Below are 57,671 nucleotides of genomic sequence, written 5' to 3'. Positions count from 1 at the left end.
GTAGATTGACGGATCATTACAATCCTTTGGACAAGACTGTGAACTTAAGTGAAGCTGTTTACAATCAAAGAAATGCTTCTGCTGCTGCTGTTGCTGCACACGAAGTTGGTCATGCTGTTCAACATGCAACAGCTTATGAATGGTTGACAATGCGTTCTAAAATGGTACCTGTTGTTAGTGTAACTTCAAACTTTTCACAATGGTTAGTAATTGGGGGTATAATTTTAGGTATTGCTTCAGATCCTAATTCAGGTGAAATGGGAATAGGGTTTTACATTGCCATTACAGGTTTGGCATTTATGGCGTTAGCAACTGCTTTTAGTTTTATTACATTACCAGTAGAATATGATGCAAGTAACAGAGCGTTGGCTTGGTTGAAAAACAAAAACATGGTAAGCCAACAAGAATTGGAAGGTTCTACAGATGCATTAAAATGGGCTGCTAGAACGTATTTAGTTGCTGCAATTGGCTCATTAGCAATGTTATTATATTGGGCTTTGCAAGTTTTAGGAAGTAGAGATTAGTGATTCAATAAATAATAATGAATTAATGTGAAAATGTAGCAATTCATTAGTGTAATAATTGAATTTTAAATAATGAATCCGAAAGTATAAATTCTTTCGGATTTTTATTTTTACTAACGTCTATTCGTATTCGCCTGAAAGCGTTTTTACATTTTTATAATTGGGTCTCAATTTCATAAACAACAACATTGCAATATCAATCAAAATATCATTTTTTGATGTTGAAAAAATTCTTTCCTGTGCTTTTTTCGACCGTTTGTAATTATTTAGAAACCTTTTTTTCCAATCAGATTCGTATTGTAAAAGTAAATTAACATCTTCATTTTTTAGAGACTGACAGATGGCTTTACTTGCAAAAATTGCAGATTCAAAAATAAACTTATATCCTTCTCCAACAACAGGATTGACTTGAGAAACAGAATCACCCACACACAAAAAATTATGTGAAACAAATTTTTCTAATACTGGAGTAATAGGTATGCTTCCTCCTTCAGCTTTGTCATTATCTTTTAGGACTAATTTTTTTATATTAGGGAGTTCTAAAATAGTGTGAAGATTCGCTTTTAAACCTTTAACCATTGATTCATCAAAAGTGCCAAAACCGATAATGGCTCTTTTATTTTTTAAAGGAAAAATCCAACCATAGCCTCCTTTATAATCTTTGCCAATCATTAAATGAGCTTCATTATCATTACCCAAATACTGTACATTGTATTCAATTCCAGTGGCAAGTTTTGAATTTTTCGGCATAAAGCCAATTTTTTTACTTAAAACTGCAGCAGTACCAGAAGCATCAACAAAAATTTTAGCATTGTATTCATTGCCTTCCTTATCAATTACTGATGTAAATAGATCATCAACTTTAACAATGTCTTTAATGTGAATTCCTAATTTGATATCAACAAAATCCATATTCAAGGAAGCAATCAATTCTTCATGAACTTTTCTTTTGTCTAAAGTGTAGCCGTTAATTTTGACGGATTCTTTTACATGTTTGGAATAAATAGTGATAGCATCAATTTTTTGAGCAACTACGTTTTCAGTGAATCCAAATTTTTCTATATCAATAAAACTGCCAAGTGTGTTAAAAGAAAACTCAAGTAAATTCTTTTTCCTATCTAAAATAAGTACTTTGTGATTTTGATTTCCTAATTCTCTTGCAAGCATTAAACCTGCAGTTCCTGCACCAACAATAACAACCTCATATTTTTGCATAAAAGTAATGCTTAGTTTTAATCATTCAGTTTTAAAACTGCCATAAATGCTTCTTGTGGAATTTCTACATTCCCCACTTGACGCATTCTTTTCTTTCCTTTTTTCTGCTTTTCTAACAGTTTTCGTTTACGCGAAATATCTCCTCCATAACATTTAGCAGTTACATCTTTTCGCAAGGCTTTCACAGTTTCGCGAGCAATTATTTTTGCGCCAATTGCAGCTTGAATTGGAATGTCAAATTGCTGACGAGGAATCAATTCTTTTAATTTTTCACAAATTCGTTTTCCAATTCCATAAGCATTATCAATATGTAATAATGCAGAAAGTGCATCAACAGGTTGCGCATTTAATAACATATCAACACGCACTAATTTTGACTCTCTCATACCAATTGGATGATAATCAAATGAAGCATAACCTCTGGAAACTGTTTTTAATCGGTCATAAAAATCGAATACAATTTCTGATAAAGGCATGTCAAAAGTCAACTCCACTCTTTCTGGAGTTAAATACGTTTGATTTACGATTTGTCCGCGTTTTTCAATACACAATCCCATTACTTGTCCCACAAAATCGGATTTTGTAATTACAGATGCTTTGATATATGGTTCTTCTACTCTGTCTAATTTTGATGGATCAGGCAAATCAGAAGGATTGTTTACAATGATTGGTTTTTCAGGTTCTTTTTTGGTAAAAGCGTGATAAGAAACGTTTGGAACTGTGGTAATTACAGTCATATCAAACTCACGTTCAAGACGTTCTTGGATGATTTCCATGTGCAACATCCCTAGAAATCCACAACGAAAACCAAATCCCAAAGCCGCTGAACTTTCTGGTTGAAATACCAAAGAAGCATCATTCAATTGCAGTTTTTCCATAGAAGAACGCAATTCTTCATATTCTTCTGTTTCAACAGGATAAATTCCTGCAAAAACCATGGGTTTTACATCTTCAAAACCGTCAATTCTTTCTGCAGTTGGATTGGCATAATCTGTAATTGTATCACCAACTTTTACTTCTTTTGCCGTTTTAATTCCAGTAATCAAATACCCAACATCTCCTGTTTTTACTTCATTTTTAACAAGTTGTGTCAACTTTAAAGTACCCACTTCATCAGCACCATAATGTTTGCCAGTTGCCATGAATTTGATTTGTTGATTTTTTTTGATGCTACCATCAATCACTCTAAAATAGGTTTCAATTCCTCTGTAAGAATTATATACAGAATCAAAAATCAAGGCTTTTAAAGGCGCATCAGGATTTCCTTTGGGTGCAGGAATTTTACGAATAATTGCTTCTAGAATATTTCCAATTCCAAAACCTGTTTTTCCACTTGCATGAATCACCTCTTCAGGTTTACAACCCAATAGTTCTACAATATCATCAGTAACTTCCTCTGGATTAGCTGAAGGCAAATCTACTTTATTCAACACTGGAATAATTTCCAAGTCATTTTCTAACGCCAAATATAAATTTGAAATTGTTTGGGCTTGAATACTTTGAGCGGCATCAACAATCAACAAAGCACCTTCACAAGCTGCAATTGAACGCGAAACTTCGTAAGAAAAATCTACGTGGCCAGGAGTATCAATTAGGTTTAAGGTATATTTTTCTCCTTCATATTCATAATCCATCTGAATTGCATGCGACTTAATGGTGATACCACGTTCGCGCTCTAAATCCATATTGTCAAGCAATTGTTCTTGTTTTTCACGTTCAGTGACAGTTCCTGTAAAATCTAACAAACGGTCTGCTAACGTGCTTTTACCATGATCAATGTGCGCGATAATGCAAAAATTTCTGATGTTTTTCATGCGTTTTCAATCTTCCTTTAAGGTTGCAAAGATACATAATAGATGGTTTCAAAAATTAGATAGATTCATGTAGTTTATAAAATAACTATTGAACAAAAATAACAATTGATATAAAGTTAAATCAGTAAATTTGATTAATCAAAAAAATGCTATTTAAAAAGTCAGAGATTCAATAAACTTTAAAAAATGACAAGAAAAATAATAATATTATTGATCTTAGGTTTAACATTTGGTTGCAGAGCACAATCTCAAAAACAACGTTTAACCAAATATAAAGCATTAATAATTGGTACCTGGATATCACAAGAAGACTCATCATATAAAATTGAGTTTACAAGAGACAATAAATTAAAAATATTTATAGATAATAATTTAGAGGAAATGACAACTTATGAAATTACTACAAGTTGTAATTCAAACTCAAGTAATTATTATGATATTTTTCTGAAAATTCAAATAGACTCCACAAGTTACAATTGTGATATTTTAAGAAATATAATTACTGAGTCTTCTAGTAAAACTATTTTATCAATAACTACTGAAAGAGGTCAATTAGAAAAATACATTAAACAATAGGGATTCCTATTATAAAAAATAACAGAAATTATATCAATCAGAATTCTTAGATTTTCTGCTATTTTTTTAAAATCGAATGTCATTTAAATAGTCATAATTCAGTCTCAGCAATCGCCGCTTGAAATTCTTGTATTTAATAGTGCATTTTTGCAGTTTACAAGAAATTTATTTTATAAATGTTTTCAATACTATTCTTTTGTTTAAATAAAAATCTACATTTATAATTATGAAAAAAAGAATAATACTGGCACTTATTTTAATTATTCCTGCAATTGTATTTTTTATTGAAAATAAAAAATATTCATTAATTAATCTTGCAGAAGTAAATCATACGAATCTTGAAAAAATTGACATACTTTCACCATTTATTGATATTAAAAAGGATAGTTTATACGTATTTAAAAAATTAAAAAAATTAGATCAAAACTGGGAATACATCAAAAATAATTTATTCAATCATGATTTTGAAAATAGAAAAACGTATTTACCTGAAAAATTAAATGGTTCTCTGTTATTAGTGCTCAAAAATGCATCAAGAGAAGATAGCGTGACTTTTAAAAGTGTCATGGAAGATTTAAGAAAATTAATTCCAACAAAAACAATTGCTTTCTATTCTGATTACACAGGTATTCCTTTTAATGAATCAAGTATTAATCATAGTTCGAATTATGAAAATAAGAAAATCAATCCTTATAATAAAAATCATTTTCCTGTTTTAAAAATTAGAATTGCTGACTTTGAAAAAGAGGATTTTTTAAAGGAAACTACTGAGGTAATAAGTGAAAATTTAACCTACACTTTTAATAATCATCAAGATTATATGTGGTATAATACTGACTTTTTGCCTATTTATTCAAACTTCAATCTTACTGAGAAAAAATCATTTGAAGAGAAAAAACAATATACAACCTATAAATTATTAAAATTAATTTGTTTTACATATCCTTTAAAAAGTTCAGGTGGAGCAGTGAAACCTTATCCAAAGGAAGCTATTTTTAATGCTGCAAATAAAGATCCTTGGAATAGAAAAGTAACAGAAAAAGACAAGTTTCTTTTGCAAAAATTATTTGCCAATGATTTTGACAAACAATTTAGTAATTATATGCACAAAGCGTATCCTTGGCGTTATGCAAATTATTTTCTAAATCCAGGTTTAGCCAAATTAAAAGCTTTCCTTTTGATTTTTCTGATAGGGATTTTAACCTTCGTTTTATCTTTTGAATACTTCCTTCATAAAAAATTCCAAAATTCATATCTAAATTATCTTTATCCTTGCTTATTTATAAGTTTACATATTGCAAACCTTGTTGTAATCTATTTGTATTTAACAAATATGAATTTAACAAGATACTTTGAACAATGGTCAGCTACATTTATCATAGCAACTTTATTAGCTGTTTTCTATTCTTTTTTATTATGGGCAATTGAAAAAATAGTCATTAAAAAGAGTTTCCGTTTTTCTTATCAATTGTCATTAAAAATTCTAATTACATTTATAGTATTAAACTTGCCATTATTAATCTTCTACATTATTTACACTTTTAATGCTAATACCACTGCATTTTTTGATGAAAAGCCAACTTTACCAATTTTTATTTGCCTTTTTGGATTGTCAATGGCAAGAGGTTTACTTATGTATTTAAATCAAGTTTCAATATCTTTAGTAAACGCAAAAGATGTTGAATTGAGTAAACTTAAAGAACTGCATTCAGAAGCAGAAATGAAATTATTACAATCACAAATCAATCCACATTTTTTGTATAATTCATTAAACTCAATTGCAAGTTTAGCAAAAATTGATGCAGAAAAAACTCAAAAAATGGCTTATTCTCTATCTGATTTATTCAAATATTCTATCAATAGAAAAGATAAAAAGACAAATACGATTAAAGATGAAATAGAAATGGTAACATCCTATTTAGAAATTGAGAAAATTCGATTTGGAAATCGCTTGCAATTTGATTTGGATGTGGAAAAATCTATTGAAGAATCTGAAATTCCACTATTTTTAATTCAGCCTTTAGTGGAAAATGCTATAAAACATGTAATTTCTAAGATTATTGAAAATGGAAAAATCGAATTAAAAATAGAAAAGAAAGAAAAAAATATTCATATTTCTGTAAGTGATAATGGTCCAGATTTTCCAGAAGGCTTAATAAGTGGTCATGGTTTGCAAACAGTATATGATTTATTACGTTTAAATTATAAAAATAAAGCTTGTTTACATTGGACAAATTCACCAAAAAAAACCATAACTATTCAAATTCCGGAAACTAATACTTATGAATACTAGAATTTATACAACTCTCATAATTGATGATGAAGCTCCTGCAACAACTGGATTAAAAAATTTATTGAATCAATTTCCAGGGACTTTTCAAGTGATTGGAGTTGCAAAAAACGGAATTGAAGCTCAAAAAAAAATAGAAAAACTAAACCCAGAAATTATTTTTTTAGATATTGAAATGCCTGGTTGTTCAGGTTTTGAATTATTAGAAAAATTATCAAGCATCCCAATTGTGGTATTTTGCACTGCATATGACCAATATGCATTAGAAGCTTTCGAAACCAATAGTATTGATTATTTGGTGAAACCTGTAAAATTAGAACGTATTGAAAAAACTGTTCAAAAATTAAAATCATTTCATAAAAACAAAAATTCTGATGAAATTTTAACTGTTTTAAAACAAATTACAAGCAAGAAAGAAGAGAAAAAAATGACTTCGATTACTGTAAAAAAAGATAGTAAATTGATTTTTATAAAACTCAATGATGTTTCTTTTTTTGAAGCAGATAATAATTACACCTTTATAAATACTGATTTAGGAAATTATCTTAGCACAGAATCTATAAGTAACTTAGAACTAAAATTACCAAATAATTTTATAAGAATTCATAGAAGTATCATTATCAATAAAGATCATATTCTGGATATTCAGAAGTATTTTAATAGTCGATATATTTTCAATCTCAATAATAAAAAGAAATCAAGTATTACATCAGGGAGAAGTTTTAATGAAAAAATTAAAACATGGATTAACTACTGAAAATAAGCTATTTATTTTCTAAGACTTGTCTCAGCAATCGCCGCTTGAAATTCTTGCCAATCAACCAATTCATCACCATTTTTATCAAAACTTTGTAGCATAAATTCGGCAACCAAACCACGAATTAAAATACTGACATTGGCTTCTTTCAGTAAATTTTTGAAATCATTCTTTGTCAAAAAACCATCTTTGTCTTCGTCATAAAAATCAAAAGCTTCTTTTGGCTCCTTAAATTTACTTCGCATTAAGATTTCAATATTTTTAAGAATTTTTTCCTTTGTCCAAGCCAAAATTTGAATTTTGAATTTTAAACCTTGAATACTATTAATCCTGCCATTCTGCAATAAACAAATTCGTATCTCTTCCTCCACCATTATTTCTATTGGAAGAAAAAATCAATTTTTTTCCGTCATTTGAAAACACAGGAAAAGCATCAAAAGTTTCTCCATGAGTGACTCTTTCTAAATTTTTTCCGTCCAAATCTATCATATACAAATTGAATGGAAATCCTCTTTCTGCTTCAAAATTCGAAGAAAATAAAATCTTTTTTCCTGAAGGATGAAAAAACGGACTCCAATTGGCATTTCCTAAATCGGTTAATTGACGCAATTCTGAACCATCTGCATTGCAAATAAATAATTCCATATCTGTTGGTTCCACCAAACCTTGCGCTAACAAATCCTTATATGCTTTGATTTCCTCTTCGGTTTTTGGTCTTGAAGCTCTGAAAATTAATTTTGTTCCATCAGGAGAAAAAAATGCACCTCCATCATATCCCAATTCGTTGGTAATTTGTTTTACATCAGTTCCATCAATATTCATGGTGTATAATTCTAAATCTCCACTTCTTGTTGATGTAAATACAATTTTATCGCCTTTTGGTGACACTGTAGCTTCAGCATCATAGCCAATTTCATTGGTCAATTGTTTGACAATATTTCCTTGTAAATCTGACACAAAAATATCAAACGAATCATAAATTGGCCACACATATTTTCCGTTTTTACGCAAAGGGACTTCAGGACATTCTTTATCAACCAAATGTGTTGAGCCATACACAAAATGCTTGTTGTCAGGCAAAAAATAAGCACACGTTGTGCGTCCAAATCCTGTTGAAATCATTGGTGGAATTGTATCTTTAAAAGTTTCGCCAACTTTCATCAAAAACATTTGATCACAGTTTACATTCCAATTTTTATTATTGGATTGAAAAACGATTTGTTTGTCATCAAAACTCCAATATGCCTCAGCATTGTCACCTCCAAAAGTGATTTGCGTGATATTTTTGAAATGTTTTTCCTCAGGAAAAATCAGCGGATTTTTTTCATTTTTATCAATTACTTCTTGTTTTTTTTCGTTTTTGCACGAAAATAATACACAAACCAATACTAGCACTGAAAGAATTCTCATTTTCTTTTTAAATTATTTAACTTTGCAAAAATAATAGTTACATTATGAAAAACATCTTATTTCTGCTTTTTTTAGGTTTTATTTTTAGTTGCAAACCAGCCATAAATCAAGAAAATCGAATTACGGAAGACGTCACTTTTTTAGCTTCTGATGCTTTAGAAGGAAGACAAACAGGCACAAAAGGTGAAAAAGAAGCTGCAACATATATTGAAAATCGATTTAAAGAATTGGGGTTGCAGCCAAAAGGAACTTCAGGTTTTCTGCAAACTTTTAGTTTCAAACCAAAAACAAATCCACATGATGAAGTGAAATTTGATGTGAATGGTGATGGTACCATTACCGGAAATAATGTCATTGGATTTTTAGATAACAAAGCAGAAAATACCATTATCATTGGAGCCCATTTTGACCATTTGGGTTTTGGTGGTGAAGGTTCTTTATACAGAGATTCTATCAAAGCAATTCACAATGGCGCAGATGATAATGCTTCTGGAGTGGCAGTTTTATTGAATTTGGCAGCAAAACTAACAACAAAAAACACCGGAAATAATTACCTTTTCATGGCTTTTTCTGGAGAAGAAATGGGTTTATTGGGTTCGAATTATTTTGTAAAAAATCCAACAATTGACATCAAAAAAGTTTCTTATATGATCAATATGGACATGGTTGGCCGTATGAAAAAAGACAGCACTTTAGCGGTTTATGGCACTGGAACTTCGCCCATTTTTAAGCAAGTGTTGAAATCACATAATAAAAATTTTAAATTGGTTCAGCAAGAATCTGGAGTTGGTCCAAGTGATCATACTAGTTTTTATTTGGCAGATATTCCTGTGTTGCATTTTTTCACAGGTCAACATGAAGATTATCACAAACCAAGTGATGATTCAGAAAAACTAAATTATGACGGAATGAAATTGATTTCGGAATATATTTTCAATATTATTAGTGATTTGGACGACAATGGAAAATTGGCTTTCAGAAAAACAGTCAATGAAAGTGAATCTACACCACGTTTTAAAGTTGGTTTGGGTGTAATTCCTGATTATTTATATGATGGACAAGGAATGAGAATTGATGGTGTTTCAGAAGGAAAAGCAGCTCAAAAAGCAGGTTTGAAAAAAGGAGATATTATTGTGAAATTAGGTGATAGCACCATCACAAATATGATGAGTTATATGCGAGCATTGTCGGTTTTTAAAGAAGGAGATAAAACAACTGTTGTGATTAAAAGAGAGGCAAAAGAAGTAATAAAAGAAATTGGTTTCTAAAACTTAAAAAATAAATTTTGGTAAGAATTGACAAGATAGAACTTCCAGATTTTCCATTATTATTAGCGCCAATGGAAGATGTGAGCGATCCACCATTTCGTCGCTTATGCAAATTGCATGGAGCTGATTTGATGTATTCAGAATTTATATCTTCAGAAGGCTTAATTCGTGATGCTGTAAAAAGTAAAATGAAGTTAGATATTTTTGATTATGAACGTCCTGTTGGAATTCAAATATTTGGTGGAGATGAAGAAGCAATGGAAATGTCATCTCGAATTGTAGATGCAGTTCAACCTGATTTAGTGGATATTAACTTTGGTTGTCCTGTAAAAAAAGTGGTTTGCAAAGGTGCAGGTGCAGGGGTTTTAAAAGATATCGATTTAATGGTGCGATTAACCAAGGCTGTCATCAAAGGAACAAATCTTCCTGTAACCGTAAAAACACGTTTAGGTTGGGATGAAAATTCCATCAATATTGATGAGGTCGCTGAACGTTTACAAGACATTGGCGTACAAGCATTAACAGTTCATGCAAGAACCAGAGCTCAAATGTATAAAGGTCATTCTGATTGGTCGCACGTTGCTCGAGTAAAAAATAATCCAAGAATTACCATGCCCATTTTTGGAAATGGCGATATTGATTCTCCTGAAAAAGCGTTAGAATATAAAAATAAATACGGTTTGGATGGAATAATGATTGGCAGAGCAGCCATTGGTTATCCATGGATTTTTAATGAAATTAAGCATTATTTTGCCACAGGTGAACATTTAGCAAAACCAACAATTCATGACAGAGTTGAAGCTGCAAGAAATCATTTAACTTGGTCTATGGATTGGAAAGGCGAGCGTCTTGGAATTGTTGAAACTCGCAGACATTACACCAATTATTTCAAAGGAATTCCAAATTTTAAAGAATTTAGAACGCAATTGGTCACTGCTGATGATCCAACAAAAATTTTTGAAACTTTAGATTTAGTGGAGGCTACGTTTGGTGATGTGGTGTTTTCGGATATTTAATTTAATATCCTGAAAGAATTAACCATTTTTTCAACATCTATTATGTATTCATCAAAAAAATTTATATTACTTGAATAATAAATAACAAAAGATTTTCTTTTATCATTAAAAAGAAAACACATTATTCTTTCTTTTCCATATTTTTCTAATAAATCATACACAACCACATAACAGTTATTATAAATTGGATGTTTTATATTTAAAATTTCATATTGAAAAATTTCGTAATAACTTTTTCTTGTGTCTAAAAATTCTTTTAAAAGGTGATTTAAGTCTTTACTTTTTCGCTCTTTTCTAATAATTACTGAAGGAGTGGTGGAAAAAGGGGCTATACTATCTATATACTTCTTTGGAGTGTGAGCTATCAACCCTGGGTCTGTTGTGTGAGAAATCCAATTATCAGGAACATCGATCTTACAATCTTTGTAATAATTTTTTACGATACTTTCACTGACAATTTTATATGCTTCTAATTTTTGGGCATACATATTATGAGCAAGAAATTGAACTATTATAACGTAAAATATAAATCTCATAATAAATTATTTTTTTTCAATAAACTCTTGAGTAATTCTACTACTAGCAATTTTTGCTGCAATATAACCTAAAATAGTAATTGTAAAAACGACGACCAACAAATTTGAAAATTGAAACTCAACAGGATAAGCCAAACTTTCGGTAATCATAAACCATCCATATTTTTGTTGAAGAAACACCAAAATAACACCTAAAAAAAGTCCAAAAATCATCCCAAAAAGAGTTAATAAAAAACCCTGAAGCACAAATATTTTCTTGATTTCAGCAACTGTTGCTCCTAAACTAAAAAGGGTTTTGAGATTGTCCTTTTTATCAATAATCATCATGATTATTGACCCAATCACATTGAACAACGCAATGATGATAATCAACGTAAAAATCAAATAAGACACAAAATTTTCAGTATTGATTACTTTGTAAAAAACTTCATTCAATTGTTCTTTGGTTTCCACTTTAAAATCAGTCCCCAATTTAGATTGCAATTGCGCTGCAACATCATCAACAATTGAATTTTCTTTCAATTTGATTTCAAAAGACGTAATTTGATTTTTTGTAAAATTCAGCAAATCAGCAGCTTGATCAATATCAACAAACACATATTTACTTTCAAATTCCTCAGTTCCTGTATACAAACCAATGATTTGAACTTCAGTTTTATAAAAAGCATTCTGGGGATTTATAAATCCTGTTCCTGGTTTTGGTACTAAAATTCGCAAAGGTTCAGTAAAATTTCGAACGCCTAAAGAGAGTTTTAAAGCAATTGTTCTTCCAATTACTGCTGTGTTTACATAATTGGTATCAATCCAAATTCCTGTACTAAGCGTAGAATCAATTTGAGTAATTTCAGGATAATTTGACGAAACTCCTTTTATAAAAGCAATCTCATTTTTCTCTTCATATTCCAAAAAAACACGTTCTTCAATCACTTTTGCAACTGATTTTATCCCCGAATTTTGATGTAAAATTTGAGAAATTGAATCTGTTATCAAAAAAGATTTGCCTTTGGTTGCAGAAATTTTAATATCTGGACTTGCACTATCTAACAATCCATAGCTGAAAGTTCGCAGACCTGAAAATCCTGAAAGAATTATAAAAAGCGCTAAAGAACCAACAATTACACCAAATGAAGCAATAATTGTGATGATATTGATAGCGTTATTACTGGTTTTAGTAAATAAATATCTTTTGGCTATGTAGGTTGAAAAACGCAAAGAGTGGGTTTTATCTTTTTTGACGTCTTGGCAATAATTCCGGATTTTTAATCGGATTTTCGTCTTTTCCTTGCAAAGATTTATCGATTTTTTCCAAATAATCTAAGGTGTCATCACCAAAAAATAACAATTCTGGCATTCTTCGCAATTGATTCTTAGTTCTTTGAGCCATTTCATGACGAATTAAAATGGTGTTTGATTGCACTCCTTTTATAATTTCGTCTCTTTTTTCTGATGGAAAAATGCTTAAATAAACTTTTGCAACTCCCAAATCGGAAGTCACACTTACTTTAGATACAGAAATAATTACACCTTTCATACCATCTTGTGCCGCTTTTTGCAACACATCAACCAAATCTTTTTGCAATACTCCTGCAATTTTTCGTTGTCTATTTGTTTCTTCCATGCTGCAAATTTACACAATTTTTAAACAGTGTAAATTTTATTTTTGATAGCATATATCACTAAACCTACTCTGTTTTTTACGTTGCATTTGGTAAATAAACCATCTCTATAACCGTCTATTGTTTTTGGACTTAGCACCATAATTGCTGCAATTTCTCTATAAGTCAATTCAGAACAAGCTAATTTCAAGAAAGTAATTTCATGTTCTTTTAGTATAATTTCCTCTTCATCAGAATCATTTAGAGATTTTACCAACAAATTTGTTACATTTTTTGTGTGATAAAATCCGTTTTCAACAATTTCAATCAATGCTTTTTCCAAAACACTTTTTTCAGTATCTTTCAATAAATAACCTATTGCTCCAGCTTTCAGCATTTTTAAAATTGTACTGTCGTCATCTTCTACAGAAAGTGCAATGACATGCACTGAGGGATATTTTTGAGTGAGTAAACTTGTTGCTTCTATACCATTCATGATGGGCATATTTACATCCATCAAAATAACATTAGGGATATTTTCAGATGATTTTGACATCATTTCTAACAAATCTTGACCATTTTTACAAGTATATAAAACTGTAAAATTTTTAAAAGTATCTACCATACTTTGAATAGCTTGTGACAATAAAGTATGGTCATCAACTATGACCACTGAGTATTTTTTCATATTGAATAGTGAATTTTTAGGGAGGTTCCATTGTTTTCTTTGGAATGAAATTCGATTTTAGCACCAATTAATTTTGCTCTATTTTTGATATTACTCAAGCCAATTCCTTCTTTCTTTTCTGTGGATGAAAATCCAATTCCATTATCAGAAACTGTAATTAGCAATGAATTTTCTTGATAATCCAATATTACATTCAATTCTGATGCTTTGGAATGTTTGATTGTGTTTGAAAAAAATTCTTGCAAAATTCTGAATATAACAATACCTGCTTTCTCATCAATTTTTTGTTGATTCCCTTTAATGTGAATATCAGATTTGATAAAGTTTAATCTATTAAAACGGTCAATTTCAAGTTGAATCGCTTCATGCAAATCAATGTTCTTAATCGCTTCAGGATTGATTAATTTTGATAATGCCCGAACTTCCTTTAATCCTTTGGCAATAGTTTCAGAAACTTCTTGAATATTTTCTTTAGTAGTGTTTTGCAATTGAATTTTCGCTAAAGTTAGTAATTGTCCAATATTATCATGCAATTCCCAGCTTATATTTCGTAAAGTTTCTTCTCTAATTTCTATTTGAGTTTCTGCAATTTCTTTTTCGAACTTTTCCCTTTCTTGTTTTTGAATTATTAATAAATCATTCTTTCTTCGTTGAAAGATAGAAAACAATATGATGATACCAAAAGTCATTAACAATACTATGACTGTGGTGATAACTATAACTATTTCCGAACTTTTCTCAACCATATTAAATTTACTATAAATATAAAATGCATAATTACGACCAAAATAGCTGGTACAATAAAAAGAATTCTATTTTGGAGTCGACCAATAAAAGACATTGTAACAAATGGTAAGGTACCAAAATAATATAGTAGTAAGCCTACGGTAATCCAGAAAAATAGTTGTTTTTTATAATTGATAATTTTTTCAGAATTTAATAATTCTTGCAAGAATAAAAATAGAAAAGGCACTACAAAAAAATGTAGAATGATTACTGTGTAACTTTGTAATTGTGTATATATGAAACTGATAGCATAAATACTATAAAAAATAATGGAGGAGTAAAAAATGACTTTTTTAGAAAATGAATTTTTATTTAAAAAATAATAAATTCCCGCAACGGATGAATATTCAAAAAAAGTATACAAATTAAACACCCAGAAGTTTCCATTTTCCGCAAAATAATCTCCTACACCATCAGCAACTATAGCAAAAAATATATAAGCAATAAAAAAATAGTAGTGTTTACTTTTAAATGAATTGATTAACACTAAAGCTAAAATTAAACTTATTATTTCAAAGTAAATTATGCTGTCTTGAAAAGTATCCATATTTTTAATAAGGAGGAGGAGTTGGTTTTATTCTATTTGCAGAAGAACTCTCTAAGCCCTCTTGTAAATTTACAGAAATCATACTAGCTTTATTAAGTCTTTTAGCCTTTACTTTTTCTAAGAATTGAGTGATTTCTGCTGGTTCACCATTTTTAGAATATAGTGGTTCAAAAGCCACATCATCATTCCCATCTATTGTTGTTGTGGGTGTAAAAAACAGTGTTTGTAAATTTCTTAATTCTTTTTCCTTATAATCTTTTGGGTAAGTTGATGGGTAAATTCTAAAACCGGTTACAGGAATATTTTTTTCTTTAGAGATTCTTTCTATGTAAGCAATATATTGTTTTAAATCTTCTAGTTTATACCAATTATAAACCGTTGAAACAGAATCTTTTCCATTAGTTACTTTTTTTAAGTATTTATTCAACTCTTTTTTAGGTCCATTTTCAAAAGCTTCCATCATATCTGCCATTTCTTCATAAGTAATAACTTGTGATGGCTTACTATCGTTAGGATAGCAATTGGATTTCTCTCTTATTATTTCGGGATTTTTTTCGGTTTGTTTGCATGAAATAACTGCAAATAACACAGTAAACATCATTAAATATATTGTTTTCATTATAAGTTTGTTTTTAAGTTGGGTGAAAATTAAAAATAATGATACAATGTATGGAAATAAATTGATTTAAAATAGGGTGTTTTTCCTGTAAAAAAACAGGATTTTTCCCTGAAATTAGAACGAAGATTTGATTGATATTTGTAATCAATTAAAACGAATTAATTCGTTAGGGAAAATTGCTTTTAATAACACCTTTGCAAAAAGGTGTTTTTTTATTTTCTGCTATGACAACATATATGTATATAAAAAAATCTCAAAGTTTAAAAAACTTTGAGATTTTTATCATTTAGTAAATTAACAAAAATTTAATCGGCTAAAATAATAGCTTTGTTATCATTCAATTCTAAAGTACCAGAATTGATGGTCAAACTTAATTTCCCATCAGTAGTTTTTGAGAATTTGTTTTGATATTTTTCTTTAATAGTATAATTCGAAGCTTGAATTTTAACTTCTCCAGCTTTCAAAACAGAGACAACTGGTGCATGGTTATTTAGCATTTGAAATTCTCCATTGATTCCTGGCACAGAAATCGAATCAACTTCTGATGAAAATAAAATAGCTTCTGGTGTTACAATTTCTAAAAACATATTTTTTAGTTTATAGTTTTAAGCTTTGAATTTTTAGTTATAATATAACTGAAAACTAAAAACTGGTTTTACGCTTCCGCTAACATTTTTTCACCTGCATCAATAGCATCTTGAATAGAACCTCTTAAGTTAAATGCTGCTTCAGGATACTTATCCAATTCACCATCCATAATCATATTAAAGCCTTTGATAGTATCTTTAATATCAACTAGAACTCCAGGAATTCCTGTAAATTGTTCAGCAACATGGAAAGGTTGTGATAAGAAACGTTGTACACGTCTTGCTCTGTGAACAACCAATTTATCATCTTCTGATAATTCTTCCATACCTAGAATTGCAATAATATCTTGTAATTCTTTGTAACGTTGTAAAATTTCTTTTACTTTTTGAGCACAATTATAGTGATCATCACCCAAAATATCAGCGGTTAAAATTCTAGAAGTAGAATCTAAAGGATCAACAGCTGGATAAATACCTAGTTCTGCAATTTTACGAGATAATACTGTAGTTGCATCTAAGTGAGCAAATGTAGTTGCAGGTGCAGGGTCAGTTAAATCGTCCGCAGGAACATATACAGCTTGTACAGAAGTAATAGAACCTTTTTTAGTTGACGTAATACGTTCTTGCATAGCACCCATTTCTGTTGCTAATGTTGGTTGGTAACCTACTGCAGATGGCATACGTCCTAATAATGCAGATACTTCAGAACCTGCTTGTGTAAATCTAAATATATTATCAACAAAGAAAAGAACATCTTTTCCTTGAGATTCTCCTGCTCCATCTCTAAAATATTCAGCAATTGTCAATCCTGATAAAGCAACTCTTGCACGTGCTCCTGGTGGTTCGTTCATTTGACCAAAAACGAATGTTGCTTTTGAATCTCTCATTCCAGCTTTATCAACTTTTGACAAATCCCATCCACCTTCTTCCATTGAATGCATAAAAGCATCTCCGTATTTGATAATTCCAGATTCTAACATTTCACGAAGTAAATCATTTCCTTCACGAGTTCTTTCTCCAACTCCAGCAAAAACAGATAAACCACCATGACCTTTAGCGATATTATTAATTAACTCCTGAATCAATACAGTTTTTCCTACTCCTGCTCCACCAAATAATCCAATTTTACCTCCTTTTGCATAAGGCTCAATTAAATCAATTACTTTAATTCCAGTGAATAAAACTTCCGTAGAAACTGATAAATCTTCAAATTTTGGAGCTGATCTATGAATTGGTAATCCATTTTCACCTTCCTTTTTTAAATTTCCTAAGCCATCAATAGCATCACCAGTTACATTAAATAAACGACCGTAAATATCATTACCAATTGGCATTTGAATCGGGCTTCCTGTTGCAATTACTTCAACTCCTCTACTTAAACCATCAGTTGCATCCATTGAAATAGTTCTAACAGTATCTTCACCTATGTGTTGTTGAACCTCTAGAACTAAAACAGAACCATCCGCTTTCTTTATTTCTAATGAATCATAAATTTTTGGAAGTTCGTTGTTTTCTGTATCAAATTCAACGTCAATTACTGGTCCAATTATCTGAGAAACTTTACCTATTGTTGCAGACATTTTTTATCTAATTTAATTAATGTTTATTGTTAGAAATTTATCATTTTATTTCAAGGCGCAAAGGTAATTCTTTTGAGCGTAATTTAAAAAATAAATTTAAAAATAGTGGAAATAAAAAAAGCCTCACCAAATGGTGAGGCTTTTGTATTTATAATATTAAATATTACTTATTAGTAACTTTTACTACTACTCTTCTGTTTTGTTCTCTACCTTCTGCAGTATCATTAGTTGCAATTGGTTGACCTTCACCATATCCTTGTGCATCCAAACGTGTTGTATCAACACCTTTTTTAACTAAATAATCTCTAACAGCCATAGCTCTTGATTTAGAAAGTTTAGCATTTATAGCAGCTGAACCAGTACTATCTGTATGACCTTCAATTGTAAATTTAGCATTAGGATATTTGTTCATTACATCAACAATTCCATCTAATTTTTCAGTTACTCCCGGTTTGAAAGTTGATTTTCCTGTATTGAATAAAATTGCTTTTGCAAATTCTCCTAATGAATCTTCAGCTTCTTTAGTAATTACTGATTCAGGACATCCACCATTTGATGCAGGACCAACTTCTTTTGGACATTTGTCATCTTTGTCTAAAACTCCATCTCCGTCAGTATCTGGCCAAGGGCATCCACCATTTGCAACAGGACCTGCTACAGTAGGACATTTGTCATCTTTATCTACTACACCATCACCATCAGTATCAGGACATCCTTTATTAGCTTTTGTTCCTTTTTCATTAGGACACATATCATCTTTATCAGCAATTCCATCTCCATCTGTATCAGGACAACCGTTCATTGAAGCCAAACCAGCAACTTGTGGACAAGCATCGTCTGAATCTTTAATTCCATCTCCATCAGAATCTGGACAACCATTAAACTCTTTTAAACCAGCAACTTCTGGACATTGGTCATATTTATCATAAATTCCATCTCCATCTGTATCTTTTCCACCAAATTTAATTACTACTCCTAAAGAAGATTGGTAATGAGTTTTAACTTCATCAGCAAAACCTTTAATAGTTCCTGTTTGGAAACTTAAACCAAAACTGTCGTTAAACCAAGTATTGAATCCAAAACCTACATTTAACATTCCCTCTGAATTAGAATCAAAAGAAACATAATTTCCTCCTAAATAAACATAAGGGTCAAACCAAGCTGTTTCTCCTACCAATTTATTCAAATCATATTTTACATTTAAACCTAAAGAGTAGTAAAGAGCATCTACATCACCTTCTACGTTTAAGTGGGTAATTTTGTTTAAAGACCCAGCAAATTGCAAAGAAAACCCTTTGTCTAAGTATTTCTCAGCTGTAATTCTAGAAATAGATGGTAAAAAGTTCCAGTCTGAGTTACCTAACCAATCTTTCATTTGGTCAGAAAAATTGTTTCCACCGTAAAAGTCTACAATGTTTACACCAAAGCCAACTGCCCATGGGTTGTTTTCATCCTGTGCGCTTACGTTGCTAACCGTTACTAACGTAAACAAAGCTATCACAGCTAATTTTAATTGTTTCATTATCAAATTTTTAAATTAAAAGTTCGTTTTTATTGTATGCAAAAGTAAGTTGTTATTACTTATCCGCAAAGCAAATCTACAAAAAGTTAAACAAATCACAAGTTTTTTTTAAAAATCTAAATAATTTTCAGCGATTTTCCTACTTTGATAAATGCTGAAATTGCTTTATCCAAATGTATTTTATCATGCGCAGCTGACAACTGCACTCGAATTCTTGCTTTTTCTTTAGGTACTACAGGAAAAAAGAATCCTATTACATAGATTCCTTCTTTCAACAATTCATTGGCCATTGTTTGGGATAATTTAGCATCATATAACATTACTGGCACAATTGCTGCATCTGCTCCAACCAAATCAAAACCTGCTTTTTCCATTTCTGTCCGGAAATAATTGGTATTCCATTCTAGTTTATCCCTTAAAGCTGTATCATTTGAAATAAGATCAAATACTTTTAATGAGGCGCCAACAATAGTTGGTGCTAGTGAATTGGAAAATAAATAAGGTCTTGATTTTTGTCTTAATATTTCAATAATTTCTTTTTTCCCAGTTGTATAACCTCCCATGGCACCACCTAATGCTTTTCCTAAAGTTCCCGTAACAATATCAACTCTATCCATTACATTTTTTAGTTCAACAGTTCCTCTGCCTGTTTTCCCTATAAAACCTGCTGCATGGCATTCATCAACCATTACTAAAGCATCATATTTATCGGCTAAATCACAAATTTCATCTAATTTTGCTACAATTCCATCCATCGAAAAAACACCATCAGTTACTATAATTTTGAATCGATGATTTTTTTTATTGGCATCAATTAATTGTTCTTCCAAAGAATTCATATCATTATTTTCATAACGATAACGAGCTGCTTTGCACAAACGAACTCCATCAATAATAGAAGCGTGGTTCAAACTATCAGAAATAATAGCATCATCCTGAGTAAGTAAAGGCTCAAAAACTCCACCATTTGCATCAAAAGCAGCTGCATATAAAATGGTATCTTCTGTGGTATAAAAATCGGCAATCTTTTTTTCTAATTGTTTATGTATATCTTGTGTACCACAAATAAAACGAACTGAAGACATTCCAAACCCATGTGAATCTAAAGTGTCTTTTGCTGCTTGAATCACCTCAGGATGATTTGACAATCCTAAGTAATTATTGGCGCAAAAATTAATTACTTCTTCGCCAGTTGAAATTTTAATAACAGCATCTTGTGAGGAAGTAATAATTCGTTCGGATTTAAACAATCCGTTATTTTTTAAATAGTCAATTTCTGCTTGAAGAGTATCTTTAATTTTTCCGTACATGTTTTATCGATTTTGAAAACACAAAGTTACAAAGTTTCGCTTTCTTAGTTATACTTTGACAACATCAATTGTTTCTCCTATATATATGAGTAATTTTTCGCGAACTTTACAATTCATATTTTCAAGTACTTGCTCATATTTTAACAATTGTTCTTGGTGAGAAACAAGTTGATTCCCTGTTTTATAATCAATAATCACAACTTCGTTATTTTCAAAAATCAATCTGTCAGGAATGATGATTTTTTTATTAGTATCAACAATTTCACGCTCATTAAATACAATAACATTTTCAGAAAAATAGGATTGTAAATCGGAATGATACACAATATCATGAATGGTTTTTTCGATGAGTTTTAAGTCAACCTCTGATACATAACCTTCGTTTAAGTAGGAAGTTAGAACTTTTTCAACATCTTGAAAAGTGATGATTTTTGACAACATTTCATGAATTAAATTCCCAAATTCAATGGCTTTTCCTTGCGAAGTATCCCATAATTTTGATGCACTTGCTAACAATACTAAATTTTGATCTTTCCATGGAATTGAAATAAACTTTTCATGAATTTCTGAGGTTACTTCCCTATTTTTTGGAATGCTAACTCTTTGTGGATTTCCAAAATTATACTCAAAAACACCTTCTGTCCAAAGGTTCATTTGTCTTAAAAAAATTCGGAAAAATTCTGAAAAAAATGTTGGATTTTCTTTCTCTTTTTTGGGGAGTTTATCGCCAGTAATTATATGCAATTGCTCTACAGCTCTCGTTAAAGCAACATACAACAAATTGAAATTATCCAATTCTAATTCTTCTCTTTGTTGGTTATAAATAGTGATTCCTCTGTTACTTATCAATTGTAAATCTTTCTTAAAATCTACTAAAAGCTCTGAAAATGGTTCGTAGTTTTTCGGCAATTCATCCAACCAGATTTTGGGGTTGATTTGCCGATAAATATCTACATCACATGGAAAAATAACTATCGGAAATTCCAACCCTTTTGCTTTGTGAATCGTCATTATCTGAACAGCATTGGCACTTTCAGGAGCTACAATACTTAAAGATTCTTTTTTGATTTCCCAAAAATCTAAGAAATCCGAAATGTCACTTCCTTTGTTTTGCTGCTCTAAAACAACATCTAAAAAAAACTGAACATAGGCATCTGACGAATTTACCAAACGAAAACTTCTAATAATTTCTTCTATTTTTTCATACAATGGCAATTGCTGAAATGGAGGAATATCAAAAGTGACATCAAACTGTTTGAGTTTATTGAAAAGTTGCTCGTTTTCACATTTGATAAAAATCTCAATAAAATCATGTTTACTGGTTTTTAATTGAAAATGTTCGTGTAAAAAATATAAAATTTCAAAACGTGTTTCTTCATCTTCTGGATGATGCATCAATTGTAAAAAATTGACAATAAATACTACTTTTTGATTATTTTTTAGCAATAACGTTTCAGATGAAATCATGGGAATTTCATTTTCTTGCAAGTAATTTGCAATAGCAATTCCCTCTTTTTTTGTTCGAGTCAACACACAAATTTCGCTTAATGAAAATTGCTTTTTTAAATCGATAATTTTCTCAAAAACTTTTTTAGGATAAGCACTTTTTACTGTTTCATTTTCTGTGTCAAGCTCATCCATTTCCTCTTCTTTATCGATAAAAGAAATGCTCACAAAACCTCCTTTTTTAGTATTTTCTAACTGATTATTTCCTTCAAAAAATAATTTTTGATAGGATTCATTGGCTAAAAAAGGAGACAAATGTGTAAAAAAAGAATTGTTGAAATGTATGATTTCAGAAAAACTTCGATAATTAGTGTCTAAATTATGTAGTGATTTTTGTGTCTGAAAAGGGTTTTCATATTCGCTTCCTAAATTGATAAACTGAGCCGCTTTTCCTCCTCTCCATCTGTAAATAGCTTGTTTTCCATCGCCCACCAAAAGTAAACTTCCATTTTCTTGCGACAATGCGTTGTCTATCAAAGGAATCAAATTTTGCCACTGCAAAATAGAAGTATCTTGCATTTCATCGATAAAATAATTCTGAAAACGTTGCCCAATTCTTTCATATATAAAAGGTGCAGGTTGCTCTTTAAGCTCATCAGAAATGAGTTGGTTAAATTCTGCATTCAACCGAATATTATTTTGAGTTTTAATCGTTTCTAACTCAGCATTGATATGATTTAAAACAGCCAAAGGAATGATGCTTTTTAACGCCAATTGATTTAATAAATATTGACTATATATGTTTTTCAATTCTTGATGAAAAGCCTGAATTTCAGGAGCTATTTGATCTATGATAGATGCTATTTCTTTGGGTGTGGTTTTGGTATAAAACTGTTGATTTTCAAAAGCTTTATCGATAGTTGCACTTCTTGATGAAAAATCAATGGAAAAAGACTTAACAGCAATGTCTCTGAAGTAATTTGGAATGGTTGCTCTATTAAAATCTTTGGGCTGTAAACCATTTTTATCAATCAATTCCAAACAGTCATTTCCTGTTTTTTTGAAGGCATTTTGAAGCTCTTTTTGATGTAAAAACAAAGATGATTTTAGTGAAGAAAAATCATCCAAATCAATATTGGAAAGTGTTTTAAAATGCTTGATATCGTCTTCATTTAGCAGGATTTTAGCAAAATCATTGAGCTCTTTTGTAATTTCCCAAGAAGTATCATCATCTGTTTTGTCTAGCGAATAATCTATTAAAATTTCGGTAAGTTTTTTATCTGTTCCAATTTTAGAAATCAACACATCAACTGCTTCTTTGAGCAATGATTGTGTGTCCATTTCAACCTCAAAATTGAGTGATAATCCCAAATCGTAGGCAAAATTTTTGATGATTTTATGCGTAAAGCTATCAATTGTTGTGATTGAAAATGCGGAGTAATTTTGCAAAATTGCCTCTAAAATCTTTTGACTTCTTACTCGAATTATTTCTTTATCAACAGGGATTTCTTGCAAAATTTGTTTCAACAAATCTGTTTCTTTCCCTTCTGAAAATGCTTCTAAACTAGACAACACACGCTCTTTCATTTCACCAGCAGCTTTGTTGGTAAAAGTGATGGCTAAGATTTTTTGAAAAGCGAAAATATTTTCGGTTGACAATACAATTTTCAGATATTCTTTGACGAGTGTAAACGTTTTTCCACTTCCAGCAGAAGCAATATACACTTGAAATGTTGAGGGCTGTTGCACAATTATTTTTTAAAGGAATTGCACGAATTTACTGAATTTTAATTTAACAATGTAACAATATAGCAATGAAACGATTTACTAATAAACTTGTGAATTCAACTCGGAATTTTAAATTTTGAATTTTGAACTAATTTACCCCAAACCAACATCCAAAGACATCATTACAATAAATCCACCAATAAATCCTAAGGTAGCAATGTCCGTAAATTTGTCTCTTTGTGTTTCAGGAATTACTTCTTCAACCACTACAAAAATCATAGCTCCTGCAGCAAAAGCCAATGCATAAGGTAAAATAGGTGTAAAAAATGAAACCGCTAAAGCTCCTAAAACGGCTGCAACAGGCTCAACAATTGCAGAAAGTTGTCCGTAAAAAAAACTCTTTCTTCTACTAATTCCTTGTCTTCTTAAAGGCATTGCTACTGCAAATCCTTCAGGAAAATTTTGAATTCCAATCCCAATTGCTAACGAAATTGCAGCAATTATCATTTCTGTTTGCTCTACTCCAACCAACGTTGATGCAGCACCAAATAAAACACCAACAGCCAAACCTTCAGGAATATTATGAAGAGTAATTGCCAAAACTAACAACGTTGTTTTATGAAAACTTGTCTTTACACCTTCCACTTCATGTTCTTTGAAATTGATGTGTAAATGTGGTAATAATTTATCCATTCCAAAAAGTGCTAAAGCACCCAATAAAAATCCAAAAGCAGCTGGAAAAACTTTCACAAAACCTTCTCCATGACTGTTTTCAATGGCTGGTGCTAACAAACTCCAAAAACTTGCTGCCACCATGACACCACCTGTAAAACCTAACATTCCGTCTAAAACTGCTCTGTTTAATTTTTTAAAAAAGAACACCAAAGCTGCACCAGCAGCTGTTAATCCCCAAGTAAAAACAGACGCATAAAAAGCCGCTAAAATGGGATTTTGTTTTGCAAAATCAACTATTTGATCAAATGTGCTCATGATTTTTGAATGTATAAATTATTGGCAATTTTTTTTGATATTGTCATTTTTTGTTGATTTATTTCTATGATTAGAGAATCGTCAAAAGCTTCTTTTTCTAAAACTTTGATGTGTTTTCCCAATGTAATTCCTCTTTTATCTAAAAATTGTAAAAATTCTGAGGAGGAATCATCAACACCAATACAAATGCCTGATTCATTTTTACCTAATGCGGAAAGCAAGCGTTTTTCAATAATTTTCAAATTTCCATCTTTGTCAGGAATGGGGTCACCATGAGGATCTTGAGTGGGAAATCCTAAAAAATTATCCAATTGCTGTATCAATTTTGGAGACTGAATATGCTCTAATTGTTCAGCAACATCATGCACTTCATCCCAAGAAAAGTTCAGTTTTTCTACTAAAAATACTTCCCACAATCGATGTTTTCGAACAATATTTGCAGCAATTTTTCTCCCTGAATTTGTCAATGCGACACCATAATATTTTTTATAACTCACCACTTTTTTATCCGAAAGTTTGCGAATCATATCTGTAACCGATGACGGTTTTGTAGCCAATTTTTCAGCAATAGCATTGGTGCTAATTCCATTTTTTTCGGCAGTAGTTAAGTGAAAAATGGCTTTTAAATAATTCTCTTCTGATTGACTAAACATTGAATTGGTATGAAATTACAAATATATAAATTTTGATGTATAAAAAACATTTTTTAGTCATGTCTAAATATTTATTTATATTTGCAAAAATATTTATTTTGAAAAAGCTTTTTTTAATACTGTTTTTATTGATTTCAAAAAGTAGTTTTTGTCAGTCAATTAAAGGTTTTATCTCAGATTCATCTGGAGAAAAAATTCCATTTGCAAATGTGTATCTAAAAAACACCAAAATCGGAATCTCTTCAGATAATACTGGTTTTTATGAATTGAAAAACATTCCAAAAGGCAACTATATTTTGGTGGTAAGTGTTGTAGGATTTCAATCAAAATCTATCAAAATAAGCATCAAAAATGACCAACAATTGACTCAAAATTTTGTCCTAAATGAAGCTGATTCATTAGAAGAAATTGTGATTTCTGGTTCTTTACGACCAGTTTCTAAATTGGAAAGTCCTGTGCCTGTAGAAATATATAGCAATACATTTTTCAAGAAAAATCCTACTCCATCAGTATTTGAATCCCTGCAAAATGTCAACGGAATTCGCCCACAATTGAACTGCAATGTTTGTAATACAGGAGATATTCACATCAATGGTTTAGAAGGTCCTTATACCTTTGTGTTGATTGATGGAATGCCTATAGTTAGCGGACTTTCAACGGTTTATGGATTGACAGGAATTCCACAAGCATTGATTGAAAGAGTTGAAATTGTGAAAGGACCTGCCTCTACTTTATATGGCTCTGAAGCTGTTGGTGGCATCATCAATATCATCACTAAAAAACCTGGAAATTCACCAAAATTAACAACAGATTCTTTTGCAAGTTCTTGGGGAGAAATCAATACAGATATTGGTTTACGCTACAAAATTTCTGAAAAAACAGACGCTCTTTTGGGAGTAAATTATTTTAATTTTCAGCAAAGAATTGACAATAATAATGACAATTTTACTGATTTAACTTTGCAAATCAGAATTTCAATTTTTAATAAAATCAATATTGAACGAAAAAGTAAAAAAGCATTTTCAATTGCAAGCAGATACGTTTATGAAGATAGATGGGGAGGAGAATTGGATTGGGAACGAGAATTTAGAGGAACAAACCAAATTTATGGAGAAAGTATTTATACCAATAGATGGGAAACTTTTGGGACTTATGAATTGCCAACTTCAGAAAATATTCAATTTCAGTTCAGCGCCAATGGGCATTATCAAGATTCTTTTTACGGAACAGATTCGTATGACGCATCTCAATTTATCGCTTTTGGGCAACTTGTTTACAATAAACAATTGAATAAAAAAAACAATTTATTACTAGGTTTGGCATACAGATATACCTTTTATGACGACAATACTTTTGCGACTTTGGATGAAAATGGAATCACAAATTCGCCCTCAAAAATTCACTTGCCAGGAATTTTTATACAAGATGAAATCAAATTAAATGAACAAAACAACCTACTTTTTGGTGCAAGATGGGATTACAATAGCGTTCATGGCAGTATTTTTTCGCCAAGAATCAATTACAAATGGAATTCCAAAGAGCAAACAGATATTTTTCGTTTAAGTATAGGAAATGGTTTTAGAGTTGCCAATATTTTTACGGAAGATCATGCCGCTTTGACAGGTGCTAGAGAAGTGGTTTTTGAAGGCGAATTGAAACCTGAAACTTCTTGGAATGCAAATCTGAATTATGTAAAAAAAATAAACTCTGAAAATGGTTTTATTACGTTGGATGCAAGTGCTTTTTACACCTATTTTGACAACAGAATTTTGCCAGATTACGAAACGGATCCTAACAAAATTATCTATGCCAATTTAGATGGATTTTCAGTGTCAAAAGGAATTTCTTTGAATGCAGATGTGTTATTTACAAATGGCATATCCATCAATACTGGAGCGACTTTGATGGATGTTTCTGTCACTGAAAATAATTTAAAAACGAGACAATTATTAACCGAAAGTTTTAGCGGAGTTTGGTCTATTTCTTATAAGTTTTCCAGCAATTTTTCAATAGATTACACTGGTAATTTGTATGGTCCAATGCGTTTGCCTTTGTTAGGCGAAAACGATCCAAGACCTGAATTTTCACCTTGGTTTAGCATCCAAAATATTCAATTATCTAAAAATTTTGGTAATAATTGGGAGGTTTATGGAGGCATTAAAAACCTATTAAATTTTACTCCTCCTGCAAATAGTATCAATGGCGCAAACAATCCTTTTGACATTGGAATTGACACAGAAAATAACCCAGAATTGGCTTTTGACCCAAGTTATGTATATGCATCTAATCAGGGAATAAGAGGGTTTCTTGGAGTAAGATTTACGCTTTTTTAAAATGAAGTGTAATGAAAAAGATTTGTTTGATGATACTTCTAAATTCAATCCTCAATTTCGCTCAAGAAAGAGAAAAATTGACCATTTACTCATTTGAGGAAGTTGAAAAATTATATCAACAACATCCAAAACCACTGCTGGTTTTTGTTTATACAGATTGGTGTAATATCTGTTTTGGAATGAAAAATACTACTTTTAAGAATGAGCAAATTATTGAAATTTTAAATGCTAATTTTTATGTCATTTTTTTAAATGCAGAAACTAAAAAAGAGATTGCTTTTTTTGGAAAATCATTCAAAAATTCAACAACTGGAATTCATGATTTGGCAAACATTTTAGCGTCAAAAAACAAGCAAATTGGATATCCAACAACAGTTATTGTAAATAAAGATTTGAGTATTGAATTACAATTTCAAGGTTTTTTAAAAAGCACTAAATTGAAATCAGTTTTAGAATCCTTTTTGATAAAAAACAACAAATAGATTTAGTGATTTCTCTCCCAAATTCTTGAGCTAGAACCTCCTAATTGTAAGCTATAGACAATTCCTGCTGTTGCAAAAATGTGCGATCTTTGAAAATCTCCACCTAAAGCGTTTAATTTGTACATCAATTGTCCATTTAAACCAAATCTGTCTGTTATCCAAAGTGTTCCTCCACCACCTAGATTTAAAGTTAAACCCGTTTCCAACAAATTTATAATGCTAATTCCTCCCAAAGCATAAATCCTCAACTTATACTCTGGATTAAAAAGCTCATAGTTTATATTTGCATCTCCTGAAACATACTTTTGCGGATCTTGTATAGATTTTGATATTCCAAAAGAAACAGTCATTTTATTGCCAATATATTTGCTAAGACTTACTCCTGGAATGATTCCAATATACCTTCCTCCCACAACTGGACCATCTTTTTCAGAATAAAGCACTGAAGACGAATTTAGTCCAATTGACCAACTTCTAGAGCTATCTTGCGCAACAAGATTACTGAATGAAATTAAAAGAAAAGCAAATAAATAAAATAATTTGTATTTAGTCATAACAATATTTTTTATCAAAAAATAATCCTTACATTGAACTAGATTACATCTTTAAACTCAATAAAACAATAACTTGAAAATCTGCCATATTATTATTAAGCTCCATAAATAAATTCCGAAAATAATATTGCAAATAAAAATACTGAAAAAAAGTATTCTTTTCAGCCTCAACATATTAAGGGGATTTATTTTAAAAATACAACTGAATCTCGGACAAATATATTGAATTTTTAGATTAAAAGTAACCATAGACTAATCTATTTTATGAATTAAGTTAGCTACATTTGCACAAAATTATTTCAGTTGAGTTTACAGCATATTGTTCATCAATATCAGCAAGCTACCACAATTTCGCAGGTAGTTACAGCCCTTCAACAAGAGAAAAACCATTTTCAAATTTCGAATTTGGCTGGTTCCTCATTCTCATTTGTGATTGCAGAATCTTTCAAAAAAAGTGCACATCCTTTTTTATTAATTTTTGATGATAAAGAAGAAGCCGCTTATTATTTGAATGATTTAGAACAACTTTTAGGCGACAAAAATGTGCTCTTTTTTCCAGGATCATACAAAAGACCTTATCAAATAGAAGAGACTGACAATGCCAATGTTTTATTGCGTTCAGAAGTTTTAAATAGAATCAATTCTCAAAAAAAACCTGCCATTATAGTAACCTATCCAACTGCATTATTTGAAAAAGTAGTCACCAAAAAAGAGTTGGAAAAGAACACCTTAAAAATTGCAGTTGAAGAGTCATTATCTCTTGATTTTGTGAATGAAATGTTGTTCGAATACAAGTTCAAACGAGTAGATTTTGTTACAGAACCAGGAGATTTTTCAGTAAGAGGTGGAATTATTGATGTTTTTTCTTTTTCCAATAACGAGCCTTATAGAATTGAATTTTTTGGCGATGAAATTGATAGTATTCGAACTTTTGATGTAGAAACTCAATTATCCAAAGAAAAGTTACAAAAAGTAGCGATCATTCCCAATGTTGAAAACAAAACACTGCAAGAAAACAGAGAAAGTTTTTTAAGTTATATTTCTCCAAAAACACCAATTTTCGTCAAGAATATTTCTTTGATTTCAGGAAGTTTGGATAAATTTTACACAACAGCAGAAGAAGCTTTTTTGAAATTATCGAAAGAAATCAAACATGCAAAACCCTCAGAATTGTTTTGTAATGGCGAATTTATCAATCAGCAATTGAACAATTTTACAGTTGTTGAAATGACTTCAAAAATTTCGCAAAACGTAAAAGAAATTTCTTTCAACATCAAACCTCAACCTTCTTTCAACAAGCAATTTTCTTTGTTGATTGATGATTTGAAAGAACATCACAAAGCCGGATTTACCAATTATATTTTTTGCGCCAACGAACAACAAGCCAAGCGTTTTCATGATATTTTTGATGATGCTAATGAAAAAGTACATTATGAAACCATTGTTTTCCCTTTGTTTGAGGGCTTTATTGATATTGACCAAAAAATAGTTTGTTATACAGACCATCAAATTTTTGAACGCTATCACAAATTCCGATTGAAAAATGGCTATGCCAAAAAGCAAGCCATTACACTGCAAGAATTGAACAAACTTGAAATTGGTGACTTTGTAACGCACATGGATCATGGAATTGGAAAATTCGCTGGATTGCAAAAAATTGATGTCAATGGAAAAAAACAAGAAGCCATCAAATTGATTTATGGAGACAGAGATATTCTATACGTCAGTATTCATTCGCTCCATAAAATTTCAAAATTCAATGGAAAAGATGGAAAAGCGCCAAAAATTTACAAATTAGGTTCTGGTGCTTGGAAAAAAATTACTCAAAAAACCAAAGCGCGTGTCAAACATATTGCGTTCAATTTAATTCAATTGTATGCCAAAAGAAAATTGGAAAAAGGATTTGCCTTTGGGCCAGATACGCACATGCAACACGAATTGGAGAGTGGTTTTTTATACGAAGACACTCCTGATCAATTTACTGCGACACAAGATGTTAAAAATGACATGGAAAAAACACAGCCAATGGACAGATTGGTTTGTGGTGATGTAGGTTTTGGAAAAACAGAAGTGGCTGTAAGAGCTGCTTTTAAAGCGGTTGATAATGGCAAGCAAGTAGCGATTTTGGTCCCCACAACGATTTTGGCTTTTCAACATTTTCAAACATTTTCTGAGCGTTTGAAAGATTTCCCCATCAAAATTGATTACCTGAATCGTTTTAGAACCGCCAAAGAAAAATCAGAAACCATTGAAGGCGTAAATTCGGGAGCTGTTGATATAATTATTGGAACGCATCAATTGACAAATCAAAAATTGAAATTCAAAGATTTGGGATTGCTGATTATTGATGAAGAGCAAAAATTTGGAGTTGCTGTCAAAGACAAACTCAAAACATTGAAAGAAAATGTGGATACGTTAACACTTACTGCCACTCCAATCCCAAGAACATTGCAATTTAGTTTGATGGCTGCCAGGGATTTATCTGTCATCAAAACGCCTCCACCAAATAGACATCCTATAGAAAGTCACGTGATTCGTTTTTCCGAAGAAACCATTAGAGATGCCATTTCTTATGAAATTTCAAGAGGTGGTCAAGTGTTTTTTATCCATAATAGAATCGAAAATATCCAAGAAGTTGCAGGAATGTTGCAACGTTTAATACCTTCAGCCAAAATAGGAATTGGTCATGGGCAAATGGAAGGTAAAAAATTAGAAAATTTGATGTTGTCATTTATGAGTGGCGAATTTGATGTATTGGTGTCAACAACCATCATCGAAAGTGGTTTGGATGTGCCCAATGCCAATACGATTTTCATCAATAATGCCAATAATTTTGGATTGTCTGATTTGCATCAAATGCGAGGTAGAGTTGGGCGTTCCAACAAAAAAGCATTCTGTTATTTTATTACGCCACCTTTTCACATGATGACTGATGATGCTCGAAAAAGAATGACTGCTCTAGAGATTTTTGCGGATTTAGGAAGTGGTATTAACATTGCCATGAAAGATTTAGAAATTCGTGGTGCAGGCGATTTGTTGGGTGGTGAACAAAGTGGATTTATCAACGATATTGGTTTTGATACGTATCAAAAAATATTGCAAGAAGCCATTGAAGAACTCAAAGAAAATGAATTCAAAGATTTGTATCCTGAAGATGAAAATACACCAAAAGAATTTGTAAAAGAGGTTCAAATTGATACAGATTTCGAAATTTTATTTCCTGATGATTATGTAAATTCTGTAACTGAAAGATTGAGTTTATATAACAAATTGGGCGAATTAAAAACCGAAATTGAACTGCAAGATTTTGAAAAACAATTGATTGACAGATTTGGAGAACTTCCTTCAGAAGTGGACGATTTATTAAACTCTGTGCGCATTAAATGGTTGGCAAAAAAACTAGGTTTGGAAAAAATCATCTTAAAACAAAAAAGAATGGTTGGGTATTTTGTCGCTGATCAACAAAGTAATTTTTATCAAACTCCCGTATTTTCAGATTTTTTAAAATATGTACAACAACATGCTAAAGATTGTGTGATGAAAGAAAAAGAAACCAATAATGGCTTGCGTTTGTTGATTACATTTATCAAAATCGACAGTGTTAAAAAAGCGCTAGAAACCTTAGCAAGTATTTAATGGAAAACGCCAATTTAAAAAATCTGTTTTGGTTATTAGTTGCCGTATTTTTAGTGAGTACTTCTGGTGTTTTGGGAAGATACATTGCTTTGCCAACAGAAATTATCATTTGGTTTCGCTCCTTTTTAGCTGCTATTTTTTTGTATGTTTTTCTTCGATTTAAAAAAACAGATTTGCGGATTCAACAACAAAAAGAATACCTACCATTTTTTATAGGCGGTGTTTTTATGGCATTGCATTGGGTCACGTATTTTTATGCCTTGAAACTATCAAATGTTGGCTTGGGAATGTTGTCTTTATATACGTTTCCTGTGATTATTGCCCTTTTAGAGCCCCTGATTTTGAAAGTGAAATTTCAAGGCATTCATGTGTTTTTTGGGATATTAATTTTGGTTGGATTATACATTTTAACACCAAAATTTGATATAGAAAGTACCCAGGTTAAAGGCATTCTTTTTGGGGTTTTTTCAGCATTTTGTTATGCTTTTAGAATCTTGATTTTAAAAAAACATGCAGCCAATTATGATGGAACAGTTTTGATGTTTTATCAAGTAATCATTGTTAGTATTTTGCTTCTTCCAACCTTATTTTTTATGGATGTATCAGGATTGAAAACCCAATGGCCTTACTTACTTTTATTGGCATTTTTAACAACTGCAGTTGGTCACAGTATGATGTTGCATTCACTCAAGTTTTTCTCAGCATCCACCACAAGTATCATCAGCAGTTTGCAACCTATTTTTGGAATTATCATGGCAATTTTCTTCCTGAATGAAATCCCGACTTCGAACACTTTTATTGGAGGTTTTTTGATATTATTTACGGTTGTTATTGAGAGTTATCGAATGAAAAAGTAATTTATTTAAAAAATCATTTAGAATTTCGTTTATTAATCGTAATATTGCAATCAATTAAATAATCCAAATGGGAATTACCAAAACAGCCATTTTTTCAGACGAACAAAACGAAATTGCCAACTTTGCAAAAGTCATTGGACATCCTGCAAGAGTAGCTATTTTGCAACGTTTATTTGCCATTGACGCTTGCGTTTGTGGAGATTTGGTGAACGAAATTGGCTTGGCTCAACCTACCATTTCTCAGCATTTGAAAGAACTAAAAAACCTCGGTTTGATTCAAGGAACTATTGATGGAACGAGTGTTTGCTATTGTATTCACAAAGAAAACTGGACAAAAATGAAATCAATTATGCTTGATTTTTTAAATCAAGATATTTCAAAACAAGATTGTTGTTAAAAAAATTTATCTTTATTAATCGCATTATCGCAATAAACAAATACATATGAAACTATCCCAAGTAAAAGCCATTTTAAAAGACGTAAAAACCATCAGTTTTCAATTGCCAGACAATTCTTTGGTTCCTAGCCATTTTCACGTTACTGAAGTAGGCGAAATCACCAAACGTTTTATTGATTGTGGTGGCACTGTTAGAAAAGAAACGGTTGTAAACTTTCAATTATGGAATGCAAACGACTATGATCACAGATTGCATCCTGAAAAATTATTAAAAATTATTGAACTTTCTGAAAAAACCTTGGCAATTGACAACAACGAAATTGAAGTGGAATATCAAGGAACAACCATTCAAAAATTTGGGTTGGATTTTGACGGAAATCAATTTTTATTAACCACCAAACAAACAGATTGCTTGGCAAAAGACGCTTGCGGAATTCCTGCTGAAAAACCAAAAGTTCGTATATCAGAAATGAGCGCTCAATCTTGCTGCTCTCCAAAAAGCGGCTGTTGTTAAACGATCAAAAAAACCAACATATCAAATGAAAAAATCATCCATTTTTACTGATATTGAATTAGTAATCAACTCTTTAAACACAGCTTCAATTTCTTCAGAAAGAAAAGAAATCCTTCAAAATCTAATTGATTATATCCAATCAAAAGTTGACTTAAAAGAAACTGTTCGTATCAATTTTATTTGTACACACAATTCACGAAGAAGTCATTTGTCGCAAGTTTGGGCGCAAACAATGGCTACTTATTTCGGAATTGAAAAGGTTTTTTGTTATTCTGGAGGAACAGAAGCAACTGCACTTTTTCCAATGGCAGCAAAAACATTAGAAAACTCAGGATTTCAAATTCAAACACTTTCTGAAGGAAAAAACCCTGTATATGCCATCAAATATGCTGAAAATGAACATCCAATTATCGGATTTTCAAAAAAATTAGACGATGATTTCAACCCAAAAAAAGGTTTTGTTGCTATCATGACCTGTGATTCTGCCAATGAAGCTTGTCCATTTGTACCTGGAGCTGAAAAAAGAATTCCAATTATGTTTTTAGACCCAAAAGCTTTTGACAATACTCCGCAACAAGCTGAAAAATATCAAGAGCGCAGTTTGCAAATTGCTACAGAATTGAAATATGTTTTCTCAAAAATAAAATAGAAATTAACCTGCAAGGTTTCAAAACTAAAACCAACATGAAAAAACTTTCATTTTTAGATAAAAATTTGACCATTTGGATTTTTGTTGCTATGATTATTGGCGTAAGTTTGGGATATTTTATCCCAACTTTTCCTGATTTTATCAATTCATTTAGCAGTGGAACTACAAATATTCCTATTGCAATTGGTTTGATTTTAATGATGTATCCGCCTTTGGCAAAAGTAAATTATGCCTTGTTGCCAAAAGTTTTCAAAAACACAAAAATATTGTCCATTTCACTGATTCTCAATTGGATTGTTGGTCCAGTTTTGATGTTTTTCTTAGCGATTACTTTTTTACGAGACTATCCAGAATACATGGTTGGCTTGATTTTAATTGGCTTGGCAAGATGCATTGCAATGGTGCTGGTTTGGAATGATTTGGCAGAAGGAAGTTCTGAATATGGAGCTGGTTTAGTGGCTTTAAACAGTATTTTTCAAGTGTTTGCGTACAGTTTTTATGCTTGGATTTTCATCACAATTTTGCCACCTTATTTTGGTTTTGAAGGTTCAATTGTAGATATTTCAATTGCAACAATTGCAGAAAGTGTGGCAATTTATTTAGGAATTCCTTTTTTAATGGGAATTTTGAGTCGATTTTTTTTAGTAAAAGCCAAAGGAGAAGATTGGTATTCAAAAAAGTTTATTCCAACAATTTCACCCATCACTTTGATGGCACTTTTATTCACAATTATAGTAATGTTTTCTTTGAAAGGCGAATTAATTGTTGAAATTCCTATGGATGTTGTGATGATTGCCATTCCGTTATTAATTTATTTTGCCTTGATGTTTTTCATTGGATTTTTCGTTACAAAAGCGATGGGAAGTTCGTACGATAAAACTGCTGCAGTAGCATTTACAGCAGCTGGAAACAATTTTGAATTGGCGATTGCAGTTGCAATTGCGGTTTTCGGACTCAATTCAGGACAAGCTTTTGCAGGAGTTATTGGACCTTTGGTTGAAGTTCCTGCGCTCATTCTTTTGGTGCGTGTTTCATTTTGGTTGCGTAAAAAATATTTTAATTAAAAGAATACAAATTTCAATAATTAATTAGAAAAAAAAATCAACTTTCAAAACGATAACGTTTGCGTAGATTTCCTTATTTTTAAGGGTTTTTATGACATTTATCACAAATTCTATTACACATTACTGATTATTTTTGTATTCGAATTCTAATCAAACAAAATGAAACGAATTACAAAAATCGGGTGTTTCCTTTTGATACTTTTTCAAAGTTTTCAATCATTTTCCCAAGAGGATTTTATCTATGAAAATCAAGTTTGGGTTGGATACATTACTGACACAAAAATTAGCGACAAAATGTCTCTTTGGAATGATGCTCACTATGTTCCTGAAAGTTTTTTGATTTTGAGAACAGGCGCCACTTATCGTTTTAATTTCAGTGAAAAAGTAAAAGGCTCTACAACTTTAGGTTTTGCGCGTTTGTGGTTATACAGTCGAAATGAAGCAACTCCAACAAAAAACGAATTCCGTCCTTGGGGACAAACAACAGCGAGTTTCAAGCTGCATAAATTTACAATTACCAATCGTTTTCGGTATGATGCACGTTTTAAACAACGCATTGAAAACAATGTTTTACTAGACGAATTTGAATTTAACTGGCGCTGGCGTTATTTTTTGATGGCTTCTTATCCAATTTCAAAAAACAGTGAAAAAAATACAGAGTGGTATGCCTACAGTTACAATGAAATTTTATTTGATAGTGGAAAAAACATCACCAATGGTTTTCGCCTCAATCAAAACCGATTTACTTTAGGAATTGGGTATAAATTCGATAATATGAAAATACAAATAGGTTATATCAATATGATTAAAAATCCTCCTGTCAGTGGAAATAAAATCATGGCAAATACTGCTATGTTAATGGTTTTTCATAATTTCGACCTAAGCAAATCAAAAAAATAAATTGCTACTATCTTTAAAATCAAGTAACCATGTCAGATTCTAGAACCTATTCTCTTTCAAAATTTACAAAAAAAATAGAAAGACAAACTAAAATTATTTTCTTTTTAGCCACACTTCTAATCTCATTTTTCTTGGTATATGTATTGCGTGATGACGCATTTACAGCCACTCAAGATTATACCATGTTTTTACTTTTTGTTTCCATAGGCTTGTGGATTACAGAAGCAATTCCACCATTCGCAGTCGGAATTTTAATCATTGGATTTTTAGTTTTTTCGATGGGACGAAATCCAGAAATTGATGTAACTCAGTACGTGCAAACTTGGTCTGATGGCGTAATTTGGCTTTTTTTGGGTGGATTTTTTCTCGCAGAAAGTATGAAAAAAACAAAATTGGATGAATCTTTATTAAAATACATTCTCCCAAAATTAGGCAACGATTCCAAAAATATTTTGTTAGGAATCATGATGGTAACAGCAATTTTATCGATGTTAATGAGTAATACTGCAACAACCTCTATGATTTTAGCTTCCATTGCGCCACTTATTTTTACATTAGGAAAAGAATCCTCTTTATCACGTGCTTTAGTTATTGGAGTTCCTGCAGCTGCTTCTTTAGGCGGAATGGGAACTATTATTGGTTCTGCTCCAAACGCAATTGCAGTAGGTGCTCTTGAAGGTATTGGAGTTCAAATTTCATTTATTGAATGGATGATTATTGGAGTTCCTGCCGCATTTTTATTGGTCTTCTTATTTTTTAAATTATTAGAACGTCGTTATCAATTAAAAACCCAACATATTTCGTTAGATTTTCTGAATGCTGAAACCGAAAAACCTACTAGTGAAGACAAAATCAAAAAGAATATTGTTTTATTAGTTTTAATTGCAACGTTAACATTGTGGCTGACTTCTCAATGGACAGGAATTCCTGTAGCAGTCGTTTCTGGTTTGCCAATTGTATTGCTAACAATGCTTGGAATTGTTGATTCTGAAGATGTTAGAAAATTACCTTGGGATACTTTGATGTTGGTTGCAGGAGGTTTATCTCTTGGTTTGGCGATTAAAGAACAAGGAATTGCAGAGTATTTTGTACAAAGTATTCAAAATTTTGAATTGAACTATTACATTTTAATTGTGCTTTTTGGATATGTTTCTGTACTATTATCCAACTTTATGAGCAATACTGCTGCAACCACAATTTTGGTTCCAGTTGGAATTTCGTTGGTAAGTTTAATTCCTGGTGCAAACGTAGCTTTTTTACCTGTAATTATTGGATTGACAGCCTCTTGTGCATTATTACTTCCAGTTTCAACACCACCTAATGCAGTAGCTTTTAGTTTGGGAATTGTAGGCCAAAAAGAGTTTATTCCTGGAGGAATTTTCATTGGTCTTTTGGGGCCTATCATTTTAATTGGTTTTACTATTTTAAGTTTTTTCCTATTTGGTTTTTAAAGAATTCATTTTTCAAACTCATAGAAAGAAGCTAGATAAGAATGTCTAGCTTCTTTTTTTCTATCTCAAAAACACAAATTGAATTTAAAATTTTAAACCTCAAGCGCATTTCATAGAAATCCTTATTTTTGTAGCTCTAATTACAACACATGAAGAAAAACACCTATAAAATAGCGGTTATTCAACTGAACCTCAACAATACGCCTGAGAACAATCTCAAAAAATGTTTGCAATGGGTAAAAGACGCAGCAGCAAAAGGCGCAGAAGTGATTTCGTTACCAGAATTGTACAGCAGTCACTATTTTTGCCAAAGTGAAAATACTGATAATTTTGCTTATGCTGAACCTTTGTATAGCATTTCATTTCAGGCATTTAGTGAATTGGCAAAAGAATTGGGTGTTGTAATTATTGTACCTTTTTTTGAAAAAAGAATGGCAGGAATCTACCACAATAGTGCTTATATTTTAGATACTGATGGCACTGAAGCTGGTTTGTATCGAAAAATGCACATTCCAGATGATCCTCATTTTTACGAAAAATTTTATTTCACTCCTGGTGATTTGGGCTTCAAATCAAACAAAACCAACAAAGGAAATATTGGAGTTTTGATTTGTTGGGATCAATGGTATCCTGAAGCTGCAAGAATCACTGCTTTGAAAGGTGCAGAAGTGTTGTTTTATCCAACTGCTATTGGTTGGCATCCTAAAGAAAAAGCGCAATATGGTGAAAATCAATATGGTGCTTGGATGAATGTGATGAAAGGTCATGCTGTGGCAAATGGTGTGTATGTAGCTGCTGCAAACCGAATTGGTTTAGAAAAATATTTACCTGATACAGATGGTTTGGAATTTTGGGGAGCCTCATTTATTGCAGGTCCTCAAGGAGAAATTCTAGCACAAGCATCTCATGACAAAGAAGAAATTTTGATAGCTGAAGTGGATTTGGATTTACAAGAAAATGTACGTCAAAATTGGCCTTTCTTTAGAGATAGAAGAATAGATGCTTTTGGTGACATCACAAAAAGAGCCATAGATTGATGAGAAGATTTCCAGCAGAATGGGAAAATCAAGAAGGCATATTGCTTTGTTTTCCTCATAATGGCAATGATTGGCCAGGTAAATATGGTGCCATTCAATGGGCTTTTATCGAATTTATCAAAAAGATTTCGGAAGTTGAAAAAGTATTTTTGGTAGTTGCCAATAAAAAATTGCAAGAAAAAGTATCAGAAATGTTGGTGATGGCACATGTTTCATTGGACAAAATTTCTTTTATCATTCATAAAACGAATAGAAGTTGGATGCGCGATTCTGGCCCCATTATCGTTCAAAATGGAACAAAAAGAGAAGCTATCAATTTTAATTTTAATGGTTGGGCAAAATATAAAAATTATCAGTTAGACAAATTTGTACCTTCAAAAGTAGCCTCTCACTTGAATATTCCTTTAATCCAAGCAACCCACAAAGGAAAACCAATTGTGCTTGAAGGTGGTGCCATTGACGTGAATGGAAAAGGAACGTTACTAACTTCGGAAGAATGCTTGTTACATCCTTCCATTCAAGTTCGAAATGAGAATTTCACCAAAGAAGATTATGAGGCTATTTTCAAAGAATATTTAGGAATAACCAATGTGATTTGGTTGGGTGATGGCATTGTGGGTGATGATACGCATGGTCATATTGATGATTTATGCAGATTTGTGAATGAACATACGATTATTACTGTGGTTGAAACGGATTCAAAAAATCCAAATTACAAAGCGTTGCAAGACAATTTACTACGATTGGAAAATGCTGTTTTAGAGGATGGAAAAAAACCAACAATTGTTAGGTTACCCATGCCAAAAACAGTAACTTTTGATGGTTTGGTAATTCCTGCGAGTTATGCTAATTTTCTGATTATCAATAAAATTGTTTTGGTTCCCACCTTTAATGATTCGAATGATAGAATTGCACTCAACATCATTTCAAATTGTTTTCCTGATAGAGAAGTTATTGGGATAAGTGCAATTGATTTGATTTGGGGATTTGGGACCTTGCATTGTTTGAGTCAGCAAATTCCTAAATAAATTTCAAGACGCTTGTTTCACCAAAATATGAGGACATCTTTTACAGTTAATCCCTTTTTTTTTGAATTTCTGACAGCAAGTATTTTTGGGTTTTAAACAGTTCATAGCACAACTTATTTGGCAAGTTGAACTCTCTGAAAGCTGAATTGTTGGCTTGTGATCTGTATAAAAAACAATCATATTCTTCTAAATATACCACAAAAGTACTATTTATTTAGAATAAATAAAAATAAAAAAAGTATGAAATATCTCATTCATACTTTTTTTTCATTTTTTTGGTTTATCACTGTTCATCAATAAAAAAACTGCAGCCACTAAACCTATTACTACTAGAACAAAAATTCCAATCATAATAGTTCCATTTGTCCACGAAACCAATGAAATATTAGATACTTGTGTTGTCATCTTTCAAATTTTTATCAAAAATAAATAGAAGAATCTTTCTATTTTATGATAAAAATCAGGTTTTTAGGCATTCATGAGAAACTACTGGATGATTGGAAAATTCTTATTTTTTCACTCCTAATTTTTGCAAAATAATTTCTAACAAACACCATTTTGTGAAGGCAGATTGCAACATATTTGCACCAATAAAAACGGTAAACCACATCCAATTTTGATGAACATAAACGGTTAATATGACACTTAAAATAATAAATGTACCTACGATTGCTCTAAAATATTTATTTAACATATTTTTCTATTTATAATTTAAATTGATTTTTCTATCGGTAACACAATCGCTTTTATGGGATTGTTGGTTTCTAAATTTTTATTGAATTCGATGATCAATTCAAAAAGTGCATCAATTTGATCTTCATCTGTAAAAGAAAAAAACATGGTTGATTCATTGCCTCCTCTTTTGCCTCCAAACCAATTTGGGGAAACAACATACCCATTTGAACTTTTATATCCATCAATTTCTGATTCGCTAAAATTTTCAATATTGGCTTTTTTAAAAAGTTTCAAAATTTCATCATGAAACTCTTCCACTGCAGTTACGATTACTAATTTCATATTCTTTATTATTTATAATTCTTTTTTTCAATCATGTAATATACCAATGGCACCACCAACAAAGTCAATACTGTTGACACAATGGTTCCTCCCATTAACGAAATCGCCAAACCTTGAAAAATGGGGTCAAACAAAATAACGAAAGCTCCAATTACAACAGTTCCTGCTGTCAGTAAAATTGGGGTAGTTCTTACAGCTCCAGCTTCAATAACTGCTTGTTTTAATGGAATTCCTTCTTCCAAACGCAAGTTGATAAAATCGATTAATAATACCGAATTTCTTACCATAATTCCTGCCAATGCAATCATTCCAATAAAGGAAGTTGCCGTAAAAAATGCGTCCATCATCCAATGACCTAAAATAATTCCGATTAATGATAATGGAATGGCAACCATCATTACAACAGGTGCTTTAAAGTTTTGAAACCAGCCAACAATTAAAATATAAATCAAAATGATTGCTCCTAAAAATGCGATTCCTAAATCTCTAAATACTTCTAACGTAATTTGCCATTCTCCATCCCATTTTACCGTAAAATCGTCCTCAAAATCTGGCTGACCCAAATACATTTCATTCAATTTATAACCTTGTGGCAAAGGAATTTCTTGTAGTTTTTTATCCATTCCCAAAATAGCGTATGCAGGACTTTCTAATTCTCCAGCCATATCTGCCATTACATACACAACTCTTTTTTGGTTTTTTCTGAAAATACTTTTTGCGGAAATAGTTTCTTGAATATCCACCAAATCAGAAATTGAAACCAAATTCCCTTGTTTTGATGTTACTTTCAATTGTGAAATATCTCTTACCGTTGATTTTTCATTATCATCCAAAGCCAATACCAAGCCAATTTGAGAAACTGCATCTTCATCATACAAAGTAGTTAATGGTCTGTTAGACAATGCCATATTCATAGTATATGTGATTTGTTGAGGCGCTACTCCATACAACATGGCTTTTTCTTTGTTGATCACAAATTGATATTCTGTTTGATCAGCTTCCACCATCCAATCTACATCTACCACATCATCTGTATTGTTTAAAATACGCTGAACATTGTTCGCGATTTTGATTTGTTCATTATAATCAGGCCCATAAACTTCAGCTACTATAGTTGATAATACAGGTGGTCCAGGTGGAACTTCTACTAATTTCACATTGGCATTGTACTTTTTAGCTATTTTCTGAATATCTGGTCGAAATAACTTAGCAATATCATGACTTTGTTCAGAACGTTCGCCTTTATCAACCAAATTCACTTGAATATCTGCCATATTACTTCCACCTCGTAAATCGTAATGACGCACCAAACCATTAAAAGTAATGGGCGCAGAAGTACCAATATAATTTTGATAATTGACTACTTCAGGTCTCGTAGCTAAATATTGTGAAATTTCTTTGGTTACCACAGCAGTTCTTTCAAGAGTGGTTCCTTCTGGCATGTCAATCACCACTTGAAACTCGTTTTTGTTATCAAAAGGCAACATTTTTACTGCCACAGAATTGGTAAAAAACAATCCGAAAGTTGCCAATAAAATAGCAAATGTTCCTCCTAAAAATATCCAACGTTTTGTGTTACTTTCCAATAAAGGTTTCTCAAACTTGTTGTAGATTTTATAAATCAACGTTTCTTCAACAGGCTTTTCTGGTTTTTCTTCTTCACCTTTTTTATCTTTTTCACGTAAGAAAATATAACCCAAATAAGGCGTAATTGTCAACGCCACAAACAATGATAAAATCATGGCAATTGAAGCTCCAATTGGCATTGGCGCCATATAAGGCCCCATTAATCCTGATACAAAAGCCATTGGCAACACAGAGGCAATTACTGTAAATGTTGCTAAAATGGTTGGATTCCCCACTTCATTAATCGCATACAAAGCTGCTTGTTTGAAAGGCAATCGTTTCATTTTGAAATGCCTATGCATATTTTCAGCAATAATAATGGAGTCATCAACTACAATCCCTGTTACAAAAACCAACGCAAAAAGCGTGATTCTGTTCAAGGTATAATCGAGCATATAATAGCTTAATAATGTCAATGCAAATGTGATGGGAACAGATAAAAATACCACTAATCCACCTCTCCAGCCCATAGCCAACATTACCACCAAAGTCACAGCAATGATAGAGCCAATAAGGTGTAATAATAATTCTGACACTTTGTGAGATGCAGTTTCTCCATAATTTCTGGTGATTTCTACATGAACATCATCAGGAAGTAAAGTAGTGCGTAAATGGTCCACTTTGTCAATGATAACATCTGCAATTTTCATAGCATCTGCCCCTTTTCTTTTGGCTACAGAAATGGTTACTGCTGGATATTCTGAATTGAATGTATCCGATTTTTCACTCGCTTTTCCAAATCCTAAACTCACATAATTTTTTGGCACTTCTGGTCCGTCAATTACTGTAGCAATTTGTTTCAAATAAATGGGCTGATTTTGTTGCACACCAACCACCAAATTTTCAACATCTCTGGCGCTTTCTAAAAATTTACCTGTGTTTACGATAAATTCAGTATCATTTTTATCAAAAGTTCCTGAATTTAATTGTGCATTATTGGCATTGATCATTTCAGAAACTGATAGGAAATCCAAACCTGCAGCAGCCAATTTGTCTTTATCCAACACCACACGCACTTGACGTTCTCTGCCCCCAATTTTGTGAGTTACTGCAACATCATTTATTTTTTTGATTTCGGCTTCCAATTCTTGCGCCATTTGGCCCAATTGAAAATTGTTGTAATTTTCACTCCACAACGTCAATCCTAGCATTGGAACATCATCAATTGCACGCGTTTTTACCAAAGGAAACGTAACCCCTTTTGGCATTTGATCCATGTGCTTATTGATTTCGTTGTATAATTTTACAAACGAACGCTCAATATCTTCGCCCACATAAAACTGAACAATGACCATTCCTTGTTCTTTCATAGAAGTTGAATACACATATTCAACACCTTTGATATTTGAAATTAATTGTTCTAATGGTTTGATAACTCTTGATTCCACTTCTGTTGGACTTGCTCCTGGATATCCCACAAAAATATCTGCCATTGGCACATCAATTTGCGGTTCTTCTTCACGCGGAATTAAAAACGAACTGTACACACCAATGACCATAAAAACAATCATCAAAAGCACTGTTAGCTTCGAATTCATAAAAACTTTGGCTATTTTGCCTGCTAAACCTTCTTTCATATTTTGCCCCTCTAACTCCCCAAAGGGGAGAATTTTCACGGGTTATTTTTTAGTTACTATTTTATTTTAAATTTCAATTATTGAACTTCCTTCCCTTTGGGAAGGATTGAGGATGGGATTACTTTAGCACCATTAAACAATTTCCCGTTGGCTGAAACTATATAACTTTCGTCTGCATTCAATCCAGATAAAACCTCTACTTGATTTCCGTAGGTTTTCCCTAAAGTCAACCAACGCAACATGGCTGTATTGCTCTGACTTACAGTATAAACTCCTGACAATTGTCCGTTTGAAACAATCACATCAGTTGGAATTAAAATGCTTGTTGTTTTGGTATTTTTCGCAATTGGAAACTGAACAGTTGCAAACATTCCTGATAAAATAGCAACCTCTGATTTTGTCAAACCAATTTTTACCAAGAACTGACCACCTGTGTTTTTTGAAGATGTACTCACTTCTTTCACAATTCCTTTCAATGTATGGTTGATGGATTTCACAACAACATCCACTGAAATACCAGTTTTGATAGCAGCAATTTCTGATTCAGGAACCATTGCCATTACTTCAAAATTTCCTGGAGATTCTATAGAAATTAAGGGTTGACCTGGATTTGCCATATCACCTTTTTCAATCATTTTACTAGTTACAATTCCGCTGAAAGGTGCAGTTAAATTACTATACGCAAACTGCGCATCAATCTCGTTTTTTAGTTGATTGGCTGCTTCCAAACGTGCTTTTGCCATCTGATAATTGGCAGTGATATCATCAAATTCTTTTTGAGAAGCACTTTTATCAGCAAATAAATTTTTAAAACGATTGTAATTTTTTTCAGCATTGGTAAAAGCAGCTTTTGCCTCAGTAATACTTGCTGAAACTTGCGCTTTTTTGGCTTGTAAATCAGCATTATTGATAGAAACTAGCAATTGTCCTTTGGTTACTTTATCGCCAACATTTACAGAAACGCTGTTTACAAAACCCATCATTCTTGTGCTTAAAGTAGCACTGTTTTCTGATTGAATTTTTCCACTTACTGATAAAAATGGATTGTTTTCATTGTTTGCAACTGGACTCACAATTACTGAAATTGTTGGAGAATTATCAACAGTTACTTTTTTGTCATCACTACCACAACTTGCTAAAAAAGCAGTGGCTAAAATTGTTATTATAATTGGTATGTTTTTCATTTTATTGGATTTATTAATCTTAAATTTTTTTAAACTTTGAATTTTAAACTATTCTTTGGTTAAAAACTGTAAGTACGCTTGCGCATAATTGTATTCGAAAATAGTTTGGTAATATTCTAATTGTTTTTGGGCAAATTGTGTTTCAGAAGCTAACAAATCCGTCGTTTTTTCTAAACCTTCTTTGAATCTATTTGTTCTAATTCTTAAGGATTCTTCAGATTGTGTTAAGGCTAATTTTGACAGATGTAGTTTGTTTTCTGCATCCATCAACATTCTTTTTGCTTTATTCAATTCCAATTTGCTTTTTGATAGATATTGTGAATATTCAAATTTTGATTTTTCAAATTCGGCTTTGCTTTTTTGAACTTTTCCAAAGCGTTTTGAACCGTTGAAAATATCCCAACTTAATTGTGCTCCAACCAAATAACCACTTGCATCTGCTTGAAAAATTTTGTTGTCATACAATTCATAACTTCCAAAAGCATTTAATCTTGGTAAAAAAGTCATTTTTTCAGCTTTGTTCATGTCTTGATATGCTTCAGTTGATAATTGCATTGCCTTGATATCACTACGATTTTCAGAAATTGAAACATCAGCCATTGAAACAACTGTAAAATTTAAATCATCAGAAGGTTTGTATTGCACATACGTTTCATCATTCATCAAAAAAGACAGATAGTTGGACGCATTTTGCACATTGCTTTTTGCTTGTTGCAATTGATTTTGAACTTCAGTTACCCGAACTTCTACGTTCAAAACATCTGCGCGTTGCAAATACCCTTGTTTGAAACTATTTTCTGCCAATTTTTGATTTGCATTTGCAGCTTCTAACGCTTTTTCTAAAACATCAACAGCTTTGTATGCCAATTGCAATTGCATATAGGCATTTTCAACTTCAAAAGCCAAGTAATCTTCAGTACGTTGTGTTTGTAAAGACATGGCTTCCATTTTTGATTTTGCAGCTTTTCGTTGATACACTCCATCCAAATTCACTAAAGGTTGTTCCACTTTAATGATGGTTGCAAAATTTTGAGTTTGCGTTGGATTGTTCAACAATGCAGGATTGAAATCTGCTTGCGTTAAAATTCCTTGATTCAATTTTGAGCCAAAAGCCATCAAAGGATTTGTAGTGGAAATTCCTGTGTGACTTGCTGTGATATTTGGCAAAAAAATAGCGTTTGTTTGTTTAAATTCTGCTTTTGCTTTGTTGAATTCTTCAGCAGAGATTTTTAGGGATAAATTGCGGTTTTTTATTTTTGTAATTACCTCAGATTTATCAATAGAAATAATTTCTTGCGCATTTGTGGGCAAGTATAAAATTAAAATTAAAACTGCGATATATTTCATAATGTATTTCATTGATATGATTTTTGTTACCGCAAAATTAGACTGAAAAAAAAGTGTAGTCAGTAACATTTGTTACTTAGGATTTCAGTAAAAAAAACTGATTTTGAAAAAATAAAGAGGAAACATTTCAATATATTTGCCTTGTGAAAGAAGGAACTTTTTTAATTTCTTTATTTTTGAGTAGTCTGATTCTCTATAATACGTTGAGAGTTTCAGTTACTTATATTTATTATACTATTGATCCCATAGGTTTTATTGAAGAGTTGTGTGAAAATAAGGATACTCCAGAAATGCAGTGTAATGGAAAATGTCAATTAAAAAAAGTAACTGAAAGTAGTCAAAGTAGTGAAAAAACACCAGTTCAATTAATTGATTTTAAAGATTTATTATTATTTAAAGAATCTCCATTATCATATTCAATTGTTTCTTTTTTTGAGAAAAATCAAACCTTATTCTCATATGCTAACAACTATGCATACTTAAACTCAGATTCGAGTTTCCATCCACCACAAGTTTAGTTTTTTTTAGATTCAATTAATGAATCATTAAATAGATATGTATCAATTTGTTTAAGGTTTCATCCTTAAACGGAAGGTTCTTGTTATACACATATTAAAAATAAATAAAACTAAAATGAAACCATATTTTAAAAAATTGGCAATCTTATTGATTGCAACTATTGCATTTGCATCATGCTCAAAAGATGTAAATGAAACAGAAATGAATGAATTGGAAGGATTCACTAAAATCAGAGAATTGTCAAATTCAACACATACGATTGAATTATATTCTGAAAAAGAAGCGTTAATAGTAGGTTATAACGAAATTAAACTAAGAATTTTAGATAATAGTTCGGATATTTTTGTGAAAAATGCTCAAATTTCTTGGAATCCAGTAATGCACATGATGATGATGAACCATTCTTGTCCAAAATCAACAGTGGAAAAAGTGGCTGATGAAGGAAATTTATACGAAGGATATATTGTGTTTCAAATGGAAGAAAATGCTTCAGAATATTGGGATTTGACCATTGATTATACTATTGATGGTGTTGATTACTCCATAACCTCTGAAATTGATGTTCTAGCAACTGACAAAAGAACTGTAAATTCATTTACTGGCTCAGATAACGTAAGATATTTAGTAACCTATATTGAATCAACAGAACCTAAAGTTGCTATTAATGATATGAAAATTGGCGTTTGGAAAATGGAAAACATGATGAGTTTTCCGATGGTGGATGATTATACTGTAAAAATTGATCCAAGAATGCCAAGTATGGGAAATCATTCTTCACCCAATAATGTAAATGCAACTCAAAGTAATCCTGGAGCTTTTTATGAAGGAAAATTATCATTAACCATGACTGGTTATTGGAAAATAAATCTGCAATTAGCAAATGCTGATGGAACAGTGTTAAAAGGAGAAGAAATTTCAAGCACTGTTGAATCAAGCAGTATTTTCTTCGAAATAGAATTTTAATTTTAATTGCAAAAGCTCAAATTATTACTGAATTTGAGCTTTGCATTAAAACTTACTTTATGAAAAATACATTCATCATTCTTTTGATGTTTTTGAGCACAAGTATTTCATTCGCTCAAAAAAAAGAAAAAGATTCTATAAAAGTTATTGAACTCAAAGAGGTTATTTTGATTGGAAAAAAAGCTGCTGAATATGAAAAAAATTCAAAATCTTTAAGTACGATTGAAGCTTTTTTACATCAATCTTCGAGTATCAATATGATCAAAAGAGGTGCGTATGCTTGGGAACCTATCATCAATAATATGCCCACAGAAAGAACATTGGTTACTATTGATGGCATGCGAATTTTTGGCGCTTGTACTGATAAAATGGATCCTATAACTTCGTATATTGAAGTTACAAATCTTTCAGAAGCTGTTATTCAGGATGGTCAATCAGGAAGTCTTTTTGGGAATACAATTGGAGGTTCAGTAGACTTAAAAAGGAACAAACCCGTTTTTGGCGAAAAAAAACTGGAAACACAATTTCATTCAGGATTTGAAACAAATAATAGTCAAAAAATATTGGGAAGTTCTGTGAATTTCAAAAACGAATCCTTCTATTTTGATTTAGATATAATGAGTAGAAATGCAGAAAACTATAGTGCAGCAAACCATCAAGAAGTGTTGTATTCTCAATTTAACAAACTCAATTTTTCAACTACTTTTGGATTTAGAATCAAAGAGCATAAATTATTGGAAACTTCCATTATTTATGACAAAGCAACTGATGTTGGATATCCAGCATTACCTATGGATGTTTCTTTGGCAGAAGCTTTTATTACTTCCATTAAATATGAAGTTGTCCCCAAAAACTCAACAATTAAAAATTGGGAAACCAAAATTTACTTTAACACCATAAAACATGTAATGGATGACACAACGCGTCCAAATGTGCCTATTCATATGGATATGCCAGGCTGGAGCGAAACATTTGGGTTTTATTCAAAGTTGAAATATAGTTTTGAAAAACATCATTTTTTGGTCAATTTGAATTCATTTTATAATAAATCACTGGCAGAAATGACCATGTATCCGAATAATCCAAACGAAAACTTGATGTTTATGCTAACTTGGCCTGATGTACGAACTTTGTATAATGGTGTGTTTTTAGAAGACAGTTTTACTGTGAGTAAAAATTCAAATCTTACATTGAATATTTCATTAGGAAACCATTTGAATACTGTTTCTAGTCAATTCGGATTGGAAAGTTTACAAATTTTTTATCCAGAAATGTCTGATAAAAAAAATAGATTTTTAAAGAGTTTTGGTGCTAATTACCATTTTTCTAAATCAGGATTTCACTATCATTTTGGAGTGGCATATAGTGAACGAGCTCCATCAGTTTCTGAAGGATATGGGTTTTATTTGTTCAATAGTTTTGATGGTTTTGATAACATTGGAAATCCAAATTTGAAAAATGAATCAGCGATTGAAGGCAGTTTTTCAATTGGATTGAAAAAAGAAAAATTGATGATAAAAGCGAATGCTTCTTACTTTTATTTTTATGATTATATCATTGCTCAAACAGACTTTAGTTTATCTCCAATGACCATTGGAGCAAATGGTGTGCGTGTGTATTCGGCTTTAGATACTGCAACAATTTTCAATACTAGTCTTTCTTTTGAGTATTTTGTCAATCCATTTTTTACTTGGAATTTGCAAACAACTTATGCTATTGGCAAAACTAATGACAATGAAAATTTGCCATTTATCAGTCCTTTTAGTTATACAAGTTCTTTGCGTTTCAAAAAAAATAAATTTACTAGTGAAATTCAATTGGTTGGAAATGCAACACAATCCAATTTTAATGCTGAATTTGGGGAAGATCAAACACCCAATTTTGCCATTTTAAATATCAATGCTGGATATCAATTTAAATTTGGAAACACAAAATTGATGTTGAAAACAGGCATAGAAAACGTATTTGACAAAAATTATTCAACCTATGCTGATTGGAACAATATTCCAAGAATGGGAAGAAATATGTATGTAAATTTGAATTATTTGCTTTAAAAAGTTAATGTAGTAAAAAAGAGGACATTTTTTTTAAAATGTCCTCTTTTCAATTAAAAAACAAATTTAAAACAAAATCTAACTTTCATTTACTTTTCTAGTACCTCCATGACCACCAGCAACAATAATCAATATTTTGAGACTTAAATAAATAAATTTGAAAAATTGAATAATAGGATTCATCATTATAAATCGTTGGTGTTTTGAAATTCTTTGTGTCATAATTTTATATTTTAATGCCTTTTTAAAAAAATAATTACTGAATATTAAAATCGGAAAGCTAATTTTACTCAGGAATCAACCACCAAAAAGGTCGCATTTTTGCTTTGTAAATAAATGCGTAATGCAACGCCAATTTTAACCAATGACCAGCCAAACCAATTTCACCAAAAGTTTTTCCTAATTGTCTACCTTGAGTCTTTGGATATTTTTCATAATCAGGTACAATAGGAAAAGTGGTAATGCTCACACCACTTCCTGAAGTCATTCCATAACCTGCAGAAGCAATACATGCTGCACCCATATTTCCCATACTTCCTTTGTGATGCAAGGTTTCGTTACCATTTTTTATGGTATCAATGATATTGTCTGCAACTAATTTTGCGGTTATTCCAGAAGGCATTCCTGTTCTTGGTGGAGCAGGAAAAATTTCAGTTCCATTTATACTTTTTCTAGGTTTTGAAATTGTATGAGGAGGAGCAAAAGCAATTCCTGGAGCAAAAATATTTTTGTAAGTCGGATTTTGATAGGTTTCTGGCCAATCTTTCACAGACCATTGTTCATAAGGTTTTGGACTATAATCTGCGTCCACAATCATAAAACCTTTAAACAATTTTTCGGTAATATCATTTTCGTTTTTATCAAAAGCCTTAAAACCATGACCTGAAAACGAAGGAATTAACATCGCAAAATCATATTCTTCATATTTATTTTCGCCTTCTAGATTTTCGTAATGGGCAATTCCGTTTTCAATTTTGTTGACTCCTGCACCCAAAATCCATTTGATATCTCTATCTTCAAAAATCATTTCAACCATTTCGCTCGATTTCATTGTCATGTTTCCATAACTTAAAAGCATGCCATCCATCCCAAAATCACCTAATTGAAATTCGTTTGAAATCCAAGTAATTTCTGCCATTTCACGTACTTTGTGTTTGCGTAATTCTTGTTCCACATTTAAAATATATTCAAATGCTGCACCTTGACAAGTGGCTTTTGCATGTCCTGTTCCAATTAATATTTTGACTTTTTTTCCAAGTTTCATCAACTCAATTTGCGCTTTCAAACCTTGCCAAGCATGTTCAGCATGATTATATGTACACACAGAATAAGTCCCATTTTCGCCAGGAATTAATCCTTCAGTAGCTTCAAAATTTAGTTTTGGACCAGTGGCATTGATGAGATAATCGTAGGTGATTTTTTCTTTATTCCCTTTTTGCTCTCCAACAACATATTCAGCTAAAACATAAGGTTTTTGTTGTGCTTGATCTCCTTCAGGATAGAAAGAAAGCGCTTTTGCTTGTTTGAAATCAATTCCTTTTCTTTTATACAATGGCGCTAAAGGAAATAGAATTTGTTCGGATTTCATTCTACCAATTCCAACCCAAATGTTAGATGGAATCCATTGATAATTACTATTCGGAGAAACCACCACAACTTCATGGTTTTTTGAAAGTTTTCTTCGCAAGTGAGCTGCAGCAACATGGCCTGAAATTCCAGCCCCAAGAACGACTATTTTTGACATAAGATAGATTTTGTCGAAAGGTAATTATATCAACAAAAACCTACAGTTACATTTGTTACACAATGAAAATTAACTGTTTACTATAAATCCAATCAAATGAGATATTAAAAGATACCTTAAAATTATATTTTAAAAAATAAAATATTACTGCTTCAAAATCTTTTTCTCAATAATTTTTCCAGCATTTTTGAATACAATTACATATTCTCCACTAGCAAATTTTGAAAGATTCAATTCAATAGTTTTGAATCCAATTGATTTTTCAAAGGTCATTTTTTGAATGCTTCTTCCTAAAATATCAAATATTTCTAAACTACTGTTTTCTGTATTTGGAATAAAAACTTCCAGGGAAAAAAGACCATTTGAAGGATTTGGAAATACTTTCAAATTGTAAATATTTTTTTCTGTGAGTGCTATTTCTTCGACATTCAATACAGTTTTATTGATAAAAACTTTAAATGCCAAATTACTTGCTGAACTTTGCGTTCCATTATTGATAAAGAAAATATTTTCTTGTGAGCTTTCAATTCCGCCAAAAATATAGCCAATCATTGTTGAACCATTTGGCAAATTATTTAGGTTCACTACTTCATCATTCATATAAAAAGTAGGGTTGTGAATTGGAATAAATTCGGCTCCAGAACCTACTAAAGTTGGCATTTTGATGTCCAAAATACTTTCAGTCATTGAACCATTACTAAACCTTGAAACTTTACTGATGGTATTTACAAAAGGCACATTATCATCTTTGACCAAATTGTTATTTGCATCCAATTTATACTGGCTCATTCCTCCAAAAAAAAGGGTGTGCATGGTCTTATTTGCACTATCAAACACCGGAATTTTTGCACTGTGATATTGACTTAAATACTGATTGAAATTGTTATTAACAGTATATCCTGTTGATGAAACATCCACTGTGTTTAACCATGGTAAATTCACTGTGTGTTGAAAAACACCACTAAACATGGTAAATCCATGAGATCCATCAGGAAAAATTTGAGGTGCCATATTGTAATCTCTTCTGTGCAAATTGTCACGATCTTTTTGTGCAGCATAATTTACAATAGAAAGATTTGTGCCATCATCAACAATTTGAAAAGTTCTAATTTCTTCAGTATAAATTTGTGTAAAACCAGTAGCATTATTTGGTCCTTGAGGATTGTATTTCCCTTTAAAATATTGACCTCCACATAAATAAAAAACATCATTTAACAAACCTAATTGCCCACCAGTAACTGCTAAATTTGGATTGGAAATTTGTCTAAAAAAAGAAGTAATGGATTGATTATTGATGACTGCATTTGCCAAACCATCTACGTCAATTGCAGTTAATTTATCATAAGTTACATGGTCAAGAGCTGTTGCACTATATCCATAACCGCCAATAACATATAGCGTATTTTCTCTCTGATAAAACTCTTGATTGGTGGCTTGCAATTGCTCAAAAATAGCAGCTTGTAAGACGTTTAAAGAAGCGCTCCAAGTTTGATTATTAATGGGATCAACCACAAAAACATTTTTGTTATTGTCATTTTCCAAAAAGGATGAAAATGGCTGTCTTTGGTGTAAACCGTCAATTCTTCCGCCAATAATAATCCATTTTCCATCCGAAGTTTTTCCCCAAGAAAATGAATGAACATTGGGTGCATTTGCAATTGTTAAAGGCTCAATTTGAACTGTAAATTGTTCTTGAGAAATTCCTGATTGAAGGGAGAGAAATGCGATAAAAACAGTAAATAGGAGTTGACTTTTCATAACTTGGTGGATTAATCCCACAAATTTCGGGAAAGAAGTTCACTCTTTTGGTAACATAGGTTACTTAGTAAAATTATTAATAACTAGTGTCATCTAAAGTGACTTTTCCATTAAAGGTTTTATATAAAAATAAAAAATAGCCTGCTAAAAGTGGCGCTCCAATAGCAACAATAGTTAGCATAATTCCCAGTGATTTTTGGGAAGAGGCTGCATTATAAATTGTAACACTAAAATCTGGATTTATGGTTGATGGCAACAAAACAGGATACAATTGAAATGCAACCAACATTAACAAAAACGCCATTGTCAAAGACGAAAAAACAAGCGCTTTCGCATATTTTTTCTTTGAAACCAGTCTTGGAACATTAGCAACTGCTAAAAAAGATAAAATTGGCAACACAAAAAAAATCGGTTGTTCTTTAAAATTATCAGTTACACCAGGAATAAAAATCAATGTATATAATGAAGTAATTGCAAAACTAATAATAAAAAATATCATGCCTCTTTTTAATAAAAAAGTAAGTTTTGCATGCAAACGTCCTTCTGTTTTCAATAATAAAAAAATGGCTCCTTGCGTCATAAAAATGGACAAAGTGGTAAATCCTACCATAATTGAATAGGGACTTAAAAATGCAAAGAAAATACCTCCTTTGTAACTAAAATTTTCACCAAGCTCAAATCCTTGAAGTACATTTCCTACAACAACCCCTAACAAAAATGCTATTAACGTATTGGAAATAAAGTAGATAACATCCCAAGTTTTTCTCCACCAAATCATTTTTTCTGCACTTCTGAATTTTATGGCTGATGAACGTAAAACCAATAAAATCAAAAATAGCATAAATGGAATATACATGACAGAAAGCATAGTTGCATACATCACAGGAAATCCAGCAAATAAGGCACCACCTCCTATTATTAGCCAAACCTGATTTGCATCCCAAAGTGGGCCAACTGCATTGATGGCAATTCGTCTACTCAAATCTTCTTTAAAGAACAAATGCCAAGCACCTGCACCGTAATCAAAACCTTCCAAAATTGCGTATCCTGAAAATAATAACCCTACTACCAAAAACCAAAGTGTGGGATAATCGATTCCTAAAATTGTTTCCATGCTAATTTTTTTTAAATAATTTCTAATTCGTTCTTTTTTTCTTGATAAGGTCCATGTTTTATTTTTTTATTCAAAGAATACATGAAAAGCAAAAATAACAATGAATAAACTACAAAAAATAGGATTAAAGAGAATAAAATTTGATTGGCAGATACTTCTTGAGAAAAGCCCTCACTGGTTCTTAAATGACCATAAACAATCCAAGGTTGTCTGCCCATTTCTGCTGCAAACCATCCTGTTTGATTGGCAATTTGAGGTAACAAAACCGAAAATGCAAAAATGCGCAATAACCATTTACTGTCAAATAATTTCCCTTTCCACCATAAAAAACTTGCATAAAAAGTCAATGCTATTAAGAACATCCCAATTGATATCATAATATGGTAAAACTGAAAAACTGCATTTACTTGACTTGGTCTATCTTCTTTAGGAAAAGCATTTAGCCCTGTAATTGGAGCTTCAAAATCTTGATGTACTAAAAAAGATAATCCTCCTGGTAACCCCAAACCTGTAACCTCTTGACTTTCATTATCAACCCACCCAAAAAGATACAAATCTGCAGGTGCTGATTTTTCATAATGACCTTCCATAGCAGCCAATTTTGCTGGTTGATTTTTTGAAACTCCATCAGCAGAACTATGACCAGAAACTAATTGAGAAAACGAAACAACAGTAGCAATTACTAAAGCAATTTTAAAAGCTTTTTTTGAAATTTCAATGTATCTTCCTTTTAATAAATAATAAGCATGAACACTTAAAACCAAAAATGCGCCAGCTAAAAATGCACCTTGCCAAACATGAATAATTCTGTCTACACTTGATGGGTTAAAAACCATCTCCCAAAAATCGGTGACTTCAGCCCTTGCATTAAAACCCTCTCCAACAATGTGATAACCTGCTGGCGTTTGTTGCCAACTATTTGCCACTACAATCCAAACTGCCGAAAACATTGACCCTAAAAAAACACCTATAGTTGATATAAAATGAACTTTTGGAGAAACTCTATTCCATCCAAAAATCAAAATCCCCAAAAAAGTACTTTCTAAACCAAAAGCAAACAATCCTTCAGCAGCTAAAGCACTTCCAAAAATATCTCCCACATATTTTGAATATACAGCCCAATTTGTGCCAAATTCAAATTCCATAATAATTCCTGTAGCCACACCAATTCCGAAAGTAATGGCGAAAATTTGTAACCAAAAACGGGTTAAAACTTCATATTGTTTATTACCAGTTTTTAAATACAACCCTTCCATAATAACCATAATCAACCCAATACCAATGCTTAAAGGCGGATAGATGTAATGAAATGCAACCGTGAAAGCAAACTGAATTCTTGCTAATATTTCTACTTCCATAATTTTGATTTAAAAAAAATACGCTTTAAAACTAAAGCGTATTTCTTGAATATATTGTTATTTTTTTAAAATTTCACTTAAGACTAACTCTTTATCAAGTTTTTTTGTGCAAAAAAACCAATCATCACATTTTAATTCCTCAGTTTGATTCATTCTATCTTGCGCTACTCCACAAGATCCTGCAGGCGAAATGATAACATCATCTCCAGGATTCCAATCTGCGGGAGTTGCAACATTAAATTTATCTGATGTTTGCATTGCAATTAAGGCTCTATAAAGTTCGTCAAAATTTCTACCTAAACTCAATGGGTAATAAATAATTGCACGAACAATTCCAACTGGATCAACAAAAAATACAGCTCTCACTGCTTGAGTTTTACTCTCTCCTGGTTGAATCATTCCATATTTTTTTGCAACATTCATGGAAATATCTTCAATTAAAGGAAATTTAACTTCAATTTTCTCCATTCCATTAAAAGTAATTTTGTCTTTTATGGTTCTTAGCCATGCAATATGACTGTATAAACCATCAATTGATAAGCCAATCAAATTACAATTTGCTTTTTTAAATTTTTCTTCCAAATGAGCAAAAGTCATAAACTCTGAAGTACAAACTGGCGTAAAATCTGCTGGATGGCTAAATAAAATTGACCATTCTCCTTTATAATCATCAGGGAAATTGATTTCTCCTTGTGTAGTAATTGCATTAAACTGTGGTGCTTTGTCCCCAATTCTTGGCATTGTGAAAACTTCTTGTTCTTTTGTAATTTCTGATGTATTCATTTTAATTATGTATTTTTTACCTTGTAAAATTAGACGGTTTGGTAAACTTTATATGTAACATAAGTATCACAAGCTTAGGGAAAATTGAATAACATTATAAGAAAAACTTATTTCAATCCAATTCTAATTGTAAGCTTCCCCAAAATTCGGCCATTTAAAAATAGAATTCGACAAGCGACGCAGGAGCGCGTTCAGTAAAAATTATTAAATTTAAAGCCGAAAACTTATGAAGACAACCCAATTTACCGAAAACCAGATTGTTGCCATT

Annotated in this window: 52 protein-coding genes (1 of these 52 running past the window's edge); 21 read left to right on the top strand and 31 right to left on the bottom strand. The window is 31.5% G+C overall.

Going from position 1 to position 57,671, the window contains the following annotated elements; translation table 11 throughout:
* On the top strand, positions 1-524 hold the 3' portion of the coding sequence (locus IU405_RS09740) for a zinc metallopeptidase (RefSeq protein ID WP_197438419.1). The gene continues 187 nt to the left of window position 1, outside the view; the window shows 524 of its 711 coding nt (coding positions 188-711); the start codon falls outside the window, past its left edge; it ends in the stop codon at positions 522-524.
* Between the two features lie 120 nt (positions 525-644).
* Here IU405_RS09740 and IU405_RS09735 read toward each other — a convergent pair whose 3' ends face one another.
* A complete protein-coding gene (locus IU405_RS09735) occupies positions 645-1,739 on the bottom strand; it encodes an NAD(P)/FAD-dependent oxidoreductase (protein WP_197438418.1) in 1,095 nt (364 codons plus the stop codon).
* A gap of 17 nt (positions 1,740-1,756) precedes the next feature.
* Positions 1,757-3,553, bottom strand: coding sequence for a translation elongation factor 4 (gene lepA, locus IU405_RS09730; protein ID WP_197438417.1), 1,797 nt, complete (start codon positions 3,551-3,553; stop codon positions 1,757-1,759).
* 186 nt (positions 3,554-3,739) lie between these two features.
* On the opposite strand from lepA, the gene IU405_RS09725 reads away from it, so the two are divergent.
* From IU405_RS09725 to IU405_RS09715, 3 genes are all read left to right on the top strand, one after another.
* Complete coding sequence (locus IU405_RS09725; RefSeq protein WP_197438416.1) at positions 3,740-4,129, top strand: hypothetical protein; 390 nt, start codon at positions 3,740-3,742, stop codon at positions 4,127-4,129.
* A 226-nt stretch (positions 4,130-4,355) separates the two neighbouring features.
* On the top strand, positions 4,356-6,422 hold the full coding sequence (locus IU405_RS09720; RefSeq protein WP_197438415.1) for a sensor histidine kinase: 2,067 nt from the start codon (positions 4,356-4,358) through the stop codon (positions 6,420-6,422).
* The gene (locus IU405_RS09715; RefSeq protein ID WP_197438414.1) at positions 6,412-7,176 is read left to right on the top strand and encodes a LytR/AlgR family response regulator transcription factor; all 765 of its coding nucleotides are present in this window, start codon (positions 6,412-6,414) and stop codon (positions 7,174-7,176) included. Before IU405_RS09720 ends, IU405_RS09715 begins: the two co-directional genes overlap by 11 nt.
* An 11-nt stretch (positions 7,177-7,187) precedes the next feature.
* Here IU405_RS09715 and IU405_RS09710 read toward each other — a convergent pair whose 3' ends face one another.
* Positions 7,188-7,466 carry an EF-hand domain-containing protein gene (locus IU405_RS09710; RefSeq protein ID WP_231749661.1) on the bottom strand — a complete coding sequence of 93 codons (279 nt, stop codon included), beginning with the start codon at positions 7,464-7,466 and terminating at the stop codon, positions 7,188-7,190.
* 34 nt (positions 7,467-7,500) lie between these two features.
* Positions 7,501-8,586, bottom strand: a complete 1,086-nt coding sequence (locus tag IU405_RS09705) for a TolB family protein (protein WP_197438412.1) — start codon at positions 8,584-8,586, stop codon at positions 7,501-7,503.
* 44 nt (positions 8,587-8,630) lie between these two features.
* Here IU405_RS09705 and IU405_RS09700 point away from each other — a divergent pair, with 44 nt between their 5' ends.
* Positions 8,631-9,854: a M28 family peptidase gene (locus IU405_RS09700; RefSeq protein ID WP_197438411.1), complete on the top strand. Its 1,224-nt coding sequence runs from the start codon at positions 8,631-8,633 to the stop codon at positions 9,852-9,854.
* 17 nt (positions 9,855-9,871) lie between these two features.
* On the top strand, positions 9,872-10,870 hold the full coding sequence (dusB, locus tag IU405_RS09695; protein WP_197438410.1) for a tRNA dihydrouridine synthase DusB: 999 nt from the start codon (positions 9,872-9,874) through the stop codon (positions 10,868-10,870).
* Here dusB and IU405_RS09690 read toward each other — a convergent pair.
* The 14 genes from IU405_RS09690 to IU405_RS09625 form a co-directional block, all read right to left on the bottom strand.
* Entirely contained in the window at positions 10,867-11,406 is a 540-nt protein-coding gene (locus IU405_RS09690; RefSeq protein WP_197438409.1) for a hypothetical protein, read from the bottom strand. The two genes, dusB and IU405_RS09690, sit on opposite strands and share 4 nt — an antisense overlap.
* 6 nt (positions 11,407-11,412) lie before the next feature.
* Complete coding sequence (locus IU405_RS09685) at positions 11,413-12,618, bottom strand: ABC transporter permease (protein WP_197438408.1); 1,206 nt, start codon at positions 12,616-12,618, stop codon at positions 11,413-11,415.
* 10 nt (positions 12,619-12,628) lie between these two features.
* Positions 12,629-13,024 carry a 30S ribosome-binding factor RbfA gene (rbfA, locus tag IU405_RS09680; protein WP_197438407.1) on the bottom strand — a complete coding sequence of 132 codons (396 nt, stop codon included), beginning with the start codon at positions 13,022-13,024 and terminating at the stop codon, positions 12,629-12,631.
* 20 nt (positions 13,025-13,044) lie between these two features.
* On the bottom strand, positions 13,045-13,689 hold the full coding sequence (locus IU405_RS09675; RefSeq protein ID WP_197438406.1) for a response regulator transcription factor: 645 nt from the start codon (positions 13,687-13,689) through the stop codon (positions 13,045-13,047).
* On the bottom strand, positions 13,686-14,435 hold the full coding sequence (locus IU405_RS09670) for a sensor histidine kinase (protein ID WP_197438405.1): 750 nt from the start codon (positions 14,433-14,435) through the stop codon (positions 13,686-13,688). The genes IU405_RS09675 and IU405_RS09670 overlap by 4 nt, the downstream gene beginning before the upstream one ends.
* Positions 14,411-15,022, bottom strand: a complete 612-nt coding sequence (locus IU405_RS09665; RefSeq protein WP_197438404.1) for a hypothetical protein — start codon at positions 15,020-15,022, stop codon at positions 14,411-14,413. Before IU405_RS09665 ends, IU405_RS09670 begins: the two co-directional genes overlap by 25 nt.
* Positions 15,023-15,026: 4 nt before the next feature.
* The gene (locus IU405_RS09660; RefSeq protein WP_197438403.1) at positions 15,027-15,641 is read right to left on the bottom strand and encodes a hypothetical protein; all 615 of its coding nucleotides are present in this window, start codon (positions 15,639-15,641) and stop codon (positions 15,027-15,029) included.
* A 305-nt stretch (positions 15,642-15,946) separates the two neighbouring features.
* On the bottom strand, positions 15,947-16,228 hold the full coding sequence (locus tag IU405_RS09655) for a FoF1 ATP synthase subunit delta/epsilon (RefSeq protein ID WP_197438402.1): 282 nt from the start codon (positions 16,226-16,228) through the stop codon (positions 15,947-15,949).
* A 68-nt stretch (positions 16,229-16,296) separates the two neighbouring features.
* A complete protein-coding gene (gene atpD / locus IU405_RS09650) occupies positions 16,297-17,808 on the bottom strand; it encodes a F0F1 ATP synthase subunit beta (RefSeq protein ID WP_197438401.1) in 1,512 nt (503 codons plus the stop codon).
* 163 nt (positions 17,809-17,971) lie between these two features.
* Positions 17,972-19,330 carry an OmpA family protein gene (locus IU405_RS09645; RefSeq protein ID WP_197438400.1) on the bottom strand — a complete coding sequence of 453 codons (1,359 nt, stop codon included), beginning with the start codon at positions 19,328-19,330 and terminating at the stop codon, positions 17,972-17,974.
* A 116-nt stretch (positions 19,331-19,446) separates the two neighbouring features.
* The gene (kbl, locus tag IU405_RS09640) at positions 19,447-20,640 is read right to left on the bottom strand and encodes a glycine C-acetyltransferase (protein ID WP_197438399.1); all 1,194 of its coding nucleotides are present in this window, start codon (positions 20,638-20,640) and stop codon (positions 19,447-19,449) included.
* Positions 20,641-20,688: 48 nt separating this feature from the next.
* Positions 20,689-23,835 (bottom strand): UvrD-helicase domain-containing protein, encoded by a 3,147-nt coding sequence (locus tag IU405_RS15775; protein WP_197438398.1) that lies wholly within the window; start codon positions 23,833-23,835, stop codon positions 20,689-20,691.
* 132 nt (positions 23,836-23,967) lie between these two features.
* The gene (locus IU405_RS09630) at positions 23,968-24,804 is read right to left on the bottom strand and encodes a ZIP family metal transporter (RefSeq protein ID WP_197438397.1); all 837 of its coding nucleotides are present in this window, start codon (positions 24,802-24,804) and stop codon (positions 23,968-23,970) included.
* Complete coding sequence (locus tag IU405_RS09625; RefSeq protein WP_197438396.1) at positions 24,801-25,457, bottom strand: metal-dependent transcriptional regulator; 657 nt, start codon at positions 25,455-25,457, stop codon at positions 24,801-24,803. Before IU405_RS09625 ends, IU405_RS09630 begins: the two co-directional genes overlap by 4 nt.
* 59 nt (positions 25,458-25,516) lie before the next feature.
* On the opposite strand from IU405_RS09625, the gene IU405_RS09620 reads away from it, so the two are divergent.
* Both IU405_RS09620 and IU405_RS09615 read left to right on the top strand, forming a co-directional pair.
* Positions 25,517-27,790 carry a TonB-dependent receptor gene (locus IU405_RS09620; RefSeq protein ID WP_197438395.1) on the top strand — a complete coding sequence of 758 codons (2,274 nt, stop codon included), beginning with the start codon at positions 25,517-25,519 and terminating at the stop codon, positions 27,788-27,790.
* 11 nt (positions 27,791-27,801) lie between these two features.
* Positions 27,802-28,272 carry a thioredoxin family protein gene (locus tag IU405_RS09615; RefSeq protein WP_197438394.1) on the top strand — a complete coding sequence of 157 codons (471 nt, stop codon included), beginning with the start codon at positions 27,802-27,804 and terminating at the stop codon, positions 28,270-28,272.
* A gap of 2 nt (positions 28,273-28,274) precedes the next feature.
* On the opposite strand, the gene IU405_RS09610 is transcribed toward IU405_RS09615, so the two are convergent.
* On the bottom strand, positions 28,275-28,826 hold the full coding sequence (locus IU405_RS09610) for a hypothetical protein (protein WP_197438393.1): 552 nt from the start codon (positions 28,824-28,826) through the stop codon (positions 28,275-28,277).
* A gap of 303 nt (positions 28,827-29,129) precedes the next feature.
* Here IU405_RS09610 and mfd point away from each other — a divergent pair, with 303 nt between their 5' ends.
* The 10 genes from mfd (at position 29,130) to IU405_RS09560 (ending at position 40,359) form a co-directional block, all read left to right on the top strand.
* A complete protein-coding gene (mfd, locus tag IU405_RS09605; RefSeq protein ID WP_197438392.1) occupies positions 29,130-32,462 on the top strand; it encodes a transcription-repair coupling factor in 3,333 nt (1,110 codons plus the stop codon).
* A complete protein-coding gene (locus IU405_RS09600) occupies positions 32,462-33,319 on the top strand; it encodes a DMT family transporter (RefSeq protein WP_197438391.1) in 858 nt (285 codons plus the stop codon). The genes mfd and IU405_RS09600 overlap by 1 nt, the downstream gene beginning before the upstream one ends.
* Positions 33,320-33,386: 67 nt before the next feature.
* Entirely contained in the window at positions 33,387-33,716 is a 330-nt protein-coding gene (locus tag IU405_RS09595; RefSeq protein ID WP_197438390.1) for an ArsR/SmtB family transcription factor, read from the top strand.
* Positions 33,717-33,762: 46 nt separating this feature from the next.
* Positions 33,763-34,230, top strand: a complete 468-nt coding sequence (locus IU405_RS09590; protein ID WP_197438389.1) for a DUF6428 family protein — start codon at positions 33,763-33,765, stop codon at positions 34,228-34,230.
* Between the two features lie 25 nt (positions 34,231-34,255).
* A complete protein-coding gene (locus IU405_RS09585; RefSeq protein WP_197438388.1) occupies positions 34,256-34,879 on the top strand; it encodes a low molecular weight phosphatase family protein in 624 nt (207 codons plus the stop codon).
* A 35-nt stretch (positions 34,880-34,914) separates the two neighbouring features.
* Positions 34,915-35,943, top strand: a complete 1,029-nt coding sequence (arsB, locus tag IU405_RS09580; protein ID WP_197438387.1) for an ACR3 family arsenite efflux transporter — start codon at positions 34,915-34,917, stop codon at positions 35,941-35,943.
* A gap of 159 nt (positions 35,944-36,102) precedes the next feature.
* Positions 36,103-36,843 carry a DUF2490 domain-containing protein gene (locus tag IU405_RS09575; protein ID WP_197438386.1) on the top strand — a complete coding sequence of 247 codons (741 nt, stop codon included), beginning with the start codon at positions 36,103-36,105 and terminating at the stop codon, positions 36,841-36,843.
* Positions 36,844-36,872: 29 nt separating this feature from the next.
* Positions 36,873-38,294, top strand: a complete 1,422-nt coding sequence (locus IU405_RS09570) for an SLC13 family permease (RefSeq protein ID WP_197438385.1) — start codon at positions 36,873-36,875, stop codon at positions 38,292-38,294.
* A gap of 149 nt (positions 38,295-38,443) precedes the next feature.
* Positions 38,444-39,331, top strand: a complete 888-nt coding sequence (locus IU405_RS09565; RefSeq protein ID WP_197438384.1) for a carbon-nitrogen hydrolase — start codon at positions 38,444-38,446, stop codon at positions 39,329-39,331.
* Positions 39,331-40,359, top strand: coding sequence for an agmatine/peptidylarginine deiminase (locus IU405_RS09560; protein WP_197438383.1), 1,029 nt, complete (start codon positions 39,331-39,333; stop codon positions 40,357-40,359). Before IU405_RS09565 ends, IU405_RS09560 begins: the two co-directional genes overlap by 1 nt.
* Positions 40,360-40,626: 267 nt before the next feature.
* Here IU405_RS09560 and IU405_RS09555 read toward each other — a convergent pair whose 3' ends face one another.
* The 6 genes from IU405_RS09555 to IU405_RS09530 form a co-directional block, all read right to left on the bottom strand.
* Positions 40,627-40,764 (bottom strand): hypothetical protein, encoded by a 138-nt coding sequence (locus IU405_RS09555; protein WP_197438382.1) that lies wholly within the window; start codon positions 40,762-40,764, stop codon positions 40,627-40,629.
* A 103-nt stretch (positions 40,765-40,867) separates the two neighbouring features.
* Positions 40,868-41,053: a DUF2892 domain-containing protein gene (locus IU405_RS09550; protein WP_197438381.1), complete on the bottom strand. Its 186-nt coding sequence runs from the start codon at positions 41,051-41,053 to the stop codon at positions 40,868-40,870.
* Between the two features lie 17 nt (positions 41,054-41,070).
* Entirely contained in the window at positions 41,071-41,376 is a 306-nt protein-coding gene (locus IU405_RS09545) for a hypothetical protein (protein ID WP_197438380.1), read from the bottom strand.
* Between the two features lie 8 nt (positions 41,377-41,384).
* Positions 41,385-44,579 carry an efflux RND transporter permease subunit gene (locus tag IU405_RS09540; protein WP_197438379.1) on the bottom strand — a complete coding sequence of 1,065 codons (3,195 nt, stop codon included), beginning with the start codon at positions 44,577-44,579 and terminating at the stop codon, positions 41,385-41,387.
* A 77-nt stretch (positions 44,580-44,656) separates the two neighbouring features.
* Complete coding sequence (locus tag IU405_RS09535) at positions 44,657-45,763, bottom strand: efflux RND transporter periplasmic adaptor subunit (RefSeq protein WP_197438378.1); 1,107 nt, start codon at positions 45,761-45,763, stop codon at positions 44,657-44,659.
* 48 nt (positions 45,764-45,811) lie between these two features.
* Complete coding sequence (locus IU405_RS09530) at positions 45,812-47,122, bottom strand: TolC family protein (RefSeq protein WP_231749657.1); 1,311 nt, start codon at positions 47,120-47,122, stop codon at positions 45,812-45,814.
* A 131-nt stretch (positions 47,123-47,253) separates the two neighbouring features.
* On the opposite strand from IU405_RS09530, the gene IU405_RS09525 reads away from it, so the two are divergent.
* The 3 genes from IU405_RS09525 (at position 47,254) to IU405_RS09515 (ending at position 50,646) form a co-directional block, all read left to right on the top strand.
* Positions 47,254-47,628, top strand: a complete 375-nt coding sequence (locus IU405_RS09525) for a hypothetical protein (RefSeq protein WP_197438377.1) — start codon at positions 47,254-47,256, stop codon at positions 47,626-47,628.
* A gap of 115 nt (positions 47,629-47,743) precedes the next feature.
* Entirely contained in the window at positions 47,744-48,592 is an 849-nt protein-coding gene (locus IU405_RS09520) for a hypothetical protein (protein WP_197438376.1), read from the top strand.
* 59 nt (positions 48,593-48,651) lie between these two features.
* Complete coding sequence (locus tag IU405_RS09515; RefSeq protein WP_197438375.1) at positions 48,652-50,646, top strand: TonB-dependent receptor; 1,995 nt, start codon at positions 48,652-48,654, stop codon at positions 50,644-50,646.
* A 78-nt stretch (positions 50,647-50,724) separates the two neighbouring features.
* On the opposite strand, the gene IU405_RS09510 is transcribed toward IU405_RS09515, so the two are convergent.
* The 6 genes from IU405_RS09510 to IU405_RS09485 form a co-directional block, all read right to left on the bottom strand.
* On the bottom strand, positions 50,725-50,868 hold the full coding sequence (locus IU405_RS09510) for a hypothetical protein (RefSeq protein WP_197438374.1): 144 nt from the start codon (positions 50,866-50,868) through the stop codon (positions 50,725-50,727).
* Between the two features lie 64 nt (positions 50,869-50,932).
* On the bottom strand, positions 50,933-52,390 hold the full coding sequence (locus IU405_RS09505; protein ID WP_197438373.1) for an NAD(P)/FAD-dependent oxidoreductase: 1,458 nt from the start codon (positions 52,388-52,390) through the stop codon (positions 50,933-50,935).
* Positions 52,391-52,534: 144 nt separating this feature from the next.
* Entirely contained in the window at positions 52,535-54,148 is a 1,614-nt protein-coding gene (locus tag IU405_RS09500) for a T9SS type A sorting domain-containing protein (protein ID WP_197438372.1), read from the bottom strand.
* Positions 54,149-54,224: 76 nt separating this feature from the next.
* The gene (cydB, locus tag IU405_RS09495; protein ID WP_197438371.1) at positions 54,225-55,262 is read right to left on the bottom strand and encodes a cytochrome d ubiquinol oxidase subunit II; all 1,038 of its coding nucleotides are present in this window, start codon (positions 55,260-55,262) and stop codon (positions 54,225-54,227) included.
* A gap of 11 nt (positions 55,263-55,273) precedes the next feature.
* Positions 55,274-56,620: a cytochrome ubiquinol oxidase subunit I gene (locus IU405_RS09490; protein ID WP_197438370.1), complete on the bottom strand. Its 1,347-nt coding sequence runs from the start codon at positions 56,618-56,620 to the stop codon at positions 55,274-55,276.
* 57 nt (positions 56,621-56,677) lie between these two features.
* Positions 56,678-57,403: a peroxiredoxin gene (locus IU405_RS09485; protein WP_197438369.1), complete on the bottom strand. Its 726-nt coding sequence runs from the start codon at positions 57,401-57,403 to the stop codon at positions 56,678-56,680.
* Between the last annotated feature and the right edge of the window lie 268 nt (positions 57,404-57,671).

This window comes from Polaribacter sp. BAL334 (genome assembly GCF_015767435.1).
In the GTDB taxonomy this organism is placed as follows: Bacteria; Bacteroidota; Bacteroidia; order Flavobacteriales; family Flavobacteriaceae; genus Polaribacter.
The sequence above is the reverse complement of the archived record's forward strand: the minus strand, read 5'-3'. Positions and strand labels throughout refer to the sequence as shown.

Excerpts from the sequence above, each read along its gene's own strand:
- IU405_RS09625 (WP_197438396.1), bottom strand. The coding sequence starts at position 25,457 with ATGTTTAGTCAATCAGAAGAGAATTATTTAAAAGCCATTTTTCACTTA.
- IU405_RS09510 (WP_197438374.1), bottom strand. The coding sequence starts at position 50,868 with ATGACACAAAGAATTTCAAAACACCAACGATTTATAATGATGAATCCT.
- IU405_RS09520 (WP_197438376.1), top strand. The coding sequence starts at position 47,744 with ATGAAACCATATTTTAAAAAATTGGCAATCTTATTGATTGCAACTATT.
- IU405_RS09550 (WP_197438381.1), bottom strand. The coding sequence starts at position 41,053 with ATGTTAAATAAATATTTTAGAGCAATCGTAGGTACATTTATTATTTTA.
- IU405_RS09585 (WP_197438388.1), top strand. The coding sequence starts at position 34,256 with ATGAAAAAATCATCCATTTTTACTGATATTGAATTAGTAATCAACTCT.
- IU405_RS09715 (WP_197438414.1), top strand. The coding sequence starts at position 6,412 with ATGAATACTAGAATTTATACAACTCTCATAATTGATGATGAAGCTCCT.
- IU405_RS09500 (WP_197438372.1), bottom strand. The coding sequence starts at position 54,148 with ATGAAAAGTCAACTCCTATTTACTGTTTTTATCGCATTTCTCTCCCTT.
- IU405_RS09595 (WP_197438390.1), top strand. The coding sequence starts at position 33,387 with ATGGGAATTACCAAAACAGCCATTTTTTCAGACGAACAAAACGAAATT.
- IU405_RS09630 (WP_197438397.1), bottom strand. The coding sequence starts at position 24,804 with ATGAGCACATTTGATCAAATAGTTGATTTTGCAAAACAAAATCCCATT.
- rbfA (WP_197438407.1), bottom strand. The coding sequence starts at position 13,024 with ATGGAAGAAACAAATAGACAACGAAAAATTGCAGGAGTATTGCAAAAA.
- IU405_RS09600 (WP_197438391.1), top strand. The coding sequence starts at position 32,462 with ATGGAAAACGCCAATTTAAAAAATCTGTTTTGGTTATTAGTTGCCGTA.
- kbl (WP_197438399.1), bottom strand. The coding sequence starts at position 20,640 with ATGTACGGAAAAATTAAAGATACTCTTCAAGCAGAAATTGACTATTTA.
- IU405_RS09675 (WP_197438406.1), bottom strand. The coding sequence starts at position 13,689 with ATGAAAAAATACTCAGTGGTCATAGTTGATGACCATACTTTATTGTCA.
- IU405_RS09485 (WP_197438369.1), bottom strand. The coding sequence starts at position 57,403 with ATGAATACATCAGAAATTACAAAAGAACAAGAAGTTTTCACAATGCCA.
- IU405_RS09575 (WP_197438386.1), top strand. The coding sequence starts at position 36,103 with ATGAAACGAATTACAAAAATCGGGTGTTTCCTTTTGATACTTTTTCAA.
- IU405_RS09505 (WP_197438373.1), bottom strand. The coding sequence starts at position 52,390 with ATGTCAAAAATAGTCGTTCTTGGGGCTGGAATTTCAGGCCATGTTGCT.
- IU405_RS09540 (WP_197438379.1), bottom strand. The coding sequence starts at position 44,579 with ATGAAAGAAGGTTTAGCAGGCAAAATAGCCAAAGTTTTTATGAATTCG.
- IU405_RS09490 (WP_197438370.1), bottom strand. The coding sequence starts at position 56,620 with ATGGAAGTAGAAATATTAGCAAGAATTCAGTTTGCTTTCACGGTTGCA.
- IU405_RS09620 (WP_197438395.1), top strand. The coding sequence starts at position 25,517 with ATGTCTAAATATTTATTTATATTTGCAAAAATATTTATTTTGAAAAAG.
- IU405_RS09565 (WP_197438384.1), top strand. The coding sequence starts at position 38,444 with ATGAAGAAAAACACCTATAAAATAGCGGTTATTCAACTGAACCTCAAC.
- IU405_RS09660 (WP_197438403.1), bottom strand. The coding sequence starts at position 15,641 with ATGAAAACAATATATTTAATGATGTTTACTGTGTTATTTGCAGTTATT.
- IU405_RS09615 (WP_197438394.1), top strand. The coding sequence starts at position 27,802 with ATGAAAAAGATTTGTTTGATGATACTTCTAAATTCAATCCTCAATTTC.
- IU405_RS09515 (WP_197438375.1), top strand. The coding sequence starts at position 48,652 with ATGAAAAATACATTCATCATTCTTTTGATGTTTTTGAGCACAAGTATT.
- IU405_RS09530 (WP_231749657.1), bottom strand. The coding sequence starts at position 47,122 with ATGAAATACATTATGAAATATATCGCAGTTTTAATTTTAATTTTATAC.
- IU405_RS09670 (WP_197438405.1), bottom strand. The coding sequence starts at position 14,435 with ATGGTTGAGAAAAGTTCGGAAATAGTTATAGTTATCACCACAGTCATA.
- IU405_RS09555 (WP_197438382.1), bottom strand. The coding sequence starts at position 40,764 with ATGACAACACAAGTATCTAATATTTCATTGGTTTCGTGGACAAATGGA.
- IU405_RS09690 (WP_197438409.1), bottom strand. The coding sequence starts at position 11,406 with ATGAGATTTATATTTTACGTTATAATAGTTCAATTTCTTGCTCATAAT.
- IU405_RS09590 (WP_197438389.1), top strand. The coding sequence starts at position 33,763 with ATGAAACTATCCCAAGTAAAAGCCATTTTAAAAGACGTAAAAACCATC.
- IU405_RS09535 (WP_197438378.1), bottom strand. The coding sequence starts at position 45,763 with ATGAAAAACATACCAATTATAATAACAATTTTAGCCACTGCTTTTTTA.
- IU405_RS09735 (WP_197438418.1), bottom strand. The coding sequence starts at position 1,739 with ATGCAAAAATATGAGGTTGTTATTGTTGGTGCAGGAACTGCAGGTTTA.
- atpD (WP_197438401.1), bottom strand. The coding sequence starts at position 17,808 with ATGTCTGCAACAATAGGTAAAGTTTCTCAGATAATTGGACCAGTAATT.
- cydB (WP_197438371.1), bottom strand. The coding sequence starts at position 55,262 with ATGGAAACAATTTTAGGAATCGATTATCCCACACTTTGGTTTTTGGTA.
- IU405_RS09545 (WP_197438380.1), bottom strand. The coding sequence starts at position 41,376 with ATGAAATTAGTAATCGTAACTGCAGTGGAAGAGTTTCATGATGAAATT.
- IU405_RS09645 (WP_197438400.1), bottom strand. The coding sequence starts at position 19,330 with ATGAAACAATTAAAATTAGCTGTGATAGCTTTGTTTACGTTAGTAACG.
- IU405_RS09665 (WP_197438404.1), bottom strand. The coding sequence starts at position 15,022 with ATGGATACTTTTCAAGACAGCATAATTTACTTTGAAATAATAAGTTTA.
- IU405_RS09700 (WP_197438411.1), top strand. The coding sequence starts at position 8,631 with ATGAAAAACATCTTATTTCTGCTTTTTTTAGGTTTTATTTTTAGTTGC.
- IU405_RS09655 (WP_197438402.1), bottom strand. The coding sequence starts at position 16,228 with ATGTTTTTAGAAATTGTAACACCAGAAGCTATTTTATTTTCATCAGAA.
- IU405_RS09720 (WP_197438415.1), top strand. The coding sequence starts at position 4,356 with ATGAAAAAAAGAATAATACTGGCACTTATTTTAATTATTCCTGCAATT.
- IU405_RS09570 (WP_197438385.1), top strand. The coding sequence starts at position 36,873 with ATGTCAGATTCTAGAACCTATTCTCTTTCAAAATTTACAAAAAAAATA.
- lepA (WP_197438417.1), bottom strand. The coding sequence starts at position 3,553 with ATGAAAAACATCAGAAATTTTTGCATTATCGCGCACATTGATCATGGT.
- IU405_RS09725 (WP_197438416.1), top strand. The coding sequence starts at position 3,740 with ATGACAAGAAAAATAATAATATTATTGATCTTAGGTTTAACATTTGGT.
- IU405_RS09705 (WP_197438412.1), bottom strand. The coding sequence starts at position 8,586 with ATGAGAATTCTTTCAGTGCTAGTATTGGTTTGTGTATTATTTTCGTGC.
- IU405_RS09610 (WP_197438393.1), bottom strand. The coding sequence starts at position 28,826 with ATGACTAAATACAAATTATTTTATTTATTTGCTTTTCTTTTAATTTCA.
- arsB (WP_197438387.1), top strand. The coding sequence starts at position 34,915 with ATGAAAAAACTTTCATTTTTAGATAAAAATTTGACCATTTGGATTTTT.
- IU405_RS09560 (WP_197438383.1), top strand. The coding sequence starts at position 39,331 with ATGAGAAGATTTCCAGCAGAATGGGAAAATCAAGAAGGCATATTGCTT.